At 61.5% G+C, this 56,815-nt stretch carries 52 protein-coding genes and 3 tRNA genes (1 of these 55 only partly in view); 17 read left to right on the top strand and 38 right to left on the bottom strand.

All coding sequences use genetic code 11. From position 1 onward, the window contains the following. The 5 genes from JO965_RS11400 to JO965_RS11380 form a co-directional block, all read right to left on the bottom strand. Window positions 1–106, bottom strand: partial view of a GNAT family N-acetyltransferase gene (locus tag JO965_RS11400; RefSeq protein ID WP_203443726.1) — the 5' end (the start) only. Its footprint begins 338 nt before the window's first position; 106 of the gene's 444 nt are visible here — the first part of the coding sequence; it begins with the start codon at window positions 104–106; its stop codon lies off the left edge, out of view. A 164-nt stretch (window positions 107–270) separates the two neighbouring features. Continuing rightward, a complete protein-coding gene (gene glpX / locus JO965_RS11395) occupies window positions 271–1,269 on the bottom strand; it encodes a class II fructose-bisphosphatase (RefSeq protein ID WP_203443725.1) in 999 nt (332 codons plus the stop codon). A gap of 51 nt (window positions 1,270–1,320) precedes the next feature. After that, the gene (locus JO965_RS11390) at window positions 1,321–2,643 is read right to left on the bottom strand and encodes a homoserine dehydrogenase (RefSeq protein WP_203443724.1); all 1,323 of its coding nucleotides are present in this window, start codon (window positions 2,641–2,643) and stop codon (window positions 1,321–1,323) included. 111 nt (window positions 2,644–2,754) lie between these two features. Then, window positions 2,755–3,975 carry an LL-diaminopimelate aminotransferase gene (locus JO965_RS11385; RefSeq protein ID WP_203443723.1) on the bottom strand — a complete coding sequence of 407 codons (1,221 nt, stop codon included), beginning with the start codon at window positions 3,973–3,975 and terminating at the stop codon, window positions 2,755–2,757. A gap of 43 nt (window positions 3,976–4,018) precedes the next feature. After that, on the bottom strand, window positions 4,019–4,429 hold the full coding sequence (locus JO965_RS11380; RefSeq protein ID WP_203443722.1) for a hypothetical protein: 411 nt from the start codon (window positions 4,427–4,429) through the stop codon (window positions 4,019–4,021). Between the two features lie 111 nt (window positions 4,430–4,540). Here JO965_RS11380 and phaC point away from each other — a divergent pair, with 111 nt between their 5' ends. After that, on the top strand, window positions 4,541–6,346 hold the full coding sequence (phaC, locus tag JO965_RS11375) for a class I poly(R)-hydroxyalkanoic acid synthase (RefSeq protein WP_203443721.1): 1,806 nt from the start codon (window positions 4,541–4,543) through the stop codon (window positions 6,344–6,346). A 75-nt stretch (window positions 6,347–6,421) separates the two neighbouring features. Here phaC and JO965_RS11370 read toward each other — a convergent pair whose 3' ends face one another. Further along, window positions 6,422–7,753, bottom strand: a complete 1,332-nt coding sequence (locus tag JO965_RS11370; protein ID WP_203443720.1) for an OmpP1/FadL family transporter — start codon at window positions 7,751–7,753, stop codon at window positions 6,422–6,424. Between the two features lie 383 nt (window positions 7,754–8,136). On the opposite strand from JO965_RS11370, the gene JO965_RS11365 reads away from it, so the two are divergent. Then, a complete protein-coding gene (locus JO965_RS11365; RefSeq protein WP_203443719.1) occupies window positions 8,137–9,021 on the top strand; it encodes a fumarylacetoacetate hydrolase family protein in 885 nt (294 codons plus the stop codon). Window positions 9,022–9,257: 236 nt separating this feature from the next. Here the strand turns inward: JO965_RS11365 and argC are convergent, their stop codons facing one another. Beyond that, window positions 9,258–10,208, bottom strand: a complete 951-nt coding sequence (argC, locus tag JO965_RS11360) for an N-acetyl-gamma-glutamyl-phosphate reductase (protein WP_203443718.1) — start codon at window positions 10,206–10,208, stop codon at window positions 9,258–9,260. Here argC and JO965_RS11355 point away from each other — a divergent pair. After that, entirely contained in the window at window positions 10,207–10,410 is a 204-nt protein-coding gene (locus JO965_RS11355) for a hypothetical protein (RefSeq protein ID WP_203443717.1), read from the top strand. The genes argC and JO965_RS11355 overlap by 2 nt on opposite strands. 159 nt (window positions 10,411–10,569) lie before the next feature. Here JO965_RS11355 and JO965_RS11350 read toward each other — a convergent pair whose 3' ends face one another. From JO965_RS11350 to rplM, 3 genes are all read right to left on the bottom strand, one after another. Further along, window positions 10,570–13,533: a calcium-binding protein gene (locus JO965_RS11350; RefSeq protein WP_203443716.1), complete on the bottom strand. Its 2,964-nt coding sequence runs from the start codon at window positions 13,531–13,533 to the stop codon at window positions 10,570–10,572. A gap of 1,232 nt (window positions 13,534–14,765) precedes the next feature. Then, complete coding sequence (gene rpsI / locus JO965_RS11345; protein WP_203443715.1) at window positions 14,766–15,242, bottom strand: 30S ribosomal protein S9; 477 nt, start codon at window positions 15,240–15,242, stop codon at window positions 14,766–14,768. Window positions 15,243–15,246: 4 nt separating this feature from the next. Next, a complete protein-coding gene (gene rplM, locus JO965_RS11340; protein WP_203443714.1) occupies window positions 15,247–15,711 on the bottom strand; it encodes a 50S ribosomal protein L13 in 465 nt (154 codons plus the stop codon). A gap of 290 nt (window positions 15,712–16,001) precedes the next feature. On the opposite strand from rplM, the gene JO965_RS11335 reads away from it, so the two are divergent. Continuing rightward, the gene (locus JO965_RS11335; protein WP_203443713.1) at window positions 16,002–16,622 is read left to right on the top strand and encodes a glutathione S-transferase family protein; all 621 of its coding nucleotides are present in this window, start codon (window positions 16,002–16,004) and stop codon (window positions 16,620–16,622) included. Between the two features lie 12 nt (window positions 16,623–16,634). Here the strand turns inward: JO965_RS11335 and JO965_RS11330 are convergent, their stop codons facing one another. After that, the gene (locus JO965_RS11330; RefSeq protein ID WP_203443712.1) at window positions 16,635–17,072 is read right to left on the bottom strand and encodes a PaaI family thioesterase; all 438 of its coding nucleotides are present in this window, start codon (window positions 17,070–17,072) and stop codon (window positions 16,635–16,637) included. A 49-nt stretch (window positions 17,073–17,121) separates the two neighbouring features. Here JO965_RS11330 and JO965_RS11325 point away from each other — a divergent pair, with 49 nt between their 5' ends. Both JO965_RS11325 and JO965_RS11320 read left to right on the top strand, forming a co-directional pair. After that, on the top strand, window positions 17,122–17,646 hold the full coding sequence (locus JO965_RS11325; protein ID WP_246776816.1) for a CoA-binding protein: 525 nt from the start codon (window positions 17,122–17,124) through the stop codon (window positions 17,644–17,646). A 128-nt stretch (window positions 17,647–17,774) separates the two neighbouring features. Further along, complete coding sequence (locus tag JO965_RS11320; RefSeq protein WP_203443711.1) at window positions 17,775–19,058, top strand: O-acetylhomoserine aminocarboxypropyltransferase; 1,284 nt, start codon at window positions 17,775–17,777, stop codon at window positions 19,056–19,058. A 126-nt stretch (window positions 19,059–19,184) separates the two neighbouring features. Here the strand turns inward: JO965_RS11320 and JO965_RS11315 are convergent, their stop codons facing one another. Next, complete coding sequence (locus JO965_RS11315; protein WP_203443710.1) at window positions 19,185–19,859, bottom strand: ParA family protein; 675 nt, start codon at window positions 19,857–19,859, stop codon at window positions 19,185–19,187. Between the two features lie 465 nt (window positions 19,860–20,324). Here JO965_RS11315 and JO965_RS11310 point away from each other — a divergent pair, with 465 nt between their 5' ends. Then, complete coding sequence (locus JO965_RS11310) at window positions 20,325–20,741, top strand: DUF1236 domain-containing protein (RefSeq protein WP_203443709.1); 417 nt, start codon at window positions 20,325–20,327, stop codon at window positions 20,739–20,741. 54 nt (window positions 20,742–20,795) lie between these two features. Here JO965_RS11310 and JO965_RS11305 read toward each other — a convergent pair whose 3' ends face one another. Further along, window positions 20,796–21,872, bottom strand: a complete 1,077-nt coding sequence (locus JO965_RS11305; RefSeq protein WP_371826855.1) for a COX15/CtaA family protein — start codon at window positions 21,870–21,872, stop codon at window positions 20,796–20,798. Between the two features lie 125 nt (window positions 21,873–21,997). Here JO965_RS11305 and JO965_RS11300 point away from each other — a divergent pair, with 125 nt between their 5' ends. Then, window positions 21,998–22,207, top strand: coding sequence for a DUF2842 domain-containing protein (locus JO965_RS11300; RefSeq protein WP_203443707.1), 210 nt, complete (start codon window positions 21,998–22,000; stop codon window positions 22,205–22,207). On the opposite strand, the gene JO965_RS11295 is transcribed toward JO965_RS11300, so the two are convergent. The 5 genes from JO965_RS11295 to JO965_RS11275 all read right to left on the bottom strand — a co-directional run bounded on the left by JO965_RS11295 (window position 22,204) and on the right by JO965_RS11275 (window position 26,708). Then, the gene (locus tag JO965_RS11295) at window positions 22,204–22,398 is read right to left on the bottom strand and encodes a hypothetical protein (protein WP_203443706.1); all 195 of its coding nucleotides are present in this window, start codon (window positions 22,396–22,398) and stop codon (window positions 22,204–22,206) included. The genes JO965_RS11300 and JO965_RS11295 overlap by 4 nt on opposite strands. A gap of 104 nt (window positions 22,399–22,502) precedes the next feature. Beyond that, window positions 22,503–22,865 carry a hypothetical protein gene (locus JO965_RS11290; protein WP_203443705.1) on the bottom strand — a complete coding sequence of 121 codons (363 nt, stop codon included), beginning with the start codon at window positions 22,863–22,865 and terminating at the stop codon, window positions 22,503–22,505. Window positions 22,866–23,049: 184 nt separating this feature from the next. Beyond that, window positions 23,050–24,105 carry a response regulator gene (locus JO965_RS11285; protein WP_203443704.1) on the bottom strand — a complete coding sequence of 352 codons (1,056 nt, stop codon included), beginning with the start codon at window positions 24,103–24,105 and terminating at the stop codon, window positions 23,050–23,052. Then, complete coding sequence (locus JO965_RS11280; protein ID WP_203443703.1) at window positions 24,106–26,250, bottom strand: PAS domain-containing sensor histidine kinase; 2,145 nt, start codon at window positions 26,248–26,250, stop codon at window positions 24,106–24,108. It lies immediately after the preceding gene. After that, window positions 26,247–26,708: an oxidoreductase gene (locus JO965_RS11275; protein WP_203443702.1), complete on the bottom strand. Its 462-nt coding sequence runs from the start codon at window positions 26,706–26,708 to the stop codon at window positions 26,247–26,249. The genes JO965_RS11280 and JO965_RS11275 overlap by 4 nt, the downstream gene beginning before the upstream one ends. Before the next feature lie 463 nt (window positions 26,709–27,171). Here JO965_RS11275 and JO965_RS11270 point away from each other — a divergent pair, with 463 nt between their 5' ends. Further along, window positions 27,172–27,585, top strand: coding sequence for a BA14K family protein (locus JO965_RS11270; protein ID WP_203443701.1), 414 nt, complete (start codon window positions 27,172–27,174; stop codon window positions 27,583–27,585). Between the two features lie 217 nt (window positions 27,586–27,802). Next, entirely contained in the window at window positions 27,803–28,078 is a 276-nt protein-coding gene (locus tag JO965_RS11265) for a hypothetical protein (RefSeq protein WP_203443700.1), read from the top strand. A 23-nt stretch (window positions 28,079–28,101) separates the two neighbouring features. Here JO965_RS11265 and JO965_RS11260 read toward each other — a convergent pair whose 3' ends face one another. Further along, window positions 28,102–29,094, bottom strand: coding sequence for a L,D-transpeptidase (locus tag JO965_RS11260; RefSeq protein ID WP_203443699.1), 993 nt, complete (start codon window positions 29,092–29,094; stop codon window positions 28,102–28,104). A gap of 64 nt (window positions 29,095–29,158) precedes the next feature. After that, window positions 29,159–29,935: an extensin family protein gene (locus JO965_RS11255; RefSeq protein WP_203443698.1), complete on the bottom strand. Its 777-nt coding sequence runs from the start codon at window positions 29,933–29,935 to the stop codon at window positions 29,159–29,161. A gap of 131 nt (window positions 29,936–30,066) precedes the next feature. Here JO965_RS11255 and JO965_RS11250 point away from each other — a divergent pair, with 131 nt between their 5' ends. Together JO965_RS11250 and JO965_RS11245 are read left to right on the top strand one after the other, a co-directional pair. After that, entirely contained in the window at window positions 30,067–30,588 is a 522-nt protein-coding gene (locus JO965_RS11250) for a hypothetical protein (RefSeq protein ID WP_203443697.1), read from the top strand. A gap of 183 nt (window positions 30,589–30,771) precedes the next feature. Continuing rightward, complete coding sequence (locus JO965_RS11245) at window positions 30,772–33,048, top strand: CDC48 family AAA ATPase (protein ID WP_203443696.1); 2,277 nt, start codon at window positions 30,772–30,774, stop codon at window positions 33,046–33,048. A gap of 72 nt (window positions 33,049–33,120) precedes the next feature. Here the strand turns inward: JO965_RS11245 and JO965_RS11240 are convergent, their stop codons facing one another. The 9 genes from JO965_RS11240 to argE all read right to left on the bottom strand — a co-directional run bounded on the left by JO965_RS11240 (window position 33,121) and on the right by argE (window position 42,746). Continuing rightward, window positions 33,121–33,549, bottom strand: a complete 429-nt coding sequence (locus tag JO965_RS11240; RefSeq protein WP_203443695.1) for a hypothetical protein — start codon at window positions 33,547–33,549, stop codon at window positions 33,121–33,123. Between the two features lie 317 nt (window positions 33,550–33,866). Next, the gene (locus JO965_RS11235) at window positions 33,867–34,766 is read right to left on the bottom strand and encodes a DMT family transporter (RefSeq protein ID WP_246776815.1); all 900 of its coding nucleotides are present in this window, start codon (window positions 34,764–34,766) and stop codon (window positions 33,867–33,869) included. Next, window positions 34,763–35,701, bottom strand: coding sequence for a helix-turn-helix domain-containing GNAT family N-acetyltransferase (locus tag JO965_RS11230; protein WP_203443694.1), 939 nt, complete (start codon window positions 35,699–35,701; stop codon window positions 34,763–34,765). The genes JO965_RS11235 and JO965_RS11230 overlap by 4 nt, the downstream gene beginning before the upstream one ends. A 75-nt stretch (window positions 35,702–35,776) precedes the next feature. After that, entirely contained in the window at window positions 35,777–36,781 is a 1,005-nt protein-coding gene (locus tag JO965_RS11225) for an ABC transporter ATP-binding protein (RefSeq protein ID WP_203443693.1), read from the bottom strand. After that, window positions 36,778–37,770: an ABC transporter ATP-binding protein gene (locus tag JO965_RS11220; RefSeq protein WP_203443692.1), complete on the bottom strand. Its 993-nt coding sequence runs from the start codon at window positions 37,768–37,770 to the stop codon at window positions 36,778–36,780. Before JO965_RS11220 ends, JO965_RS11225 begins: the two co-directional genes overlap by 4 nt. 14 nt (window positions 37,771–37,784) lie before the next feature. After that, complete coding sequence (locus JO965_RS11215; protein WP_203443691.1) at window positions 37,785–38,741, bottom strand: ABC transporter permease; 957 nt, start codon at window positions 38,739–38,741, stop codon at window positions 37,785–37,787. A 10-nt stretch (window positions 38,742–38,751) separates the two neighbouring features. Next, window positions 38,752–39,732, bottom strand: a complete 981-nt coding sequence (locus tag JO965_RS11210; RefSeq protein ID WP_203443690.1) for an ABC transporter permease — start codon at window positions 39,730–39,732, stop codon at window positions 38,752–38,754. A 107-nt stretch (window positions 39,733–39,839) separates the two neighbouring features. After that, window positions 39,840–41,393 (bottom strand): ABC transporter substrate-binding protein, encoded by a 1,554-nt coding sequence (locus JO965_RS11205; RefSeq protein ID WP_371826874.1) that lies wholly within the window; start codon window positions 41,391–41,393, stop codon window positions 39,840–39,842. A 198-nt stretch (window positions 41,394–41,591) separates the two neighbouring features. Then, window positions 41,592–42,746, bottom strand: a complete 1,155-nt coding sequence (gene argE, locus JO965_RS11200) for an acetylornithine deacetylase (RefSeq protein WP_203443688.1) — start codon at window positions 42,744–42,746, stop codon at window positions 41,592–41,594. 137 nt (window positions 42,747–42,883) lie between these two features. On the opposite strand from argE, the gene JO965_RS11195 reads away from it, so the two are divergent. Together JO965_RS11195 and JO965_RS11190 are read left to right on the top strand one after the other, a co-directional pair. Beyond that, complete coding sequence (locus tag JO965_RS11195; RefSeq protein WP_203443687.1) at window positions 42,884–43,279, top strand: RidA family protein; 396 nt, start codon at window positions 42,884–42,886, stop codon at window positions 43,277–43,279. Continuing rightward, window positions 43,276–44,247, top strand: a complete 972-nt coding sequence (locus tag JO965_RS11190; RefSeq protein ID WP_203443686.1) for a threonine/serine dehydratase — start codon at window positions 43,276–43,278, stop codon at window positions 44,245–44,247. Before JO965_RS11195 ends, JO965_RS11190 begins: the two co-directional genes overlap by 4 nt. Window positions 44,248–44,360: 113 nt before the next feature. Here JO965_RS11190 and JO965_RS11185 read toward each other — a convergent pair. The 8 genes from JO965_RS11185 to JO965_RS11150 form a co-directional block, all read right to left on the bottom strand. After that, window positions 44,361–44,438, bottom strand: a tRNA-Pro gene (locus JO965_RS11185). 298 nt (window positions 44,439–44,736) lie between these two features. After that, window positions 44,737–44,812 (bottom strand) — tRNA-Val (locus JO965_RS11180). Window positions 44,813–44,894: 82 nt separating this feature from the next. Continuing rightward, window positions 44,895–45,173, bottom strand: coding sequence for an HU family DNA-binding protein (locus JO965_RS11175; protein WP_009490969.1), 279 nt, complete (start codon window positions 45,171–45,173; stop codon window positions 44,895–44,897). 196 nt (window positions 45,174–45,369) lie between these two features. Then, window positions 45,370–47,796: an endopeptidase La gene (gene lon, locus JO965_RS11170; RefSeq protein WP_203443685.1), complete on the bottom strand. Its 2,427-nt coding sequence runs from the start codon at window positions 47,794–47,796 to the stop codon at window positions 45,370–45,372. 225 nt (window positions 47,797–48,021) lie between these two features. Next, window positions 48,022–49,290, bottom strand: a complete 1,269-nt coding sequence (gene clpX / locus JO965_RS11165) for an ATP-dependent Clp protease ATP-binding subunit ClpX (protein ID WP_183450532.1) — start codon at window positions 49,288–49,290, stop codon at window positions 48,022–48,024. A 222-nt stretch (window positions 49,291–49,512) separates the two neighbouring features. Further along, window positions 49,513–50,145, bottom strand: coding sequence for an ATP-dependent Clp protease proteolytic subunit (locus JO965_RS11160; RefSeq protein WP_203443684.1), 633 nt, complete (start codon window positions 50,143–50,145; stop codon window positions 49,513–49,515). 77 nt (window positions 50,146–50,222) lie between these two features. Further along, the gene (gene tig, locus JO965_RS11155; RefSeq protein ID WP_203444146.1) at window positions 50,223–51,590 is read right to left on the bottom strand and encodes a trigger factor; all 1,368 of its coding nucleotides are present in this window, start codon (window positions 51,588–51,590) and stop codon (window positions 50,223–50,225) included. Between the two features lie 112 nt (window positions 51,591–51,702). Then, window positions 51,703–51,787: transfer RNA gene (locus JO965_RS11150), tRNA-Leu, on the bottom strand. Between the two features lie 135 nt (window positions 51,788–51,922). Between JO965_RS11150 and JO965_RS11145 the strand changes: the two genes are divergently transcribed. After that, window positions 51,923–53,302: a multicopper oxidase family protein gene (locus JO965_RS11145; protein WP_246776814.1), complete on the top strand. Its 1,380-nt coding sequence runs from the start codon at window positions 51,923–51,925 to the stop codon at window positions 53,300–53,302. Here the strand turns inward: JO965_RS11145 and JO965_RS11140 are convergent. Continuing rightward, complete coding sequence (locus JO965_RS11140; RefSeq protein ID WP_203443683.1) at window positions 53,295–54,782, bottom strand: NAD(P)H-hydrate dehydratase; 1,488 nt, start codon at window positions 54,780–54,782, stop codon at window positions 53,295–53,297. The genes JO965_RS11145 and JO965_RS11140 overlap by 8 nt on opposite strands. A 179-nt stretch (window positions 54,783–54,961) precedes the next feature. On the opposite strand from JO965_RS11140, the gene JO965_RS11135 reads away from it, so the two are divergent. Both JO965_RS11135 and glnA read left to right on the top strand, forming a co-directional pair. Next, window positions 54,962–55,300, top strand: coding sequence for a P-II family nitrogen regulator (locus tag JO965_RS11135; RefSeq protein ID WP_009490961.1), 339 nt, complete (start codon window positions 54,962–54,964; stop codon window positions 55,298–55,300). Between the two features lie 69 nt (window positions 55,301–55,369). Then, window positions 55,370–56,779, top strand: coding sequence for a type I glutamate--ammonia ligase (gene glnA, locus JO965_RS11130; RefSeq protein ID WP_203443682.1), 1,410 nt, complete (start codon window positions 55,370–55,372; stop codon window positions 56,777–56,779). Window positions 56,780–56,815 lie beyond the last annotated feature (36 nt).

The following is a 56,815-nucleotide window of genomic DNA, read 5'->3' as shown; positions in this document are numbered from 1 at the left end:
CCGTGACTTCGTCCGGCACGGAGGATTTGTAGAACGTCAGATAGCCCTGCCAGAGCGGCCCCCAGGCCTCCCGGTCTTCCGCAGTGAAGGGACGGATTTGAATCATAGGTTTTTCCACTTCTGTCCGATCCTCATCATTCCACGGATTTGCTCCATCGTGCCCGGCCTTGTGTGGGGTATCCACGCCTTTTGCACGCCCCCTGAAACGTGAATGGCCGGGACAAGCCCGGCCATGACGTAATACGGACCATGGTCCGTGCCTGAAGCGAATTAGTCCAGGTGGAACTTCGCCAGTTCGCGGTGCTCGCCATAGATGCGGCGCACGGTGCCGGTGGCGGAACGGTAGACCACGGTTTCCGTCGTGATCACGTCCTTGCTGAAATGCACGCCCTTGATCAGCGCGCCATCGGTCACGCCGGTTGCCGCCACGATCACGTCGCCGCGGGCAAGGTCCGTCATGTCGTATTTCTTGTTGGGGTCGGTCACGCCCATCTGGAGGGCGCGGGACCGCTTCTCCTCCGTGTCGAGGATGAGACGGGTCTGCATCTGGCCGCCGATGCAACGCAGCGCGCCGGCCGCCAGCACGCCTTCGGGCGCTGCGCCGATGCCGAGATAGATGTCGATGCCGGTTTCCGCGGGCTTCGTCGTGAAGATTACGCCGGCCACGTCGCCGTCCGAGATCAGGCGGATGCCGGCGCCCGTCTTGCGGATCGCCGCGATGAGATCCGCATGGCGCGGACGGTCAAGCACGAGGGCGGTGAGCTCGTTCACCTTCACGCCCTTCGCCTTGGCGAGACTGTGCAGGTTCTCCTCCGGCGAAGCATCGAGATCGATGACGCCGGCGGGGTAGCCCGGCCCGACCGCGATCTTGTGCATGTAGACGTCGGGAGCAGCCAGCAGGGTTCCGGCCTCGGCCATGGCCATGACGGCGATGGAGCCCGGCATGTCCTTAGCGCAGAGCGTGGTGCCTTCGAGCGGATCGACCGCGATGTCGACCTTCGGGCCCTGCTTGTTGCCGACCTTCTCGCCGATGAAGAGCATCGGCGCTTCGTCGCGCTCTCCCTCGCCGATCACCACCGTGCCGTCGATGGGAAGCTTGTTCAGCTCACGACGCATGGCGTCCACGGCGGCCTGGTCGGCGGCTTTCTCATTGCCGCGGCCACGCAGCCTGGCGGAGGCCACCGCCGCGCGCTCGGTGACGCGGACGAGTTCCAGGGTCAGGATGCGTTCGATGATTTGGCCCGGTTGGACGGTAATGCCTTGCGACATGGACTTGTCGTCTCCTCTTGTGATTGTCTAGGCCCGAGGGCCGGTGTTGAGTTACTCGCGTTCGATGCGAATGACTTGGGGCGGCTCGGCGATAAGACCATCCCTTGAGATTTTTTCCAGAGCCGAGCGGATCGAGGCCTCGGTGGCCGCATAGGTGATGAGCACCAGGGACACCGGCGCACCTGACCGCCCGTGCGGGTCCTTGGTTGCAGCGATCTCCGAGCGCTTCTGCAGGATGCTCTCCAGCGAGATGTCGGCCTCGGCCATGCGCGTGGCGACGCCGGCGGCAACACCTGGGCGGTCATGGACCGTCAGGCGAACATAATAGCCGCCCTCATGGCGCTGCATGGGGGCACGCTGCGCCTTTTCCAGCCGATCTGCCGGGGAGCCGAAGAGTGGCTGTACGGTGCCGGTGGCGACATCGGCGATGTCGGCCACGACGGCGGAAGCGGTCGCATCGCCCCCTGCCCCGGGCCCGATGAGCGTCAGCTCCCGCACCGCATCGGCATCGATGGTCACGGCGTTGGTCACGCCCATGACTTGGGCGATGGATGAGGTCCGGGGCACCATAGTCGGGTGCACGCGTTGCTCGATCCCGGTCTTGGTGCGCTCGGCAACACCCAGAAGCTTGATGCGGAAGCCGAGTTCCTTCGCCATGGCGAGGTCGAGCGGCGTGATGGAGGAAATGCCCTCCACATAGATCGCGTCCGCATCGATCTCGGTGCCGAAAGCAAGGCTGGTGAGGATCGCGAGCTTATGGGCCGTATCGAAACCCTCGACGTCGAAGGTCGGATCGGCCTCCGCATAACCCAGGCGCTGTGCATCCTTCAGGCATTCGGAGAAGGTCAGCCCCTCCAGTTCCATGCGGGAGAGAATATAATTGCAGGTGCCGTTCAGGATGCCGTAAAGACGCGAGATCCGGTTGGCAGGCAGAGCCTCGCGCAGGGTCTTGATGATCGGGATGCCACCCGCGACGGAGGCCTCGAAAGCCAGGGACACGCCCTTCTCTTCGGCCAGTCTCGCCAGTTCAAGACCATGCTTGGCAAGCAGCGCCTTGTTGGCGGTGACCACATGCTTGCCGAGGGACAAAGCCGTCTGCACCGTTTCAAGCGCCGCTCCATCCGCACCGCCGACCAGCTCGACCACGCAATCCACATCGGCCGAGCGCGCCAATTCCACCGGGCTGTCGAACCACGTGAAGCGGGAGAGATCGAAGCCCCGATCCTTGGTTCTGTCGCGGGCCGAAATCGCCACGACTTCAACCGGCCGTCCGCCGCGCTGGGCGACGGCCTCGTTCTGGCGGTCGAGAATGCGAATGACCGATGCGCCGACGGTGCCGAGGCCGGCAATGCCGACCCGAAGGGGACGTGTCACGAACAACAGCTCCTCAAAAATGTCGGGCTGCTTTTACGACTGCCGGGGTCCCATGTCCATGCAGACACAGTTCCTCGGCCCGGCGGATATCACGATCCCCTCAGGCGAGGATCAGCCCCGACGCACCATGGGCACGACGTTATGGAGGGTCTGGTCGGCACTGTCGAAAAACTTGCGGATGTTGCGCGCGGCCTGCCGGATGCGCTGCTCGTTTTCCACAAGCGCGATGCGGACATAGTTGTCGCCGTGCTCGCCAAAGCCGATGCCGGGCGCGACCGCCACATCGGCCTTCTCCACCAGCAGCTTCGAGAATTCGAGACTGCCCAGCGACCGGAACTTCTCCGGGATCTGCACCCAGGCGAACATCGAGGCGGTCGGCACCGGCACCTGCCAGCCGGCCTTGGCGAAGGACTCGACCATCACGTCGCGCCGCCGCTTGTAGGTCGCTCGCATCTCGCGGATGCACTCGTCCGGGCCGTTGAGGGCGGCGGTGGCGGCGACCTGGACCGGCGTGAAGGCGCCGTAATCGAGATACGACTTCACCCGCGCCAGCGCCGCCAGCAGGCGCTCGTTGCCGACCGCAAAGCCGATGCGCCAGCCGGCCATCGAGAAGGTCTTGGACATCGAGGTGAATTCCACCGCCACGTCGATGGCGCCCGGCACCTGCAGGATCGATGGCGGCGGGTTGGATTCGTCGAAATAGACCTCCGAATAGGCCAGATCCGACAGCAGGATCAGCTCATGCTTCTTCGCGAAGGCGACGAGATCGCGGTAGAAGTCGAGGGAGGCCACATAGGCGGTCGGGTTCGACGGATAGCAGACGACGAGGGCCACCGGCTTGGGGATCGAATGGGCCACGGCGCGCTCGGCCGCGACGAAGAATTCCGGCGTCGGCTCGGCCGGCACCGAGCGGATCACGCCGCCGGCCATCAGGAAGCCGAAGGCATGGATCGGGTAGCTCGGGTTCGGCACCAGAATCACGTCGCCCGGCTCGGTGATCGCCTGGGCCATGTTGGCGAAGCCCTCCTTCGAGCCCAGCGTCGCAACGACCTGGGTGTCGGGATTGAGCTTCACGCCGAAGCGGCGCTCGTAATAGCCGGCCTGGGCACGGCGCAGGCCGCCGATGCCCTTGGAGGCGGAATAGCGGTCGGTGCGCGGCTTGCCGACGGTCTCAATGAGCTTGTCGATGACGTGCTGCGGGGCCTGGAGGTCCGGATTGCCCATGCCGAGGTCGATGATGTCGGCGCCGTTGGCCCGGGCCGCGGCCTTGATCCGGTTGACCTGCTCGAAGACGTAAGGCGGAAGGCGCTTAATCCGGTAAAAGTCAGGCATAGGTCTCGTCCTCGGGCGGAATCACATGATTCCGGTATAGGTTCTAAGGCGTTCTCTTGGAATTCGTCTTCTGCCGCGTCTGCTGCGACGTGTTGGCCGGGAGCTTGATCGGCTCGGGAGGCGGCGTGTTACCAAGTTCGGCAGCTGCGGCGCCTGCGGCCTCGTTCCGGGCACGCAACGCGTCGAGTTCCGCCTCGGCCGCCTTGATCTCGTCGGCCGTGCGCGCCGGTGTCGGACGCTCAGGGGCCGGTGTTCCGATCGGCATGTAGTCCAAATTGGCCGGCCGGGACCGGGCAACAAAGTCCGGAGTCGCAGCCATCTGCGGACCAGCCCCCACAGAGGTCGCCACATCCCGGACGGGATTGAAGCCGCCGTTGCAGCCGGCAAGGCCGGCGGCCAGCATCGTCACGACAAAAGCCGAGGTGCAGCGGATCGGAAAGGGCTTCGTACGCATTGTGATACCTAAGAATTGTAACATGACTCTGGCATATCCGACGGGTCAAAGGATAGGATGTCGGAAATGCGGCTTGCGAGCAATGCTGCTGCGATAGAGGGAGATCGCCTTATGGACAAGCCATACGGTGAAGAGAAGACTCAAGGCCCCATCCCGGACTTCGAGGAACTCTCCCGCAACATGGCCCGCTTCATCGAGGGAGCCGGCAAGGCTGCTGCCGCCTACCTCAAGCCCGTCCAGGACGGTCAAGCGCCACCCGAACTTTCAAGCGATGCCTCGGAAGCCATCAAATCCTTCGGCCGAGTGGCCGAAGTCTGGATGAGCGACCCTCAGAAGAGTTTTGAGGCCCAATCCCGTCTCGGAACTCAGTTTCTGTCCCTCTGGGCCTCGACCCTGAAACGTGCACAGGGTGAATCCACCGAACCAGTGGCGGAGCCGGAGCCCAAGGACAACCGCTTCAAGGACCCGGAATGGTCCGAGAACCCGATCTTCGATTTCCTGAAACAGGCCTATCTCATCTCCTCCCGCTGGGCGGAAGACCTCGTGGAGAATGCGGACGGGCTCGACGAGCGCACGCGGCACAAGGCACAGTTCTACCTCAAGCAACTCTCCAGTGCGCTCTCGCCGTCCAACTTCCTCCTGACCAACCCGGAACTGATCCGCGAAACCCTGCGCGAGAGTGGCGCCAATCTCGTGCGCGGCATGACCATGCTGGCGGAGGATATCGAGGCGGGCGGCGGCGAGCTGAAAATCCGTCAATCGGACACGAGCAATTTCAAGGTCGGCGTGAACATCGCCACGACACCGGGCAAGGTGATCTTCCGCAACGATCTGATCGAGTTGATTCAATACACGCCTGTAACGGAGAAAGTGCTCAAGCGGCCGCTGCTGATCGTGCCGCCCTGGATCAACAAGTTCTACATTCTCGATCTCAATCCGGAGAAAAGCTTCATCCGCTGGGCGGTTTCGCAGGGGCTCACCGTGTTCTGCATCTCCTGGGTCAACCCGGCAGAGCAGCATGCCGAAAAGGGCTTCGAACACTACATGGTCGACGGTATCTTCGCCGCGCTGGATGCAATCGAACAGGCCACCGGCGAAAAGAAAGTGACGGCGATCGGCTATTGCGTCGGCGGAACGCTGCTGGCCACTACTCTCGCCTACATGGCGGCCAAGCGCGACAAGCGGATCGACAGCGCCACCTTCTTCACCGCGCAAGTAGACTTCACCCATGCGGGCGATCTGAAGATCTTTGCCGGCGAGGACGAGGTCCGCAGTATCGAGGCCTCCATGAAAAAGCGCGGATATCTCGAAGGCTCGCGTATGGCCAATGCCTTCAATATGCTGCGGCCCAACGACCTGATCTGGCCCTACGTGGTCAATGTCTACATGAAGGGACAATCGCCCTTCCCGTTCGACCTGCTCTACTGGAATGCCGATTCCACCCGGATGCCAGCGGCGAACCACGCGTTCTACCTGCGCAACTGCTATCTCGAGAACAAGCTCGCCAAGGGCGAGATGGAGCTTGCAGGCGTGACGCTCGATCTGAAGAAGGTGAAGGTGCCGATCTTCAATCTGGCGACGAAGGAAGACCATATTGCTCCCGCCCGCTCCGTGTTCGTCGGCTCAAAAGCCTTCGGCGGAAAGGTCGATTATGTCCTTGCCGGGTCCGGCCATATTGCCGGAGTGGTCAATTCTCCGAGCAAGCCGAAATACCAGTTCTGGACCGGCGGCTCCGTCGAGGGCGAACTGGAGGACTGGATGAAACAGGCCTCGGAGACTGCCGGCTCCTGGTGGCCCTACTGGTTTGAATGGATCAAAGCCCAGGCGCCTCGAATGGTGCCGGCACGGGAGCCTGGAGGCGGCAAGCTGAAGCCGCTCGATGATGCCCCGGGTACTTACGTTCTGGCGAAATCCTAAAGTCCACCTTCGGAAGATCCTCAAAAAGAAAGGCCGGCAAATCTGCCGGCCTTCTTGCTGCCAATTCGGGAGAGCTCAGTTCTTGCGAACGAGCGGAACGGCCGGGATCGCGACCTTCGGGTCGTCCCAGCGATAGCGCACAGCCGCCGAGATGATATCGGTATCCGAGTCCACATCAGCCACGAAGGGAAGCCCCTCGAAGTCCTGATGTCCGGGAAGGATGCGGATATCGGTCTCCCTGGTGAAGATGTGAGTGTAAGCGACGTCGAACGACAGCTTGTCGTTCCACTGGTAGGTGGCACCGATCGACGCCCAGATGCGGTCGTTGTCGGGCAGGCGAGTAGAGCGGATTTGCGTATCGATCGGTGACTGCTCGTAAGCCACACCGGCGCGCACGATCCACTGGTCGTTCACCTTGTAGTCTAAGCCCAGGGAGTAGAAGTAGCCGTCTTCGTAGTTGAGCGGGATATCGGTGACAGCAGCACCGCCGGGGCCGATCACGAGGGGCGTCTTGAGAACGCTCCAGTTCGTCCACTCGAAGCCGGCGTGAACCGTGACGGCCGGCGTGATGACCTGCGAGAGACCGATGGTGACCTGGTCGGGCGTCTTCAGCTTCGCGGTGATCGGGAGCCTGGAGAAAGGACCGATGGAGCCGAGCGGGGCTTCCAGGTTTCCTTCGAGCTCATGCTCGACCTGCGAACGGTAGCCGATACCGATCGTCGTACCGGCAAACGGGGTGATCGTCACACCGGCCGTGAAGCCGAAGCCGATGTCATCACCGTCGAGGATCGCGCTCGGGGCGCCGGGCAACGTCGCCGATGCTGCCGGAGCGCCCGGGAACGGTACCGCCCGCTTCAAGGTGATGTCGAAATACTGCAGGGATGGGCCCACGGCGAAGGAGAACCAGTCGTTCACTTTCACGCCCACGACTGGATTGACGTTCACGGAGAAAATCCGGGATGAGCGCGAATAGAGCTGACCGGACCAGTTCTGACGCGGATCGGTGACGAGGCCATAGGGCGAGGTGGTGGACAGACCGACCCAGAACATGTCGTTGATCTGGTACGAGCTATAACCTGCCGCAAGGAACGCGTCCTGGCCGATGTCGCCGGAACCGCCGAGCGCGAAGGTCGGGACGGAAGGCAGCGGATTGATATCGACCCGCGGAATGATCAGCGAGGCGTGGCCCTCGCTCCACCAGCCCGGCATCATCGTAATGACGGCGGGGTTCCAGAACATCGAGGAAAGATAGCCCGAGCCGGACGCGGCACCGGCGAAGGAATACCCCTGAGCCGTGGCGCTCTGCTCACGGAGGGCGAAGGCGCCGGCCTGCGCACCACCTTGAGCGGCAATGAGAGCGGCCAGGGAAACTGCAGCCAGTGACAAAGAACGAGAGAGAAGACCCATGGAGTTTTCCTGCCCTTATGTTTCTTAATACGGGAGAATCCCGTCGTGGGCGCACTGTGCCAATGCTTAATTTTGGCCGCAATCTTTTCATGAGTTCCAAGCGGCGCATTAACAATTTCTAAAAACCGTCCATAATTATTGAATTCTACTATCGATTACTTTGTTAATTTCGAGCAATCTGAAGGTGCTGACGAATGGTTCATATGTAAACCGATGTATAGTCGGCTCTGATCTTGAATTCTGCTACCTCCAACGTAGGGGTGGAAATTCCACCTTTTGTGCACCCTCGTGGCAAAACAGCAACATATTTGCGTCTAGAACGTGCATTGTAGCAGGGCGCATTCGCGCCAATTATGCCCATGCCCTAACGAGAGGAGCGCTTGATGAAGCTGGTGAGATTTGGGGAAACTGGACGAGAGAAGCCGGGACTTGTCGATTCCAGTGGGCAGATTCGCGATCTGTCGGGCCTTGTTGCCGATATCACCGGAGCGACCCTCTCCTCCGAGATCCTGGATCGCATCCGCAGGACGGATCCCAGCACCCTCCCCGTTGCCCCATCCGGCCAGCGCCTCGGCGCTTGCGTCGGGCAGGTGCGCAACTTCATCGCCATCGGACTGAACTATGCCGATCATGCTGCAGAAACCGGCGCTGCGATCCCGGCGGAGCCGATCGTCTTCAACAAGGCGCCATCCTGCATCGTCGGCCCCAACGACGACGTGATCATTCCGCGCGGGTCCCAGAAGACCGACTGGGAAGTGGAACTCGCGATCGTCATCGGCGAGAGAGCCTCTTACATCGGCGCGAACGAGGCTTTGGATTTCGTGGCCGGCTACTGCGTCTGCAACGACGTGTCGGAGCGTGAATTCCAGCTGGAGCGCGGTGGCACCTGGACCAAGGGCAAGGGCTGCCCGACCTTCGGCCCTCTCGGCCCCTGGCTCGTCACGAAGGACGAGATCCGCGATCCGCAGAACCTTTCCATGTGGCTCGACGTGAACGGCGAGCGCGTGCAGAACGGCTCGACCAAGACGATGATCTTCAACGTGGCGCAGATCGTCGCTTACGTGTCGCACTTCATGATCCTGGAGCCCGGCGACGTGATCACCACCGGCACGCCGCCCGGCGTCGGCATGGGCATGAAGCCACAGCGCTTCCTCAAGGCAGGGGATGTGGTGTCGCTCGGCATCGAGGGCTTGGGCGAACAGCGCCAGCGCTTCGTCGCCTTCGAGGGGCCGCCGATCGACACCAGCAAGAGCTGGAAGGGGCATTGATCAGCCCCCCGAGGTAATCGCTTACGTCATGGCCGGGCTCGTCCCGGCCACTTCGATCCTATAATCCGATCCTATGAAGCGCCGCGCCTTTCGGAGCGGGATCACCGGCACGAGGCCGATAATCACGTGAAGAGTGTCATTCCCGGCCGGAGCGCAGCGGAGAGGAAAGGAATCCATAGCCCCTCGCATCTGAGTGGATCCTCTTCCAGGCCTTCGGTCGCCGGGGATGACAGGTCTTACATAAGCCCGAGCATCAGCTGGATGTTCTGCACGGCCGCACCCGACGCTCCCTTGCCGAGATTATCGAGCCTCGCCACCAGAACAGCATGGTTGTAGCTGTCGTGCTGGAAGACGAGGAGTTCCAGGCGATCCGTATCGTTCAAGGCCTCCGGCTCGAGGCGCTCGATCTTCCTGCCGTCCCGAATGGTGGGCACGACGCTGACAAGCCCGCCGGCCTTGTAGTGTTCCAGGAGAGCCGCCTCGAGATCCGCGGCCTTCGGCTTGCCGGGCAGCAGATCGAGATGAAGCGGCACGCTGACCAGCATGCCTTGCCGGAAATTGCCGACCGACGGAATGAAGATCGGCCGCCGGATCAGACCGGTATATTTCTGCAGCTCGGGCACGTGCTTGTGCTCAAAGCCGAGGCCATAGAGCTCGAAGGCAGGCGCCGTGCCTGCCTCATAGGCCTCGATCATCGAGCGCCCGCCGCCGCTATAGCCGCTGACCGCATTCACGCTGATCGGGTAATCGGCCGGGATGAGGCCCGCATCCACGAGCGGCCGAATGAGCGCGATGGCGCCGGTCGGATAGCAGCCGGGATTGGCGACCCGGTCCGCTCTGGCGACGGCCTCCCGCTGCTTGGAATCGAGTTCGGCGAAGCCATAGACCCAGCCGGGGGCCACCCGATGCGCCGTGCTCGCATCGAGAATGCGGGGCTTCTTGCCGCTCAGACCATCGACGAGACTCACGGTCTCCCGCGCCGCGTCGTCATGCAGGCAGAGCACCACGAGATCGACCTCGGCCAAAATCTCGCGCTTGGCCGCCGGATCCTTGCGCCGCTCCGGATCGATGCTGCGGATCGCGACGCCGGGCACGTCCTTCAGCCGCTCGCGGATGCCGAGGCCGGTGGTCCCGGCCTCGCCATCGATGAAAACCGTGGCCGTCTTCTGGTCTGCGAAAGTCGTCATGGTCGTCGGATCCATCATTGCCGCCTCTGACAAGGCGATGAAGCTGCGGAATGTTTCAGGGAAAATGGGGAGCCAAAATAAAAATGCCGCGCTCGAGGCGCGGCCTGAGAGGCGTCTCAACGACAGCCATCATCACGCACGCGCGGAGCGAGCGGTGATACGGCGTCGGAAGAGCGGGCTCATCATCATGGCCTCTCTATGAAGCTGTGCACTTTCCCTGTCAACAGAATGAGCAAGCGCGATCCGAAACGATTTCGCCAAGCCACACGAGCAAAAGCCGGCGCGTGAGGCGCCGGCTTCCGCTTTCTTATCCACTCCAGGGCAGCGCATCGGTGCCACGAGCCGCGCCGGAGATCAGAGGTCAGATCAGCATGAACGCGCTGGCATTCAGGGCCAGGTTCTTGGCCAGGGTGGCGAACTGCACCTGCGCCACGCCGCCGACGCCGTCGGCATCGTAGGACAGCGCGCCGGTGACGCTGTTGTAGACCAGCCGGTGCGCCGTGCTCGTCGCCGCCGCCCCGGTGGTGAAGGCGCCCGGCGCCACATAGGCCAGGACCGACGGCACTGCGCTGCCGCTGCTGGGGCCGAACGCCGTGAACACGCTGCGCGCCAGCACCAGGGAGTCCTGGCCGACCGCAAAGTCGGTCACGGTGTCGACGTTGCCCGCGCCCAACGCCGCATCGAAGCGGAACCAGTCCGCCCCGCCGCCACCGACGAGCTGATCCGAACCCAACCCACCCGCAAGCTGGTCGCTGCCCTCGCCGCCCTCGAGCGCATCGCCGCCGGCGCCGCCCTGCAGTGTGTCGTGGCCGCCCAGGCCCAGGATCGCGTTGCCGGTCGCATCCGCCGTCAGATGATCGCCGTGCTGCGAGCCCTGCAGGCCGCGGATGTCGAGATAGACGTCGCCGGCCGCCTCGCCGGTGTTGGCCCAGCGGTTGGCCAGGTTGGCGGTCACGCCGGATGTGGCGTTGGCATAGGAGGCCCAATTGAAGCCGGCGCCGCCGTCGAGCGTGTCGGCACCCCAACCGCCCTGCAGGATGTCGTCGCCGCCGATCCCCTTGAGCCAGTTCGATCCGGCGTTGCCGGCGAGCACGTCATGCCCATGGCTGCCCTCGAGGTTCTCGATGTTGTCGTAAGTGTCGCCGGCCGCGTCGGCCCCGCCGCCGCCCAGGCTGCCGTGATAGCCGCGCCCCTCGGCCAGACTGACATTCACACCGCCGGCGGCATCGGCATAGGACACCCAGTCGATTCCAAAGCTGCCGATCAGATGGTCCGCGCCGGCGCCGCCGAGCAGGGTGTCGTCGCCCACCCCGCCGTCGAGCGTGTCGTTGCCGGCCTGTCCGAGCAGCGTGTCATTGCCGCTGAGGCCGCTCAGCCCGTTCGCCCCGGCGTCGCCGGCGAGCATGTCCCAGCCCTGGCTGCCTTCGACATTCTCGATGCCGTCGTAGGTGTCGCCGGCCGCATCGGCCACGCCATAGCCGCCTCCGTTGGCCAGGCTGACGCTGACGCCCTGCATCGTATAGGCATAGGATACCCAGTCGGTGCCGCTGCCGCCAACCAAACGGTCCGCCCCGGCCCCACCTCTGAGGATGTCGTCGCCCTCGCCACCGTCGAGATGATCGCCGCCGTAGCCGCCATCGAGGGTGTCGTTGCCGCCAAGACCCGCCAGGGCATTGCCGCGCGCGGTTGCATCGCCCATCAGATGATCGCCATGCTGCGAGCCCTGCAGGCCGCGGATGTCGAGATAGACATCGCCCGCCGCCTCGCCGGTGTTGGCCCAGCGGTTGGCCAGGTTGGCGGTCACGCCGGATGTGGCGTTGGCATAGGAGGCCCAGTCCGAGCCGGCGCCGCCGACCAGCACGTCGGCGCCGAGGTTGCTCTGCAGGATGTCGTCGCCGTCGCCACCGTCGAGATGGCTGTTGCCGGCCCAGGCCGACAGGATGTCGTTGCCGCCGAGCCCCGACAGCGCGCTGCCGGCCCCACTCCGGTCGCCGGTCAGGCGGTCGGCATGCTGCGAGCCCTGCAGGCCGCGGATGGCGATGTAGATGTCGCCATGCGCCTCGCCGGCATTGGCGGCGCTGGCCGCCAGGTTGGCGACCACGCCGGATGTGGCATTGGCGTACGAGGCCCAGTTGAAGCCGGCGCCGCCCTCGAGCGTGTCGGCGCCACCCCCGCCCTGCAGGATGTCGTCGCCGCCGATCCCCTTGAGCCAGTTCGCCCCGGCATCGCCGGCGAGCACGTCGCAGCCGTGGCTGCCCTCGAGGTTCTCGACATTGTCGTAGGTGTCGCCGACCGCGGCGGCGCCGCCACCGCTCAGGCTGCCGAAGCCGCCGCGGCCGTCGGCCAGGCTGGCATTCACACCCTGGATCGCATCGGCATACGACGCCCAGTCGATGCCGTAGCTGCCGATCAGATGATCCGCCCCGGCGCCGCCGAGCAGGGTGTCATCGCCCACCCCGCCGTCGAGCGTGTCGGCGCCGGCCTGCCCGAGCAGGGTGTCGTGACCGCTGTAGCCGTGCAGCCCGTTCGAGGCCGCGTCGCCGGTCAGATGGTCGGCGAAGGTCGAGCCGATCAGGCCCTCGATTTCCAGGTATCTATCACCTGTGGCCTCGCCGGTGTTCTGCAACCGGTCGGACAGGTTCGCCCGCACGCCGGCGGCCGCGTTCTCGTAGCTGGCATAGTCATACCCGTCGTTCCCCCGAAGCCGGTCGCGCCCGAGACCACCCTCCAGCGTGTCATGACCTGCACCGCCAGCCAAACCATTGTCTGCAGCATCGCCAATCAGCCGGTCGTTGAAACTCGAACCGACAATTCCCTCAATGGAGTTGTATATGTCTCCGATAGCTGCGCCAGTATTTTGCGCGGTATCCGAAAGGTTTGCGACGACGCCCTGCGATGACTGCTTGTAACTCGCATAGTCATTCCCGATCCCACCCTCAAGGGAGTCTCCCCCCAGTCCGCCCTCCAAGATGTCGTTGCCGCTACCGCCGATGAGGAGGTCAATTTCTGCCCCTCCCATCAGAATATCATGTCCGGCTCCAGCGGCGAGAACGCCACTAGCGAGCAATGTATCGCTCTTCCCAGTTCCAACCTGAATCGCAACCGAGAACTTTTCGGTCCCTGAAGTTACTTCTGTGATGCCGTTTTTAATCTCGCCTGCTCTGCTGTCTTCGGCAAGTCCGTTCCAAAAATCGAGTGCGCCTTCTTTTATCCAGCGGCCAAATCGCTCGATCGAACCAGGCTCAGATGTGAGCCTCTTATTGTAATCGACATTAATATAGTAGGTGTTACGGGATATCTCTCTGGATGCGCCGTTTTCGACCACAGATTCTGTCGTAGTTATAGCTGTCCTTAAACCATTAAATAAATCGGTCGTAAGATAGGATTTTCTTTGACTCTGGTAAGTTACTCCATCTCGAACATAAGTAATAAACCATTCATAATGACCAAAGTCGCGCTCCAAACTTACCTCATTGTAAATCAGGGCTCCATCTTCACTATACCGCTGGACCTCTTTAATTCTTCCGTCAGTTGATTCTCTGAAAATGAATTCTATTCCCCAGTCACATTCCACAATCCTAGTTGTGAATCCATCTTTCTCTCTTAAACGAATCGTCTCACCATTCTCATTAACATAGAATGACTCATATGAACCATCACTCGTTCTCAAGCTGCCGCCAATGACGTTCCCTTTAGCATCTTTAACGGAAGTTTGCTCCGTCCCATCTGGGTCTCTTCTTGCAATAACTTGAACTCCATCGCTCCTTCTTGAGGTCATCTCAATAGTGGTGTCCGCTCGATAAAAGGTTTGCGTGGTCGAACCGTCTGGCTGCTTATCGGTGACAACCCTTGTACCGTCAGAATAAGTCACGGTCTCGGTTGTGCCCCCGCCCTGATGATCAGTAGTTACGCTCCCATCAGCATTGATCTCGGTGACTCCTCCCCCCGAAGTCCCGCCATCGACGGTTCCGCCATAGCCAATCTTTATCTTACCGCCATGCTCCTGCATAAAATCGAGATAAGCTTGATCAAGAGAACTCAGCATGGATGGCCCCACTAAATCATCACTCGCACAAGCCATGATCCGTGCAGAATTCCAGGGCCTGGATAACTCTCGGGATAGGTAGGTTTTAGAGATTATTTACCCACTAAGTTATTCAACAATAACGAGAAGCTTCATCTTCCCTAAGGGAATGCAACCTACGATAAGCCCTTTCGTAGTAGCAACTAAAGGCGGACAAGTGCAGAGTATTCCTAATTTAAATCCGGCGAGAAAACACGTTCTGGCGTCGGCCAAACAGCAAGGGCGAAAGCTGATCGGCGCTTAAGCTCCCAAGGCACTGACCTCCAGAGCTACACCCGTCCGCGAAAACGATGCAGGTCGATGTTCACAAGCGCAGCTTCAGGAGATCGAGCTTCGAACATCAAAAATCAGCTCTCGTATCCACAGCATCCCAGCCCGCTCGCGGATGAAAGACTGAGCTGACACCCTACCGTGAATGCAAAAAGGGCGGCCCTCGGGCCGCCCTTTTCCAAACCATATGGCTTGAATAAGCCTTAGCGCTTCGAGAACTGGAAGCTGCGGCGGGCTTTCTTCTTGCCGTACTTCTTACGCTCGACGACGCGCGGATCGCGGGTCAGGAAGCCTTCCTTCTTGAGCGGGCCGCGGAGCTCCGGCTCATAGTAGGTCAGCGCCTTGGCGAGGCCGTGACGGACCGCACCGGCTTGGCCGGAGAGACCGCCGCCATCGACGTTGACGGTGATGTCGTACTGGCCATCGCGCTGGGCGATCTGCAGCGGCTGCGACAGGATCAGGCGCAGCACGGGACGGGCGAAGTAGACCTCGACCGGACGGCCGTTGATCACGATCTTGCCGGAACCGGGCTTGATCCACACGCGGGCGACGGCGTCCTTGCGCTTGCCGGTGGCATAGGCGCGGCCGAGCGAGTCGAGCTTCTGGACGTGCTTCGGAGCTTCCGGAGCGGCGGTCTGGGCGTTCTGGCCCAGATCGGCGAGAGACTGAAGGGTCGCCATGGATTTAAGCCCTCACGTTCTTGCTGTTGAGGGCCGCGACGTCCAGGACCTCCGGCTGCTGAGCGGTATGCGGATGCTCAGCGCCGCCGTAGACGCGCAGGTTGCCCATGATCTGACGGAAAAGCGGGCCGCGGGGGAGCATGCGCTCCACAGCCTTCTCGACCACGCGCTCAGGGAAGCGGCCGTCGAGAATGAACTTCGCGGTGCGCTCCTTGATGCCGCCCGGATAACCGGTGTGGTGATAGTACACCTTCTGCTCGCGCTTGCGGCCGGTGAGCACCACCTTGTCGGCGTTGATGACGATAACGTTGTCGCCGCAGTCGACGTGGGGCGTGTAGTTCGCCTTGTGCTTGCCACGCAGACGCATGGCAACGACGGACGCGAGACGGCCCACAACGAGGCCCTTCGCGTCGATCACAACCCACTTCTTCTCGACCTCGGCGGGCTTCAGCGAAGTCGTAGTCTTCATTGCGCTGTATCCCGTTGGAGCCAAATGGCTCAGGTTCTGAAAAACGACAAACCGCCGCGAGATGCGGCGGCGAGTGATGGCTGTTTAGTGACATCAAGTATGGAAGTCAACAGCATTTTCAGCCATCCTGGCCGCATAAAACCCTTATAAAACAAGCATTAGCGAGCATAAGGTATTTTAATACCACACTAGCGGTATCTAATTACCTCATCGATTTTGGTTCTGCGCAAACAACAGCTATGCTTGCTCGCAACGGCATATATCATCCCGCAAATCTAACGAGGCTCCCAATGACCGACGAACTGATCTTCTTTACAAATCCCATGTCCCGCGGCCGCATCGTTCGCTGGATGCTGGAGGAAGCGGGCTGCGCTTATCGTACGGAAATTCTCGCTTTCGGCTCGGAGATGAAGGCGCCCGGCTATCTGGCTGTCAATCCTATGGGCAAGGTGCCGGCGATCCTTCACAAGGGGAAGATCGTCACCGAGGCCGCGGCGGTCTGCGCCTATCTCGCGGATACCTTTCCCGAGGCCGGCCTCGCGCCGCCGACGGGAGACAGGGCCGCCTATTACCGCTGGATGTTCTTCGCGGCAGGCCCGGTCGAGGCCGCTCTGAGCAACAAGGCGTTCGGCTTCGAGGTCCCCGCCGACCGGCAGCGGGCCATCGGCTACGGCAGCATCGAGACTGTCGTCGATGCTCTGGAATATGCCGTTACCCAATCCGAATACATCGCAGGCGACCGCTTCACGGCGGCGGACGTTTATGTCGGCTCCCAGATCGGCTGGGGCATGATGTTCGGCACTCTGGAGAAACGGCCCGCCTTCGAGGTCTATTGGCAGCGCATCAGCTCGCGTCCTGCCGCCATTCGGGCGCGGGAGATCGACGACGCTCTCGTGCCTCCGAAGGCCTGAGCAGCAACGAGCCTAACGACGATCGGGGATCGAATAGGTCCCGGTCGCATGGCAGACCACGTCAGAACTGCCTTCGGAGTAGATCGAGACATCGCCGACGGCCAGGCGCTTGCCGAGCTTCAGCAGACGGCACTCGGCGATGAGCGCGCGCGGCTCGGGCTTTCTCAGGAAATTGAAGTTGAGACTCGTCGTAACGGCGAGCGCCACCGGGCCGATATGGGCGAGAATCGCCGCATAGAGGGCAAGATCCGCCAGCGCCATCATGGCAGGCCCCGAGATGGTGCCGCCAGGGCGCAGGTGGCGCTCGTGATAGTCCATCCGCATGCGGGCCGAGAGCGGTCCGATCTCATCCACGAAATAGCTGCGGCCGCCCGCATGCATCTGCGGGAATTCCCGGTCGAGGAACGCCGTCAGCTCGTCCTTGGTCATGATCGGGTGATGCGAAGCCATGCGTCAAATGCTCATTGAACTGCCCTGCCCTATCCCATACGTTCCACCCATGAACCACGACAATTATCCGAACGATTACATCCGCGGCATCCTCAACAGCGTGAAGACCATCGCGCTGGTCGGAGCCTCGCAGAACCCCGCCCGTCCAAGCTGGATCGTCACCAAGTACCTGCTGGAGCGGGGCTATGATGTGATCCCGATCAATCCGGGCCTCGCCGGCGGCGAGCTTCTCGGCAAGAAGGTCTATGCCTCTCTGAAGGACGTGCCCGGTCCCATCGACATGGTCGAGATCTTCCGCAATTCGGAAGCCGCAGGCCCGATCACGGACGAGGCTTTGGCGCTCGATCCGCTGCCCAAGGTTTTGTGGATGCAACTCTCCGTGCGCAACGACGAAGCCGCCGCCAAGGCCGAGGCCAAGGGCCTCAAGGTCGTCATGGACCGCTGCCCGAAGATCGAATTCGGCCGTCTTTCCGGTGAGATTTCCTGGCAGGGCGTGAACTCGCGGATGCTGAGCGCCAAGAAGCCGGTTCTGTCAGGGAAGGGCTTCCAGAAGCTCAGCCTCAATCGGCCCTGAATTGCCCTTGTCATCCCGACCTTCGGCCGCCGGGGGTGACGCCGCGAGTTACCTAATACGCTCCTTGACGGAAGAACGATCCGTTCTTTAAATAGAACGCCTTCATTTCCTAGAGGAACGCTCCGACCATGACCGACCGTCTGCCAGGCTTCAACACGCTCGCCATCCATGCCGGGGCGGCTCCCGATGCTGCGACCGGTGCCCGCGCGACGCCGATCTACCAGACCACGTCCTTCGTTTTCGACGATGTGGACCATGCGGCCTCGCTCTTCGGCTTGCAGGCCTTCGGCAACATCTATTCCCGAATCGGCAATCCGACCTGCGCCGTGCTGGAAGAGCGCGTCGCGGCCCTCGAAGGCGGCACTGCCGCCCTTGCGGTGGCCTCCGGCCATGCGGCCGAATTCCTGGTGTTCCATACCCTGCTGCAACCCGGCGACGAGTTCGTCGCGGCCAAGCAGCTCTATGGCGGCTCGATCAACCAGTTCAACCATTCCTATAAGAATTTCGGCTGGAACGTCGCCTGGGCCAATGCCGACGACCCATCGAGCTTCGAAGCCGCCATCACGCCGAAGACCAAGGCGATCTTCGTCGAATCCATCGCCAATCCAGGCGGCGTGATCGTCGACCTTCAGGCGATCGCGGCCATCGCCAAGAAGCATCGCATTCCGTTCATCGTCGACAACACGATGGCGACGCCGTACCTGATCAGGCCCTTCGAGCATGGTGCCGACATCATCGTCCATTCCGCCACCAAGTTCCTCGGCGGCCACGGCAATTCCATCGGCGGTCTGATCGTCGATGGCGGCTCCTTCAACTTCGCGGGCGACGACCGCTACCCGATGCTCTCCAAGCCGCGTCCGGAATACGGCGGCATGGTGCTCGGCGAGACCTTCGGGAATTTCGGTTTCGCCATCGCCTGCCGCGTTCTCGGCCTGCGCGATCTCGGGCCGGCGCTCTCGCCCTTCAACGCCTTCCTGATCCTCAACGGAATCGAGACCCTGCCGCTGCGCATGCAGCGCCATTCGGACAATACGCTCGCGGTCGCTGAGCATCTGTCGACCCACAGCAAGGTGTCCTGGGTCAGCTATCCGGGCCTACGCGATGATCGCTATCACAACCTCGCCAAGCAATACTGCCCCAAAGGCGCCGGCGCGGTGTTCACCTTCGGCCTCAAGGGTGGGTACGAGGCCGGCGTGAAGCTCGTCTCGAACCTCAAGCTGTTCTCGCATCTGGCCAATATCGGCGATACCCGCTCGCTGGTAATCCACCCGGCCTCGACCACTCACCGCCAGCTCACGGATGAGCAGAAGACGCAGGCCGGCGCAGGTCCGGAGGTCGTGCGCCTCTCCATTGGCCTCGAAGACACGCAGGATCTGATCGATGACCTCAATCAGGCGCTGGACGCAGCGTAACCAGATTCTACTATTGGCCTTTGGTCATTCTCACCCATCATGCCCGGCCTTGTGCCGGGCATGATGTTGGGACAACAAAAAGGGCGGCCCGAGAGCCGCCCTTTTTGTTGAGATGAAATCCAACACTTATGCAGCGCGAGAAGCGCCGGCCTTCTTATAGGTGTTGTGGATGGCGTTAAGCGAACGCTCGAGAGCCGTCCAGAGGCGCCCGATCTCATCGGCGCCCTGCGACTTCGCATCGTATTCCCGTGCGCCCTCGCCTGTTGCGAGAGACAGTGTCAGCTCGGGACGATGAGTAATCTGGCCGGCCCAGACCGGAACCTGGAGCGCGTTCAGTGCACCGCGCGCATCGGCAACCACATGAGCCTCGATATCGCCGTGTTTGGCCGGAGCGGCATTGATCACTGCGGCGTAAGGCTTGCGATGTTCGCGCGCGATGGCGACCGTATCCTGTAAGGCCGCGATGTCGAATAGGCTCGCCCGGGTGGGAACGATCACGAGCGTGGCGTGCTTGATCGCGTCGGAGACGATCGAGGACTTGTTCGGGGGCGTATCGACCAGCACCCACTCATAACCCTCGCGCTTCGCTTCCTTGAGCGCATCGTCGATATGACGGGTATTATGCTTGAGGCCCAAGTATTCCTGATTGCGGATCTTGTGCCAGAGAGATAGGGAGCCCTGCGGATCGTTGTCGATCAACAACGTTGGGCGCGAAGGGTTGGCGATATAACTCGCGAGGTGAGCAGCAAGCGTGCTCTTACCCGAGCCGCCTTTCCGCGAAGCAAAGACCAGCACATTCATGCCTGACTCCTCATAAGCCTGTTCCTACAGCCCTGAATCTAGGGGTTAACCTATCTTAATATTGTTCACCTGTAGCAGAGCAAGTACTGATTTCCTAATTCCTGCCGTATTCCCACTACGATTTTTCGCGACCGAAGGATTCGATTGAGTGATTTCAAGCCATTCATCGCAAAGGGCTCGGCTCGTGCAAGGTCCTGGCACGAGCCGCCAAGCTTCTGACATGAGTCGCGGAGTATCCTTTCAAAAGTTTATTTTTAAAGGTTTTGAATGGAGTGGGCCCGCTGAACCTGCCCAGCTCAGTTCTCAGTTAGACTTTCATATTCGATGCACAGTTCAAGCTTTGCAACGAAGTTGGACCCGATAAACGATACCTGGAGCTCCTGCTGTAAAACGCATTTTTCGAGTCGGAACCACCCTTCCGCTTGGCCGTTAAGCTCCAGACTTCACCAGTCTAGGAGCAGATCAATGTCCAAGAAGATCTTGTTTGCCGGCGCTATGCTTGTGGCCCTCGCCCCGGTTGGCGCCTTTGCTCAGGACCCGGCCGCTGGCGGTGCCGCTGCCGGTGCTGCCACGGGGGCCGTTGGCGGCGCGATCGTTGGTGGCCCAATCGGTGCGGCTGTTGGCGGTGTGACCGGAGCGATCGTTGGCGGTCTGGCCGGCGAGGCTCAACCCCGCTTCCGTCAGTATGTCGTCACCCAGGGCGTTCCGTCCTACCGCTACGCCGAAGAGGTTCGCGTTGGCGCGGTCCTCCCTGCTTCCGGCGTGACCTATTACGAGGTTCCGGCCGAGTATGGCGTGACCAACTATCGCTACACGGTCGTCAACGACACCCCGGTTCTGGTCGAGCCCGGCACCCGCCGCGTCGTCCAGGTCATCCGCTAATTTCCAGTGGGAGTTTGGTTTCGGGGCGGCCTCATCGGCCGCCCTTTTCTTTTGTCAGGCGTTGCTCACGCGAGCGTGGACGATGGCCATGGTGAGTACAGCCATAGCGAAGACCTGATGCGCCAATCCAGCCCAGAGCGGCACCACAAGCAGCAGGGTCACGATTCCGAGAATCATCTGCGCCAGCATCAAACCGGCCATTCCCGTTGCGCGGCTGGCGGTCTTCGAATTCGGAGCCTGCCGACGCAGGGTCCACGCATGCAACACGGCGAAAGCGACAATGGCATAGGCCACAAGCCGGTGGTTGAACTGGACCAGGATGACATTATCCACGAAGTTCTCGATCCAGGGCGTGACCGAGAACAGAGCCGATGCCGGCGGAACGAGAGCGCCATCCATCAGAGGCCAAGTGTTGTAGGTCAGTCCTGCTTTCGAGCCGGCCACGAGGCCGCCGAGAGCGATCTGGAACAGAATCAACCCGGCGAGGATGCGCGGTGCATAGCCGGCGCGGATCTCCTGGCTGAACGAGGCCGAACGGTCCTTCAACCCCGACGCCACCCAAACGAGGCAGGCGAGGATAATGCTGGCGACGGTGAGATGCAGGGCTAACTTGATGGGGGCGACCGCCGTCATGCCGGGTTCGAGACCCGACGCTACCATGATCCAGCCGATGGCGCCCTGAAGGCCACCGAGGGCTCCGATGCCGAGAAGCGTCAAGGCGAGCTTGCCCTTGATGGCACCTCTCGCCCAGAACCAGACCAGCGGCACGAAAAAGACGAGGCCGATCAGGCGACCGAGCTGCCGGTGTCCCCACTCCCAGCCATAGATGAACTTGAACTCGGAAAGGGTCATGCCCTTATTGACGAGCTCATATTGCGAGATCTGCCGGTACTTCTCGAACTCCGCCATCCAGGCCTGTTCAGTCAGCGGCGGAATGGCGCCGGTGACGGGCTTCCACTCCGTAATCGAAAGCCCCGAGCCCGTCAGGCGCGTGGCTCCGCCGACGGCGACCATCAGGACGACCAGCGCCGCAAGGCAATAGATCCAGGCGCGAATGGCGGACAGGGATCGGCTTTGGGACACGCGCGCCAGCGGCACGCCCTCGGTGGAGGCTGCGACAGCCATGCTCACTCTCATCGTCGATTAGGGCTTGAACCCAGGATACGGACGTCACATAGAGGCTCTGTCTCCTGGAGGCAATTCATGCCGGTGACGCACCGCAGCGACACGACTTTGATGATTGAGGGGTTTCGGCCATGGGCTCTCGCTCACGCAAGCTGATCGGCACAGTGGTGATGCTGACCTTCATCATTGTCTATGCGCTGTTCGCGATGGCGGTTGCCGAAGGCCGGATCACGCAGGCGCCGAAGCTCCTTCAGACCGTCGCCTATATCGTGCTCGGCCTGATCTGGATCGTTCCGCTCATGCCGCTCATCCGCTGGATGGCGAAGCCGGACAAATCCTAAGCCCCGCCGATCCCCTCGATGATCGTGCCCGTGCCGCCGCAGATCGGGCATGGCGTGACGCCAATGCGGCCGCTGCCCTTGCATTCCGGGCAGACATTCTCGCCCGCGCCCGGAGTTCCCGGCTCGGCCTGATCGCCTGGATTGAGCTTCGTCTGATCGGAAGCGGCAGGATCTTTCGGTGTGCCCGTCATGGCAGAGCTCCATGAGATTTCATGCTTTCAACGCGGCAGCCGAATCCCCGTTTCGAGGACGTCAAAAGAAAAGGCCCGCCAGAAGCGGGCCCTCTCTCAAATCCTTAGCGGCAGACGCGGCGGCTGCGATGCTCCCAGCCCCAGCCGGGAACCCATTCCCGGTAACGCTCCGTGAAGCAGCGCTCCACATAGACCTCGCGGACCGGGCGCTCGTAATAAACCGGCCGACGCTCTTCCACATAGACGGGCGGCGGGGGCGGCGGAGGCGCGCGATAGACGACCGGAGGCTGAGGTTGAGCGACGGCCGCCCCAACGGCGGCACCGACCGCAAGACCTCCCAGAGCTCCGAGAGCCACCGCGGCACCGGGAGACAGGCGATCACGCGCTGCAGCCGGTTGAGCGGCAGCCAGGCCGGTGACCAGCGCCAGAGCCGCAGCAGTACCGGAAACAAGACGGAAGATCTTCATGATCATCACCTACGACAGGAGGGAGGCTGCATGCCTTCCCCTTCATGTCATGAGATATACTGTTCAAAACCTCTCTGAAAGCTGAACAGAATGTGGCAAAGCTTGGGCATAAGCCGATCTTGCCGGAATGGTGATCAAGCTCTTAAAGCCCTCGCTCGCCCCTTAACGATTTCAGCCAACCTGATCAGGCGCCGGCGCTGCGCAGCGGCACCGACAGCAGCACGCGAACCAGATCCGCTTGACGGTTGGTATCGGTCTTCCTGAACAGATTCTTCAGATGGAAGACGACCGTGGTCTGGGCGACCTCGAGCACTTCGGCGATCTGATCGAGACGCTTGCCGTCGATCAGCATGAGGGCCACCCGAGTTTCAGAGGGCGTCAGGTTGTAGAGCCGGACCAGCGTGTCGCCCGAGACCTTGGCTCGCTGCTCCGTGTCGATCACGAGCAGGACGACGGCTTCCGGCCTCTCCTCCACGGAGAAGCGTTGTCCGGGGATCAGGACAAGGTAAGGTCGCCCACCGGAGATCCTCGGGAACGAGACGATCTCATCCAGCGACTCCTCCTCGAAGGCCTTTTCGATGGCGGAATAGAGCTTGCTGTTCTGCTTGGCCACGGAACCCTTCAGGATGCCCTGCGAGGCGCTCAAGCCGTCATCCTCGGCCAGAATGCGTTGCGCTTCCTTGTTCATCACGCGGACGCTGCCGCTCTCGTCGACAATCACGACGCCGACGAGAAAGCGGTCGAAGGCGAAGGTTGCCTTGTACAGGGCGTCGACCGTACGTCCCTTCGACGATTTCAGGATCTCCTGCCAGGATTCCTCCGCCCTGTGGACGGCGCTCGTTTGAACGCGAGCGACCTGGTCGAGACGGGCAGAGATGGTCGCCAGCAGAATCTCGTAATCGATCGGCTTGACGAGATAATCGTCCGCTCCCGCCTGCTTGCCGCTGAGAACGTCGTTCCGCTCGGCGAGTGCCGTCAAAAAGATGAAGGGAACGTCGGACATTGTGCCCTGCTCGCGCAAGGCCTTGAGCACGTCGTAGCCGCCAAGGCCGGGCATGGTGATATCGCACAAGACAAGGTCGGGACGGTGCTTTTCCAGGAGGTTGAGCGCCTCGCTGCCGTTCGCGGCCTGGAGCACGCGATAATTGGCCGCCTCCAGCTCCTCGGCGATATCTCCCCTCAGATCGTCTTCGTCTTCAACGCAAAGAATTGTTTTTTTGCATTCATTGGTTTCAGTCACTTATGCAGCCTGTTGCGTTTGATCGGCATTGGCTATGGGCAGGTCGAACGTAAACAAGGATCCTGCTGCCTCATAGCTCTCGACCTGAATTTCACCCCCATGCAAGTGCATGATCCTCTGAGCGAAATTCAATCCAATACCCGTTCCGGCAATACCCGATGCGGTACGCGCGCGGTAGAACCGATCGAAGATCTTCGGCAATTCATCCGCAGGAATTCCGATGCCCCAGTCACGGACAGAGCAGAAGGCGCGGGATCCATCCATCCAGATCTTGATCTCGACGACTGGCGTATCGCCTGAATACTTGATGGCATTTGACAGGAGATTGACGACCACCTGCTCGATCAGCATGCCGTCGCAATAGACCCTGACAGGAACATCCGGGACATCGAAGCGGATATCGGCCTGCGAGCTGACCTCGCGCTGCCGCTCGCAGATGTCCATGACGAGATCGACCAGATTGTAGGAGGCCGGATTGACCTCGATCGTACCGGCATCGAGTTTGGCTGCGTTCAGCACGCTTTCCACGAGGCGCGTCAGCCTCGTACCGGCATTCCGAATTTTCTGGATGCGGGTGACAAGCTCATCATTGGTGAGCTCCGATCCACGGCGTAGAATGCGCTGGGCACTGGAGTCCAGAATGGCCAAAGGCGTCCGGAACTGGTGAGATACCATGGACACGAAGTTCCGATAGGCATTCGTGGTCTCACGCTCGCGATCAAGGGCCGATTCAAGAGCCCTTGCAACCTGCTTGTAACCGGTGATGTCGGTCAGGCGCACGAAGATCGTCGCCCCATCGGCTTTCGTTAGGGAAAGGCGCGCCCAGGTATCCTTCTTCACCAGAAGATCGAATTCGACCTCTTCGAACGGAGGCTGCGCATTCACGAGCCGCATGTCGGCGCCTTCGCACATGGCGAAACATCGCAGAAAGTTGGACAGGCTCATCTCCTCGTGGCACCACAGGGACACGGGCGCAGCCGCCCAGATCTGCTCGTTGGCGAAAAGAAGTTTCCCTGTCCAATCGAAGGCCGCAAATCCTTCCGATGCCGAATTGATCGCCGCGATCAGGCGACGTTCGGCCTGACGCAGGGCCGCTGTCCGCTGAAGAACCTTGATTTCAAGATCGAAATTCTGACGTTCAGCCTGTTTGCGGGCAAGCCATTGCTCGGTCACGTCACGCATGAAGGCGATGCCGAGCTTGCGTTCGGCCATATAGACGGGGAAGCAGTTGACCTCCAGGCACCGTTCCTGCCCGTCCGATGACGTTGCCTCATTCTCGAAGATCGAGCTCGTCCCCTCCGTTGCCCGAACGAGAGAACCAATCACATCCTCCTGGGCGAAAATGGGATCAAGGTCCTGTATCTGTTGCCCGATCGCCTGATCGGACTTGAGGCTCAGCAGGTCTTCCATGCCCGGATTCCAGAGCAAGCATCGAAGCTGGCCATCGAACATGACGATGCCCTGATTGCTGATGTTGTTGATGACCAGGTCGGAAAGTTCCTGTTCCTGCTTGAGAAGCTGCTTGGCCTGGCTTGCTTCCTGCATGCCCTTGAACAGGCGCACAACAAGGAAAGCGGCGCTCATCGCAATTCCGATAATGAAGGCAAAACTTTCGAAAACGTAGCGCAAATACATGGAACGCTTTGCTGCCGTTTCATCACGGTTCAGCAGCATGACCTTGTTGGCTATCCCTCTCAGCTGATAAGCAAGATCGCGGACCTGCACCCTCAGCAGCTGGGCATTCTGGGGATCGATGCCATTCTCGAGAAGCGGTTCTGCATAAGTTAACTGAAGATAAGTCTGCTTGAGACCCGAAAGTGCGCCAATCCTGTCGATGACATGACCTTGCGGCCCTTCCAAAAGGACGGATAGACGGCTGATTAAGATCGCGAGCCGAAAGCTTGGCGCCTGTTCCGGATCAAGAAAGGTTTCTCCCATCGCTGCGCGGGCCAAACTTTCCGCGAGAACCGCTGCTTCGAACTGGGTCTGGGAAATTTGCCACAGGTTCGTATGCGTATCTTCTCGCCGAAGGTCTTGCTCCACATTGAGCAACCGCCACACGGTGAACGCGAGCGAAAGTGCAAGCACTGCAATTGCAACGAGGGTGACCAAAGCAGCCTTGTAATTTTTCAGCTTGAGCTTCATGGCCGTACGATGCGCAGCCGGTTGAGTTGCCAGACCCAGCGAGAGTCGTGAATATCATCGCGCAATGCGCTATGATCGTCGCGCGGATAGACGATCCACAAAGGCCCTTTGTCCCGAAGCTTCAACACCTCGCCATCGGCCGACATCGCAATGAGAGGATCGTACTTAAGATCGTCCCAGGGGATATCGATCTCATAGTCGTTCAAGGCGGAAGCCCGAATAACGGTGCCCTTGCTCCCTATCCTCTCCAGGACAGCACGCAGAGATACTCCTTCGAAAAGATGTGTTTTCCCGCTCATGACGAAAGTTGTCTTGAATGACTTCCGTCCTAACGCCTCCAGCATGTCTCGATCGAACTCCGCTCGCCCGGGAGCGTTCGTTTGCTCGATATTACCGGAAATCGTCAACAAGACGGTCCCTTTGGCAGGAGACAAAGGCTCGGCCGCATGAGCAGGCATCCAGCCCCCCACGAAGGCGATCACAGACACGAGGAACGTGAGGCGGAGCATAAGTTCCCAAGCCAAGAGAGATTATAATAGAACACATACATCATCGGCGATTTATTGCAAAAAATCCAGTGCCGCCCTTGAGAAACAACCTCCTCATCCCCTTGAGGCACTCCCTGGATAGATAAGCAATTTCATATGAATATATATCTACGCCACACCAGCAATCATTTTCACACAATAATTCCGTTACACTGCAATATATGGCCGCTCAAAACTTCAAATAACAAAGCAACTTTCAAACTAAACCTATCTATTTCTTCTCAAAATCGAACACGAATTACAAATACCGCTAAAAATATTAGCTCCATAACTCGCTCAAGATCGGGATTGTGCAAGCTTGGCCGGTAGCGCTATATTTCGCCCGATTATAAACGGGCCCTTTGTCGGAGCTTTTGCAAACGAGGAGTTTGATATGCGTAAATTCATAACGGCCCTGGTGGGAGCGGCAATGCTCGTGTCGGCATTGCCGGCCGGCGCCACCCCTCTCCAGAGCCGTCCGTTGCCTCAGGTCGACCAGCCGTACCCGAACGAGAGCTACGCCCAGTACTATCGCCGCGGCTATCGCCCTTACTACCGTGATCGGTACTACTATCGCCGCGACAATGGCGCCGCCGTTGCCGCCGGCGTTGCAGGCCTCGCAGCGGGTGCCCTGATTGCAGGCGCCATCGCAAACCAGGCCCAGGCACAGCCTGCCGCTCCGCCGCCGCCCGGCGTCGTCGATCCGCAGGTCGCGGCCTATTGCGCGCGCAAGTACCGCTCCTACGATCCGGGAACAGGAACCTTCCTGGCGACGAACGGGATGCGTTACGTCTGCACCTATCCGTAAGCTCTGCAGCTCGCAGCATCCTGGCCCTGCCGCAGAACCTGTGGCAGGGCTTTTGCTTGCCGAGGCGCTGTGACGTGGCAGCTAAACCTTTACCCTGTCGGCCCGCGCCATAGAACAAATAGAACAAAGCGATACAGGTTCGAACGAACTACAGTCTGGCATGGCCGCAATGAAAACGCCGCGTCGCAACTTCGCATGTAGGGTTTAGGAACAACTAATGACACGAGACTCTGACAGCATCGGTAACGTCATCCCTCCCAACGAGGCCGCCATCCTGACCTCCGGCAACATGACAGAACTCGAGCTGATTCTTCCGGATCTGGGGGACGAGGATCTGCCCGAGATCGCAGTCTTTCTTGTCGCCTGCGCCATGCGCTTCCATAGTGATCCCGACTTCCTGCAGGAGCAGCTGGAATGGCTCGTCAGGGCGCATGACGCCGAAGTGGACGAGGGTCTTAGGCCAGATCAGCTGAACTCCGCCAACGACGACTGAGCCAAGCATAAGGAGCGCCGGCACTAATCGATGAACTCCGCCGGCGTTCCCTTCTCGACCATCTTCGACAACTCCTCCACGTCCCAGTTCGTCAGCCGCACACAGCCCCGCGAATAGGCCTTGCCGACCTTTTCGGGCTCGGGCGTTCCATGGATACCGAAGGACTCGACGGAAAGGTCGATCCAGGTACTCCCGACCGGGTTGTTCGGGCCGGGCTTGATCTCGAACTTCTCCTTGGCCTTCACGCCCTTGAAAGCGTAATCCGGGTTGTAGGTGTAGTTCGGGCTCGGAGCCACCGCGCGCACCTTGTGCGTTCCGCTGGGCGCAGGTTTCTCCTCGCTACCGATGGACGCCGGATAGACCGCAACCAAGGCTCCATCTTTGTCGAGGACGCGTAAGACGTGCTCTCTTTTGACGATCTCAATCTTCGCGGCCTTTCCCAAATTCTCTAGTGCCGGCTTTGCCTCGACGTTGGCAACGACGACGGATGTCCCCGCCTTGTCGAGGCTCTTACCGGGATTCAGGGCTTTGAGCAGATCGACGTCCATATGAAACCTTTCGGCCAGAAGCTCCTCCGGACTGGAATAGCCGAGCCGATCCAGACCCGCCTGCTCCTCCAGCTTGTCAGGGATATCGACGAAGGGACCTTTCACATCCTCTTCCCGGATCGTGTATTCGATCAGAGCCGGGTCCGAGGAGGTCTCATTGAGCTTTGCCCATAGCTCCTCATCGAGGGATCCGTCCGGTTTCAGGCCGCGCTCCTTTTCGAATGCCTTGATGGCATTTCGCAGATTCTCGCCGTTGTGCCCATCGATGACGCCCGGCGAGAAACGAGCCCGGTCGAGCAGCACCTGTGTCCTGACGAGAGCCGGATCGATCTCGTTCTCCTTGTCCCTGCCGCTTTTGGCTGGCCACTCAGCCTTATTGACGGATCCCAGGTCCAACTTCTGAGGCGCAGCCAGGACAAAGCTTGAGAGTCCAACGATCCCAACAAGGGCATACGCAACGATTTTCATGAAACGCTCCATGGGCCAGGTCACGGACAAACAAAGCCCTGGCCGCATCTGCTGTTCCGTAAGCTTATTGGCAAATGCGGTAGTCGCCTTTGCGCTGACGCAGATCGAGATGAAGATGGTCGCCGTGGGAAGCGTCCGAACCGGGGCCGAGCACCGTGTTGAAGATCGGACAGGCGGCCTTCCGGATCGTTGACTGAAATGTCGCCTCGGGAGAGTTCTCTGCATGGCTGCCTATCGTCAACGCGGCCCGCTTGGCGAATTCGAAACCCATGATATCGAGCCCATTGCCAAAGGCATGCTCGCTGAGCTTTGCGCCATTGCGCTGGTCGCGGCACTGATAGGAGGTGCCGATGAGAAGCTTCGTTGGGGTGGTCTGGAACTGCCGCTCGGCTTCCGGCGCGACCACGTCGCTCATCCAGCGAGCGATGCTCTCCGCTGCAGGACAGCCCATCAGCGATGCCGGTACGACTGTGACACCATTGGGAAGCGCGGAGACGAGAACCGGGTTCTCGATCCCGCAACCGTTCTCTTTCACCGGCGGGCGGCTCTCGAAGCGCAGGCCACGCTGAGTGAGGCGTTGCAGGCAATCCTTGTCTTCGCTGTCCAACTCGGCCTGCTGCGTGAGGGGCGTCTCGTTCCGCGGCACTTCTTCCGCGCGCTGCTCGGTCTCCGGCTCAACCTTGAAAACAGGCCTCGGCGGAGGCAGTGGCTCAGCCGGGCGATCCGGCCTTGGCGGAGGCAGCGGTGGTATCGGATCCTGCGCCATAGCGGCCGAGGCAAGCACCAGCGTCGCCGCCAGGATGCCACCCACCTGCCCTGCCATCCGGCGTCGAAGACCCATTCCGTCTCCTGTTCTCAAGCCCATCCTGTCTATAACCCTCATGCGCCAAGGTTCAGTTCCATCTCCATCTTCTGGGAGCCTTGCCCTTGCGGCCGGACGCTCCAAAATCGATAGAGGATGGGAGGACCGTCATGAGGGCATTTCCAGTGACGGATATCGATTCGGACAAAAGCTTGTCCTTGGTCTCGACGCTGACCCAGGAACATGAGAGCCCCTGCACGAAGCGCGTTGTGGAATTGGAAGCGCGCGTGGCCAAGCTGCGGGCTGAGCTCCAGGAAGCCGAAGCAGCATTGGAGTTCGAGCGGGCCCGCATGCCGATCCCTGGCGACTTCGTCCGTTGCCCTCTGACGCGCTTCTTCGGGCGGGTCACCAAGGTCACGCCTCGCCCCACTGGCAGGCCGTGGATCGAGATCGTGCCCTATCTCGGCCCGAACCTTCCCGGCCACTCGTCCATGGATCTGTTCGACAGCTGGGAGTTGATCGATCCGCCTTCAGAGGTTGCCGAAGCAGGCGCCGATGGATCCGTGAAGTTTCCCATGATCGCACCCTTCATGCCCGCAACCGGCGCCCTGCTCGCGCCACCATCCAGTGAGGATGAGGTAGAAGCGTCCCTCAGAAAACTCTGGGCGCCATCGAATCGGATCTCGTCTTAGCGTACAGCTTGCAGGGTCATCGCCTGCAACAATTCCAGGCATGTGGCGTTGGCCCTGCGGTTTCGCCGCCTGCAACAGCCTGCGAAATCCCGAACGCGTGGCACTCGGGAAGCCTGAACCTCAGAGTCTCTTTCCCTCACCTGCCATCGCATCAAAAACCGCTCGAACGATGGGGAGACAGCAATGGCAGAGGATGGGCAGAGTGTACGCCTCCAAGTCGCGAATGCCCGGCCGGACGATTCAGGCCGTGGCATTGCGCGCATAAGCCGCCAGTCCCTTGCCGAAATCGGCATTCAGGAAGGCCAAGCGGTCGAGATCGTGGGCAAGCGCCACACCACGGCCATCGCCGTTACACCCTACCCGGAGGATGAGGGCCTGAACATCATCCGCCTCGATGGTCTGCAGCGCGTCAATGCCGGCGTGGGCAGCGGCGATCATGTAGAAGTGAAGCGGGTCGAGGTCCGCCCCGCGACCCGCGTCGTGCTCGCTCCAGCCCAGAAAGGCCTGCGCCTACAGGGCTCGGGCGACGCCCTGAAACGCACCTTCTATCAGCGCCCGCTCACGGCAGGCGATGTGATTTCGACCTCGGTCTATTCGCAACGCTCCGCGGATCAAAGGCTGCCGGAGGAGCTGCGTGGCCTCCTCAACATCCCGGCTTACGGCCTCCAGGAAATCCGTCTTGTCGTGGTCTCGACCCAGCCGCGCGGCATCGTGCATGTGACGGCCGAGACCGAGATCGAGCTGCGTCCACAATTCGAGGAACCACGGGAGGCGCGGCGGGCTGACGTGACCTATGACGATATCGGCGGTCTCGGCAGCACGGTCGATCAGGTCCGCGAAATGGTGGAACTACCGCTTCGCCATCCGGAACTGTTCCAGCGCCTCGGCATCGATCCGCCGAAGGGAGTGCTGCTCTACGGCCCGCCCGGCACCGGCAAGACCCGCCTGGCGCGGGCCGTCGCCAACGAGACGGAAGCGCAGTTCTTTCACATCGCCGGCCCCGAGATTATGGGCCAGCATTACGGCGAATCCGAACAGCGGCTGCGGCAAGTCTTTCAGGAAGCGGAGCAGAACGCACCCGCCATCGTCTTCATCGACGAGATCGATAGCATCGCGCCCAAGCGCGAGGAGGTCACGGGTGAGGTCGAGCGACGCATCGTGGCGCAGCTCCTCACCCTGATGGACGGGTTGGAACCACGTCAGAACATTGTGGTCATTGGCGCGACGAATCGGCGTGAGGCGATAGACGAGGCCCTGCGGCGCCCAGGCCGCTTCGATCGCGAGATTGTCATCGGCGTTCCGGACGAGTCCGGACGCCGGGAAATCCTGGGCATTCACACCCGCGGCATGCCCTTGGCCGAGGACGTAAATCTCGACGATATCGCCCGCACAACTTATGGCTTCGTCGGAGCCGATCTGGCCGCCCTCTCCCGCGAGGCCGCCATGGATTCTCTCCGCCGCATTCTGCCAGGCATCAATCTGAGGGACGGCATTCCCTCCGATGTGCTCGAGAGCTTGCAGGTCACGCGGCAGGATTTCAGCAATGCCATGAAGCGTGTCCAGCCTTCAGCCCTGCGTGAGATCATGATCCAGGTGCCGAACGTGACCTGGGACGATATCGGTGGCCTCGAAGAGGCACGCACGCGGCTGCGCGAAGGTGTCGAGCTTCCCTTGAAAAGTCCGGAATCCTTCCGCCGACTCGGCATCCGCCCAGCGAAGGGCTTCCTGCTCTTCGGTCCACCCGGCACCGGCAAGACGCTCCTGGCAAAGGCCGTCGCCCGCGAAGCCCAGGCCAATTTCGTGGCGACGAAATCCTCCGATCTTCTCTCGAAATGGTATGGAGAATCCGAGCAACAGGTGTCCCGGCTCTTCGCCCGCGCCCGGCAGGTCGCTCCGACGGTGATCTTCATCGATGAGATAGACTCCCTCGCGCCAGTGCGCGGCGGCGGGCTCGGCGAACCTGCGGTGACGGAGCGTGTGGTGAACACGATCCTCGCCGAAATGGATGGCCTTGAAGAACTGCAGGGCGTCGTGGTCATGGCGGCCACCAACCGACCGAATCTGATCGATCCTGCCCTCCTCCGGCCCGGTCGTTTCGACGAGCTGATCTATGTACCTGTTCCTGATGCGCAGGGACGCCGCCATATTCTTGGCATCCACACCAAGGACATGCCGCTCGATCCGGATGTGGATCTGGACACGATCGCCGAACGAACGAGCCGTTTTACCGGCGCGGATCTCGAAGACCTCACGCGCCGAGCCGGTCTCCTCGCCCTGAGGGAATCCTTGCAGGCCGAGCACGTGACCATGGCCCATTTCGAGCACGCCCTGCGGGAGACACGTCCTTCCGTCACGCCCGAAATGGAACGGGAATACGAGGACATGGTCCGGACCCTGAAACAGGAAGGCCCGCAGCGCCAGTCCATCGGCTTCCTGCCTTTGAGACAAGCCGCCGAATAGGAGGCCTGAGTTGATTGGGAAAAGAAGACGCGGGCCAAATGGCCCGCGTCTTGTGGTCGATGAGATCTTTCCTTAACGCCCGCAGGCAACCGGAATGCGACCACCGGACTGCGGATCGTAAACGGTGCGGCAGGGCACGCCGTTGATGACGCGGATCTCATGCGGCGCCGCATAAGGATCGGGCGAAGCCATCGGGACGGGAGCACCCATCATCGGGCCTACTGGAGCGGGGGCTATGCTACCAGTCGTCACGACGTCACCAGCCACAGGCGCCACGACACCGCTGACCTGGCCGGCACACGCGATCGGAATGCGCTGCTTGGAGCTGTGGTCATAAATGGTCCGGCAAGGTACACCATTGATGTACCGGATTTCGTGCGGAGCCGCGTCCGGGAAGAGAGAGCCCGGCGTTCCGGAAATAGGAGATGGCTGCGCGATGGCGGCACCCATGCCGCCGAGAACCATGAATCCAGCACCGGCAAAGATTGCGAATTTTTTCATATAGGCCTCCTGTGCTTTACCTAGACATGGCTGATCGCCACGTAGGACAGAGGCTAAACGCCGTCATTGAGGATCGTTTCCCAAACACAATTTCATCACACAAGGTTGTGATGACTATCCGCGTGAAAGCAAAGCTTATTAATTGCCCAGCTTCAATCGCAAGAAATACAAAGAAAATTGAACCATCCACTCGAAAACAGATCGCTCGATACACCATATAATCTATAATTATTCTAAAGAAATGCCTGAAATTTCATCATCAATATCTTTGCATCAGATATGAGCCTAGCCTCGCTCGCCTTACAGAGCCGTCTGCTTCAGACATCGTTATCGCTCGAGGCAACCGGCGTTCTGGTAGCAAGCCAAAGTCCGGCAACGACGCCCCCGAGCCCTAATAACACGCCGGGCGTGAATGGTTCGCCAAGGAGTGCAACACCGAGCAAGGCCGCCGTAATCGGACTCAACGAGAGAAAAACTGTCACCCGTGTCGGCGTTGTATGCTTGAGCGCCCAGAGCCAGAGCACATAGCCGATCCCGCTCGACAGGCCGATGAGCAGGACGATCAGCCATCCCGATGGATCGAGGCGCGAGGTCTCCGTGAAAAGCCCCTCCATGCCTGCGGGTGCAGCAAGGGCGACGACCGACGCCAACATGGCCCACGTGCCGACGGGCAGAGTCGGATAGCGGGCGAGATAAGGCCGGTACAGCACCGAGCATAGGGCGCCGCACAGGGCTGCGGCGAGCACCAGAATCGCTCCCAGCCATTCGCCGGTTCCACTCTCAGTGACCAACCGCTCGCCCAGGGCCGCTCCCACGCCGACGACGGTCAGAGCCACTCCCGCGACTTTCGCCCCGGTCAGATGCTCGCGTCCGAGACAAGCCGCGATGATCATGGTCATCAGCGGGAACGTTGCGAACAGGAGTGCCGCGCGAGTTGACAAGATGAATTGAAGGCTGAGATTCAGGAGCGCGATCAGAACGCCGAACTGCACGATGCCGAGAGCCATGACGACGAGAAGGTCGCGTGTCGCAAACCGCACGCGCGCGCTCATCAGCAAGGGCGGAACCAGGCACAGAACGGCGATGGCATAGCGCAGGAAAGCCAGCGATGCCGGACCGATGTCGTGGACCACGAAGCGCGTGGCGACCATGGCGGCGCCAACCTGAATGCCGGTCGCCGCCGCGGCCACCAGGGCAAGCCCTTCCTGGTGTCTCACAGGTCGAGATCCCAGGTCTGCCCGACGAGATCCTTTCCGAAGGAGCGATGCGCCTCCTCCTTCACCAACCGGAAGCCGGTCGCCTGATAGATGCTGCGGGCCGCCACAAGGATATCATTGGTCCATAGGGTCAGCGTCTTGTAACCCTTGGCTCTGGCGAAACCGATACATTCATCGACGAGCCGACGCCCGAGACCGAGCCCCCTGGCGGACGGTTCCACATAGAGCAGCCGGAGCTTCGCGACCTCGTCGGAATGGCGCACAACGAACACACTGCCGACCACCTCCCCGTCCCGCTCCGCGATCCAGCAGCGCTCCCATTGCGGATCGAAATTCTTGACGAAGGCGGCGGCGATCTCCGCCACCAGAGCCTCGAAGCTTTCGTCCCAGCCGTATTCCCGAGCGTAAAGCAATCCCTGCCGATGCGCGATCCAGCCGATATCTCCGACTTGATGCGGACGCAGAATGTACGGAGGATCGGGCTCCTGGCCGTCGCCGATGAGGCGCTCGACCGTGCCCATGGCTCGGACCAGCCTCTCGCGCTCGCTCTCTGAGAGCGCGAGCAGCATGGCCGCGACCTGCGTCGCGGAGGCTTGGTTCAGCGGCTCGAAGGCCGCGTGCCCCTGATCGGTGAGCGAGAGCAGAAACTGGCGCCTGTCATCTTGCGACGGGGAGCGCTCGATCAGTCCCTGAGCGTCGAACCTCTTCAAAAGGCGGCTGAGATAGCCGGCATCGAGACCGAGTTCCCGCCCCAGATCCGCCGCGGTCACCGGACCGCGATGAGCCAGTTCATAGAGAACCCGCGCCTCGGTCAGTGAGAACGCGCTTTCGAGCAACCCCTCGTTCAGAAGGCCGATATGGCGCGTGTAGAAGCGATTGAAGCTCCGGACCTTCTCGATCTGCCCGTCCGTCGGCAATTCCGGCATATGAGACATGGCCGCCTCCTTGCCGCGCAGAGTTTCGCATATTGTTGACTGAGTCAACTATTTGCGTGAGAGCGGCCCGGCCGCCTATGCCGCAGCGTCGATAGCCAATCGCCCCTCATGGATCGCGTGACAGGCCACGCCTGCCAGCAGCGGCGGAATTTCCGTCCGGCAGCGGTCGTTGGCGAAGGGGCAGCGCGGGTTGAAGGTGCAACCGGAGGGCGGATTGATCGGGTTCGGAATCTCGCCCTGCACGGGAATGCGCTGGCGCCCGGTCATGCCCACGTCCGGCACCGCATCGAGAAGCATCCGGGTATAGGGATGCTTCGGATGGGCGAAGAGCTCGCGGCCGTTGGAGATCTCGACGATGCGGCCGAGATACATGACGCCGATGCGGCTCGCCATGTGGCGCACCACGGCAAGGTTGTGGCTGATGAACAGATAGGTCAGCCCCAGACGATCCTGCAGATCGCGCATGAGGTTCAGGATCTGCGCCTGCACGGACACGTCCAGCGCCGAGGTCGGCTCGTCGCAGACGATGAACTCAGCATCGGAGGCGAGCGCGCGGGCGATGGCGATGCGCTGTCGCTGACCGCCTGAGAATTCGTGTGGGTATTTCTTGCCGTCCGCCGGGTGCAGACCGACCAGCGACAGCAACTCCCCGACTCTGTCGGCGATGTCCTTCTCGCTTTCGATCAGGCGAAACGCCCGGATCGGCTCCGCCACAATGCGATCCACCTGCCAGCGCGGATTGAGGCTGGCATAGGGATCCTGGAAGATCATCTGGATGCGGCGACGCAGGCGCTGGCGTTCGACGGAAGCGGCGCGGCTCGACATGGAGATGCCGTCGATCAACACCTCGCCGCCCGAGGGCGGCAGAAGACCCACCACCATCCGTGCCACCGTCGATTTGCCGGAGCCGGATTCACCAACGAGCGCAAACGTCTCGCCCTTGGCGATGGTGAAGGAGACGCCGTCGACGGCCTTCAGGTACTGTTTCTCGCCTCCCTCCAGCACCCGGTTGAGCCAGGGCTTGGAGACGTCGAACACGCGGCGGAGGTCTTTGACTTCGACGTAAGTTTTCTCGGTCACGCGACGGCCTCCGACCGGACGGAAGATTGATCGTAGAGATGGCAGGCGACGCGATGCTCGCTGTGCTGGATGGGCTCGGGCCGCTCGACCCGGCAGCGGTCGAACACATAAGGGCAGCGCGGATTGAAGGCACATCCGGGCGGAATAGCCGAGAGGCGTGGCATAGAGCCTGGGATCTGCACGAGGCGATCCGTATCGTTCTCAAGCGACGGAATGGCCCCCATCAGGCCCTTGGCATAGGGATGCAGAGGATTCTGCACCACCTCACGCACCGGCCCGATCTCCGCAATGCGGCCGGCATACATGACGGCCACGCGATCCGCGGTTTCCGCGATCACGCCCATATCGTGCGTGACCAGCATGATGGCCGTGCCATGTTCGCGTCCGAGCCGCTTCAGAAGTGCGATGATCTGCGCCTGAACCGACACATCGAGAGCGGTCGTCGGCTCGTCGGCAATGATGAGTTCGGGCTCCGCGCAAAGGGCGAGCGCGATCACGACGCGCTGACGCATGCCGCCCGAGAACTCGTGCGGATAACTGTCGATCCGCTTGTCCGGCGCCGGGATGCCGACCTCAGCCAGAAGATCGATGGCGCGTTTCCTCGCCGCCGCGGCATTAAGGTTCGTGTGCGTGCGGATGGTCTCGATCAGCTGCTCGCTGACCCGGTAGAGCGGGTTGAGGCTGGTGAGCGGATCCTGGAAGATCATGCCGATGCGCTTGCCGCGCACCTTGCGCATCTCTTCCGGCGGCAGGTTATCGATGCGCATGCCGGAAAGCCGAATCTCGCCGCCGGCGATGCGCCCCGGCGGATCGATGAGCCCGATGACGGCGGAACCCGTCACCGACTTGCCGGCGCCGGATTCACCGACGACGCCGAGCACCTCGCCCTTGCCGATGTCGAAGGAGATGCCGTCAATGGCTTTCAGGATACCGCGCCGGGTGACGAACTCGACGCGCAGATCGCGGACGGAGAGGACCGGTTGAACCATGGATGCTCCCTCTCTCATCGCAGCTTCGGATTGAGTGCATCTCGCAGCCAATCGCCCAGGAGGTTGATGGCAAGCACGAGAAGCGCCAGAGCGATGCCGGGGAAGGCCACAATCCACCATTCGCCGGAGAACAGGTAGTTGTTGCCGATGCGGATGAGGGTACCGAGCGACGGCATGGTTTCCGGCATGCCGGTGCCGAGGAAGGACAGGGTCGCCTCGGTGATGATCGCGAGCGCAAGGTTGATGGTGGCGATGACCAGCACCGGACCCAGCACATTGGGCAGGACGTGCCGGAACATGATGACAGGCGCCGGCAGGCCGATGAGCCGCGCGGCGGCGATGTAGTCCTTGTTCTTCTCCACCATCACCGAACCACGCACGGTGCGGGCATATTGCACCCAGAAGCTCAGGCCGATGGAGAAGACCAGCACCGAGAGCGTCGTCACGCCGTCGAGCTGGCCGCCGAGCACCGACTTCACCACGCCGTCGACGAGAAGGGCGATTAGGATGGCCGGGAAGGTCAGCTGCACATCGGCGATGCGCATGATGACCGCATCCGTGGTACCGCCCACATAGCCGGCGATCAGGCCGAGCGCGATACCGAGCGTCGCCGAGAAAGCAACGCCAAGGAAGCCGACGGCGAGCGAGATCCGCAGACCGTAGAGAATGGCCGAGAAGATGTCGCGGCCCTGTTCGTCCGTGCCGAGCATGAAGGGCATCTGTCCTTCCGCGCTCCAGATCGGCGGGAGCCGGCTGTTCATCAGCTCGAGCTGTGCGGGATCGAAGGGATCCTGGGGCGACAGAAGGCCGGCGAGGACGGCCGACGCCATGAACAGGACCGTCACGAAGGCGGCCGCCATCGTCAGCTTGGAACGCTTGAAGCTCGCCCAGATATCGCTGTCGAAAAAACGGCCGATCCAGGTCGTCTGTTGGGACTGAGGCGCGGGCGCCGCTTGAATTGCTTCCGCCATGGTCGCCTCCTCAGGCCGGTTGCCGGATCGTGGTCCTCAGGCGAGGATCGACGATGGTGTAGAGGATGTCGACGGCGAGGTTGATCGCCACGAAGATCAGCGCCACCAGCATGAGGTAGGCGGCCATGATCGGGATATCGACGTTCTGTACGGCCTGGACGAACAGCAGGCCCATGCCCGGCCACTGGAACACGGTCTCCGTGATGATCGCGAACGCGATCACCGAGCCGAATTGCAGGCCAACGATGGTGATGACCGGCACCAGCGTGTTCTTGAGCGCGTGTCCGAAATGAATGGCGCGGGTGGTAAGCCCCCTCGCCCGTGCGAACTTGATGTAGTCGGTGCGAAGCACCTCCAGCATCTCGGCCCGAACGATGCGCATGATCAGCGTCATCTGGAACAGGCCCAGCGTGATAGAGGGCATGATCAGCGCCTTCAGGCCCGACAGCGTGAGAAGACCGGTCGTCCACCAGCCGAGTCGGACAGTGTCGCCGCGCCCGAACGACGGCAGCCATCCGAGGGTCACGGAGAAGAGATAGATCAGCAGAATGCCGATCAGGAAGGTCGGGAGCGAGATGCCGATCAGCGAAATGGTCTGGAACACCTTCGCCAGGAAGCTGTCTCGTTTCAGTCCCGAATAGACGCCCATCAGCACGCCGAAACCGGTGGCGAACAACGTGGCGCACAGGGCCAGCTCCAGAGTTGCCGGCATGCGCTCGGCCAGGAGATCCGAGACCGGCTGCCGGAACTGATAGGACACGCCAAAATTGCCCTGGGCCGCGCTGGTGAGATAGCGCAGGAACTGCACCGGCACCGGATCGTCGAGCCCGAGAGAGCGGCGGACCTGCTCCCGTTCCGCGGCGGGGGTATCGAGGGAGACGATCTGGTTCACCGGATCGCCGGCAAAGCGAAACATCGCGAACGAAATAATTCCGACGGCCAGAAGAACGCCGATGGCCTGGAGGGCACGCCGGATGATGAAAGCGAACATATACAATCTCTTGATCGCTGCGTCCCGGACAAAACTTCTACCCGGAACCTTCGAAAGAATCGTCCCGGACAGCTCATCGCTGTCCGGGACGAGCGATCAGACGCGGACTATTCCTTCTTCTGCGCCCAGTAGAACAGCACCTGATTGTCGGCGCGCTGGACCATCGTCACCTTGTTCGACACACCCCAGGCGAGAGCCTGCTGATGCAGCGGGATATAGCCGTATTCGTCGAAGGTGATCTGGAAGGCCTGCTTGATCATCTGGTCGCGCTTCTCCTTGTTGCTTTCGACCAGGATCTTGTCGGTCAACTCGTCATGCTGCTTGTTGCAGAAGTTGCCGAGGTTGGACTCGCCCCGCGAGGAATTCGGATCGTTGCGGCAGCCTTCGATGTCGAACAGCACGTTGTGGCTGTCGAAGGTGCCCGGCGTCCAGCCCAGCAGGTAGAACGAGGTGTTGTAATTGCCCGACTTCAGCACCTTGCCGAAATACTGCGCCTTCGGCTGGGCCATCAGGTTCACCTTGACGCCGGCGCGGGCCAGCATGCCGACGACGGCTTGGCAGATCGCCTCGTCATTGACGTAGCGGTCGTTCGGGCAATCCATGCCGATTTCAAAACCGTTCGGGTAACCGGCATCGGCCAGGAGCTTCTTGGCGCCCTCGACGTCGTATTTCGGACGCACGAAATCCTTCGAGTGGGTGAAGAGTTGTGGTGCGATCATGAGCGCGGACGGCGTCGACATGCCGCGCATGACGCGGGACTTGATCGTCTCGATATCGATGGCCTTGTAGAAGGCCTCGCGCACGCGCTTGTCCTTGAACGGGTTCTTGCCCTTCACGTTCGAGAACAGAAGCTCGTCGCGGGTCTGGTCGAAGCCGAGGAAGATGGTGCGGAGTTCTGGGCCTGCCTGCACCTTCGCGTTCGCCGTACCGTTAACGCGCTGCACGTCCTGCAGCGGAACCGGCTCGATCACGTCCACCTCGCCCGAGAGCAGCGCAGCGACGCGGGTGGCATCGGATGCGATCGGCGTGAACACGATCTCGTCGAGATTGTGCTCGACCTTGCCCCACCAATCCTTGTTCGGCTTGAAGACGGTCTTCACGCCGGGCTGGTGGCTTTCGATCTTGAACGGGCCGGTGCCGTTGGCGTTCAGAGACGCAAAGCTCGGCGTCGTTGCCGCGGCCGGCGTCGGCGCAACGCTGTTGTTCGCCTCCGACCACTCCTTGTCCATGATGTACCAAGTATCCCACTGGGCATTCATGATCGGGTTCGGCGACTTCAGCTTCACGTCGACCGTGTAATCGTCCACCTTCACCCATTCCGAGCCGCTGGGAACGCGGGTCTGGAAGTTCGAGCCCTGCGCGCGGACGCGGCTCGCCGAGAAGATCACGTCGTCGGCATTGAAGGGATTGCCGTTGTGGAACTTCACGTTCTTGCGCAGGAACAGACGCCACGTCATGCCGTCTTCGCTGATCTCCCAGCGCTCAGCCAGGCCCGGCTCGATCGCCAGATCCTTGCCGCGCTTCGTCAGGCCCTCGTAGACATGCCCGTGATGCGCAATGGTGGTGGTCTCGTTGAGGGTATAGGGATCGAGCGACTTCAGGTCGCCCTGGTTGGCATACCGCAAGGTCACGGCCATCGCCGGGACGGCTACGCCGGCCATGAGGGCCGCAATGGTGCCCACGAGAAACTTCGAACGGATCGTCATCTTGTGTCTTTCTCCTCTGGAGGTCCCGCGTCTTTGCGCGATGTTCTTCTTGTCGGAAGACCGGAATGAACCGTTGTTTCTTCCGCCGGGCATGAAGTTAGGCAGGAAAGTGGCCGATGGTCTAGCCCCGACTTGGACCATCTTGCTCAGCAATTAGGCACAGAGATCCCCTATCAGACGGCGCAGCACCGCCTCGCCGGCCTCGAACTCGCTGATCTCGATGTACTCGTCCGGCTGGTGGGCCTGGGCGATGTCGCCGGGACCGCAGACCACAGTCGACCAGCCGACCCGCTGGAACAGGCCCGCTTCCGTCCCGTAGGACACCACATGGGTGCCATTGTCGCCGGTGATGCGGCGCATCAGGCGTTCCGCCGCCCCATCCGTCTCCGGCCTGAGGCCCGGCACCTCGGCGATGAGTTCGACGGCAACGCCCGTCTCAGGCGCGATAGCCTTCATTCGGGGTTCGACGACCTCGCGGATATAGGCCTCGTAGCGGGCGAGATAGTCCATGGGGCTCTCCGTCGGGATCGCCCGGATGTCGGTGAAGAACCATGCGGAGGACGCGACCACGTTGGCGGCGTTGCCGCCTGCCATCATGCCGCAATGCAGCGTCGTGTAGGGCGGCTCGAACGGGTTCTGCGGATCGACCCGCTTCCGGTTTTCCTCCATGACGTCCTCCTGCCAGGCGATCAGCCGCGCCGCGTTCATGACGGCGCTCACGCCCTGGTCGATCCGGCTGGAATGGACGGCATATCCCGTCACGTGGGTGCGCAGCTGCACGGACGCCTTGTGCCCCGTCACCACCGCATGACGGGTGGGCTCGCCGACGATCACCGCAGAAGGCGCCGGAATGGACTTTGCCATCGCCTCCACCAGGAACGGCGCGCCGCGGCAGGCGATCTCCTCGTCATAGGAAAGGGCGATATGAATCGGCCGCTTGAGCGGTGCACGCACCATCTCGGGTACCAGCGCCAGAACGAGAGCGTCGAAACCTTTCATGTCGGTCGTGCCGCGACCGTAGAGGCGGCCGTCTTTCTCCGTGAGCGTCCAGGGATCCATGGACCAGTTTTGTCCGTCCACCGGCACCACATCCGTGTGGCCAGACAGAACAGTCCCGCCTTCGACGCGCGGGCCGATGGTGGCATAGAGGTTGGCCTTGTCTCCTTCCGGGCTCATGACGAGATGGCTTTCGACGCCATGGCTGTTCAGCCAGTCGCGGCAGAAACCAATGATATCGAGATTGCTGTTGGTCGAAACGCTCGGGAAGGCAATCAGGCGCGTGAGCATCTCGCGAGTGGACATCGACATCGTACACAGCTCCTCAATACAAGCGCCAAGCATCCGATCCTGTTGAGCCTGCGGTCAAGCTGGATTTATCGGCGCTTATTTCGTCCCACGCCCGTTGACTCGGTAACGGCAGCGCTCGCATGATCGGGCCGCCCGCCATGACCCGTTCAGCAATTCAAACCTCAGACGCCGCCCCGCCAGCAGGCCCATACTCCCAGGCCATCCGCGCCGGAGACCTGCTGTTTGTCTCGGGCCAATTGCCTCTCGATCCGAGGGGCAGCCTCGTGGGGCACGGCGATATCAAAGCTCAGACCAAGCAGGTCTTCGACAACATCGCCGCCATTCTTCGCGAAGCCGGATCGTCCCTGGAGCAAGTGGTCAAGACCACGGTTTTCCTGACCAGCCTCGACGACTTCTCCAGCATGAACGAGGTTTACGCCTCCGTTTTCAAATCACCCTACCCTGCGCGCTCGACCGTCGAGATCGGCCGGCTTCCCGGCGGGATGCTCCTCGAAGTCGAATGTATCGCCCTTGTTGAACGGACACCTTCATGACCGCCTTTGACGTAACGCTCGCTGACATCGAAGCTGCCCGCAGCCGCATCGCCGGGCGTGTCAGACGTACTCCTGCCTATGAGAGCGCCGACGTGTCGGCGCGGCTTGGACGGCGTACCGCGTTGAAGATGGAGGCGCTGCAGCTGGCAGGCTCCTTCAAGGTCAGGGGCGTCTTCAACAAGGTTCTGACCCTGAGCGAGGACGAGCGCAGGCGCGGTCTCGTCACGGTCTCGGGCGGGAACCACGCCATTGCCGTCGCGAGGGTTGCGGGAACGCTCGGCCTCGATGCCCTCGTTCTGATGCCCAAGACAGCAGCCCGGTTCAACATCGACCTGACCGAGAAATTCGGCGCCCGCGTCGAGCTTTGCGACGATGCAGCGGAAGCCTTCGCCAAGGCCGAGGATTATCAGCGTCAGGGCCGGCTCTTCGTGCATCCCTATGACGATCCCGCCATCATCGCAGGCCACGGCACGCTCGGCCTCGAATTCATCGAAGACATACCCGACCTCACTCACGTGTTCGTCTCGATCGGCGGCGGCGGTTTCATGTCCGGCGTGGCAGCAGCCCTCAAGGCAAATCGGCCATCGCTCACCGTCTATGGCGTGGAGCCCGCAGGCGCACAGACCATGACGGAGGCACTCAAGGCGGAGGAGCCGGTGACGATCCGTCCGATCTCCATCGCACGAACCCTTGCGGCGCCCTTCGCCACCCACAGAACCCTTGCGGCCGCGAAGCTCTTTCTCAAAGAGATCCTGCTCGTAGAAGACGAGCCGGTCATCGCCGATGTAAGCTGGCTCCTCCAGACGGAAAAGCTGCTCTGCGAGCCTGCCGCCGCCTGTGTCCTGACCGCAGCCAAGGCGATCATTCCGACGCTGCCGGACGACAGCGTGATCGGCCTCGTGCTCTGTGGCTCCAACCTGTCTTTGGACGATCTCGACGCTTGGCGCCGGCAAGCGAGCGCATCGTAGCCTGCGGACCCACAGTTCCGGGATAGCGGGCCAGTGTCAGCCCCACGATCCCGGACAACAAAAAGCCGGCCTCTCGGCCGGCTGCGGGAGCCTTGGCGGCTCAAGACATTCAATGGTCGGAGCGAGAGGATTTGAACCTCCGACCCCTAGTCCCCCAGACTAGTGCGCTAACCGGGCTGCGCTACGCTCCGACGCCTTGAACGGCTTGTGTCAATTAGCTCCGGCGTTCCCGGTTCGCAACCCCTGAAATGCACTTTCGCAGGGAAACCGCTCGTAACGCCGCCCCGGAAGACGCAATTTGACGTCCAGATAAAATACCCGCCCCAGTCGAGACTGGGGCGAGTTAGGTCTCAGGAGCAATCCTTGGAGGGATCATTCCCCAACCCAATCCAGGCCGGAATGTTTCATCGCGCGAGGTGCGACGTTCCAACTCATGGTTGGAACGGGCGGCAGGGCCTTCGGTGCCGGCACAGGACGATGAAAGGGGGATGGTGGGCGGTGAGGGACTCGAACCCCCGACCTGCGGTGTGTAAAACCGAAGCTCTACCAACTGAGCTAACCGCCCGATGGGCCTGACATAAAAAGAGAAGGCCAACAACGCAAGCGTCGTCGGCCTTCTTTACGAACGAACATCGCTCAAAAAGCGATTACTTCGCGTTGACGGCGTCCTTCAGGCCCGCGCCGGCGCGGAACTTCGGGGTCTTCGAGGCCGGAACCTTGACCTTCTCACCAGTGCGCGGGTTGCGCGCCTCGCCAGCAGCGCGGTTGGTCACAACGAACGTGCCGAAACCGACGATCTTCACCTCGTCGCCCTTCTTCAGAGCGCCGGTGATCGCCTCGATGGCGGCGTCGATCGCGTCACCAGCCTGGCCACGCGAAAGGCCCACCTTATCGGCGACGGCCGCAACGAGCTCGCCTTTATTCATAGTCATATCCTCCAGTGATCACGGCGGTCGCAAAGGAAATGGTCCACCGTTTCAGGGACAACCCGTTTGGCGCAAAGCTTGTCCTTACGCAAGCCCCGAAGTGGCTGAAATCAGCCGTTTTTTTGCACTTTTCATCAAAAAAGAGGCCCATGGACAGGAGTCCAGGGGCCTCTCTCGTAACGTAAGAAGCTCGGCTTTAGTGAGCGATCACCCCGGCCGAGTCGTCTTCGACACCCGGCTTGTGACTCTTGAGCTCCGACGCCTCATCCCACTCGATCCGCTCCGGCATGCGCACGAGGGCATGCTGGAGAACCTGATCCATCATGGAGACCGGCACGATTTCCAGGCCGTTCTTCACGCTGGCCGGGATGTCGGCCAGATCCTTGGCGTTCTCTTCCGGAATCAGCACTTTCTTGATGCCACCACGCAGGGCCGCCAAGAGCTTCTCCTTCAGACCACCAATGGGAAGCACCCTGCCCCGCAGCGTCACCTCGCCCGTCATGGCGATATCGCGGCGAACCGGGATACCCGTGATGACGGAGACGATGGCGGTCGCCATGGCGATACCGGCCGACGGACCGTCCTTGGGCGTCGCACCTTCCGGCACGTGCACGTGGATGTCGCGGCGGTCGAACATGGGCGGCTCGACGCCGAAATCGAGAGCGCGGGAGCGGACATAGGACGCCGCAGCCGAGATCGATTCCTTCATGACGTCACGCAGGTTACCCGTGACGGTCATCTTGCCCTTGCCCGGCATCATGATGCCTTCGATGGTGAGCAGCTCGCCACCGACCTCGGTCCAGGCCAGACCCGTGACGGCGCCGACCATATCCTCCGTCTCGGCCTCGCCGTAGCGATAGCGCGGCGGTCCGAGGAACTCGGGCAGGTTGTCGGTCGTGACCTCAACCGTCTTGACCTTGGAGATCAGGATCTCCTTCACGGCCTTGCGGATGAGGTTGGCGATCTCTCGCTCCAGGTTACGCACGCCCGCCTCGCGGGTGTAGCGGCGGATCAGCATGAGCAGAGCCTCGTCGCCGATCTTCCACTCCTTCTCCTGAAGGCCGTGCTTCTGCATGGACGACGGGATCAGGTGGGTACGGGCGATCTCCGCCTTCTCTTCCTCGGTGTAACCCGCAATGCGGATCACTTCCATACGGTCGAGGAGCGGACCCGGGATGTTCAGCGTGTTCGCCGTCGTCACGAACATCACGTTGGAGAGGTCGTAATCGACTTCCAGGTAATGGTCGTTGAACGTGTTGTTCTGCTCAGGGTCGAGAACCTCGAGCAAAGCCGCCGACGGGTCGCCGCGGAAGTCCATACCCATCTTGTCGATCTCGTCGAGCAGGATGAGCGGATTGGACCTCTTGGCCTTGCGCATCGACTGGATGATCTTGCCGGGCATCGAACCGATATAGGTCCGGCGGTGACCGCGGATCTCGGACTCGTCGCGAACGCCGCCGAGCGACATGCGCACGAACTCGCGCCCTGTGGCCTTGGCGATCGACTTGCCGAGCGAGGTCTTACCCACGCCGGGAGGGCCGACAAGGCACAGGATCGGACCCGTGAGCTTGTTGGCGCGCTGCTGCACGGCCAGGTACTCGACGATGCGTTCCTTGACCTTGTCGAGGCCGTAGTGATCCGCATCGAGCAGATCCTGGGCGGCCTTGAGGTCCTTCTTCATCTTCGAGCGGCGGTTCCACGGAATGCCGAGCAGCCAGTCGAGATAGTTGCGCACGACGGTCGCTTCCGCCGACATCGGCGACATCTGGCGCAGCTTCTTCAGCTCGCCGAGCGCCTTTTCGCGGGCTTCCTTCGTGAACTTGGTCTTCTCGATCTTCTCTTCGAGCTCGGCCAGCTCGTCGCGACCTTCATCGTCGCCGAGCTCCTTCTGGATCGCCTTCATCTGCTCGTTGAGGTAGTACTCACGCTGCGTCTTTTCCATCTGACGTTTCACGCGGGTACGGATCCGCTTCTCCACCTGGAGAACGGAAATCTCGCTTTCCATCATGCCGAGCACCTTCTCAAGGCGCTGGGCGACGGTGGGCGTTTCGAGAATCGCCTGCTTGTCGGCGATCTTGATGGCCAGATGCGAAGCGATGGTGTCGGCGAGCTTCGCGGGCTCGTCGATCTGGGTCACGGCGGTCACGACCTCCGGCGACACCTTCTTGTTCAGCTTCACGTAGTTCTCGAACTCGGACACGACGGAGCGGGCGAGCGCCTCGGCCTCCACCTGATCGCCGAGCGAATCCGGAAGCGCCTCGGCTTCGGCTTCGTAATATTCATCCGTGCGGGTATAGGCCTTCACCTGCGCCCGGCTCGCGCCTTCGACCAGCACCTTCACGGTGCCGTCGGGCAGCTTCAGCAGTTGCAGGACGTTGGCCAGGGTGCCGACCTTGTAGATCGCATCCGTCGACGGATCGTCATCCGTCGCATCGATCTGGGTGGCCAGAAGAATGTGACGGTCCCCCTTGACCACTTCCTCAAGCGCGCGGATCGACTTTTCACGGCCGACGAAGAGCGGCACGATCATATGTGGAAAGACAACAATGTCGCGCAGAGGCAGAACCGCATAGGTTCCGGTCGAGCCTGGAACGACAGGCTGACGTGGCTTCGATTGTGTCATGAGACGGTATCCTTTTCACTGCGTCCGACGACCCCCTCGAATGAGCTGGATGCCAGACGAATAACCGGAATGCTCAGGCTTTTGTTATGGGCTGCATCCGGTACGCCGGGCCTTTCCCTCGATTGAGCGGACAGCCCCGGCGCAAGAGATAATGTGGCGTTGCGGGCTTAGCGTTTCAAGAAGATTGCCCGCAACGCTTCGTGTCATGGCTAAGCCCCGGTAGCCTCAGGCGCTGGCGCTGGCGGCCTGATCGTTGCGCTCGCCGTGGATGAAGAGCGGCTTGGCCTTGCCCTCCACCACCTCGGGCCCGATCACCACCTGCTCGACGGAATCGAGACCCGGCAGGTCGTACATGGTCTCCAGCAGGATGCCTTCCATGATGGAGCGCAGACCGCGGGCACCCGTCTTCCGCTCGATCGCCTTTTTGGCGATAAGGGTCAGAGCCTCGTCCTGGAACGTCAGCTGCACGTTCTCCATCTCGAAGAGGCGCTGGTACTGCTTCACCAGGGCATTCTTCGGCTCCTGCAGAATGGTCTTCAGGGCATCGACATCGAGGTCTTCCAGCGTCGCTAGAACCGGAAGACGGCCGACGAACTCGGGGATGAGGCCGAACTTCAACAGATCCTCAGGCTCGACCTCGCGGAAGATCTCGCCCGTCCGGCGATCGTCGGGCGAACTCACGCTGGCGCCGAAGCCGATGGAGGTACCCTTGCCGCGGCCGGCGATGATCCGCTCCAGACCAGCGAAGGCGCCGCCGCAGATGAATAGGATGTTCGTGGTGTCGACCTGCAGGAACTCCTGCTGCGGATGCTTGCGGCCGCCCTGTGGAGGCACGGAGGCGACGGTGCCTTCCATGATCTTCAGGAGGGCCTGCTGCACGCCCTCGCCCGACACGTCGCGGGTGATGGACGGGTTGTCGGACTTGCGGGAGATCTTGTCGATCTCGTCGATATAGACGATGCCGCGCTGGGCCCTCTCCACGTTGTAGTCGGAGGCCTGGAGCAACTTGAGGATGATGTTTTCCACGTCCTCGCCGACATAGCCTGCCTCGGTCAGGGTCGTCGCGTCCGCCATGGTGAAGGGCACGTCCAGGATCCGGGCCAGGGTCTGCGCGAGCAGGGTCTTGCCCGAGCCGGTGGGACCGATCAGCAGAATGTTCGACTTGGCCAGTTCGACGTCGTTGTGCTTCGTCGCGTGGGCGAGACGCTTGTAATGGTTGTGGACCGCCACCGAGAGCACCTTCTTGGCGTGCTCCTGTCCGATCACGTAGTCATCCAGAACGCGGCTGATTTCCTTCGGGGTCGGCACCCCGTCGCGGGACTTCACGAGAGACGATTTCGACTCCTCGCGGATGATGTCCATGCACAGCTCGACGCATTCATCGCAGATGAAAACCGTCGGGCCAGCGATCAGCTTGCGAACCTCGTGCTGGCTCTTGCCGCAGAAGGAGCAGTACAGCGTACTCTTGGAGTCGTTGCCGCCAGCCTTGGTCATTATCACATCTCCAATCCGTGCCGGGACAGCCCCTGCCGACCCAACACACCTAAGTTATAGGCGACGGACCTAATAAAATGTTCCGTCGCTAAGAATTGAACGCCCAAATCGCCGTGCCTCCCGAATCCCCATGCAATCACGCGGAAGCCGCCTGATCAATAGAAACGGGATTACTCGGCAAAAAGACGCACCTGGGGGAATTTTGTCCCCAGGTTTTAAGAGTTAAGCCGGGGTGGCGGCCGGCTCAGGACGCTTCTCGATCACCTGGTCGATCAGGCCGAATTCCAGGGCCGCCTGAGCGGTCATGAAGTTGTCGCGCTCCAGTGCCCGCTCGATCTCTTCGTAGCTGCGGCCGGTATGGCCGACATAGATCTCGTTCAGGCGGCGCTTGAGGGCCTCGCTCTCGCGGGCGTGGATCATGATGTCCGTGACCTGGCCCTGATAGCCGCCGGACGGCTGGTGGACCATGATGCGGGCGTTCGGGAGAGCGAAGCGCATGCCCTTCTCGCCAGCGGTCAGCAGGAGGGAGCCCATGGAGGCTGCTTGGCCGACGCAGAGGGTCGAGACGGGGCAGCGGATGAACTGCATGGTGTCGTAGATCGACAGGCCCGAGGTCACGACGCCGCCGGGCGAATTGATATAGAAGGAGATTTCCTTCTTGGGGTTCTCGGCCTCGAGGAACAGCAACTGTGCCACGATCAGCGAGGCCGAGTAATCTTCAACGGGGCCCGTGAGGAAGATAATCCGTTCGCGCAGCAGGCGCGAATAGATGTCGAATGCGCGCTCACCGCGGTTCGACTGCTCAACCACCATCGGGACGAGCGTGTTGTTAAAGAGCGCTACCGGATCTCTCATTGTCTCACTGCTCCAATTCGGCCGCGCAGATTCGCGGCCGTGCATTTCATGCAAGCAACGAGACGCTTAAAGGAGCGTTACTCGCCCTTGCCGGCTTTCTCTTCGCCGTCGTCCTCATCGCTGAACAGCGCATCCTTGGAGACGGTTTCCTCGTCCACCTTCACCTGGGACAGGATCTGGTCGACGACCTTTTCCTCGAACAGAGGAGCCCGGATTTCAGCGAGGGCCTGCGGGTTCTTCTGGTAGAACTCCCAAACCTGCCGCTCCTGGCCGGGATACTGGCGGACCCGCTCGATGAGGGCCTGAGTCACCTCGTCGTCGGAAATCTTGATATCGGACTTCTCACCGATCTGTGCAAGGACCAAACCGAGACGCACGCGACGCTCGGCGATCTTGCGGTACTCGGCCTTAGCCTCGTCTTCCGTGGTGCTCTCGTCCTCGAAGGTGCGGTTGTTCGACTTCATGTCGCCGACGACCTGCGACCACACGGCTGTGAACTCCTGCTCGACCAGGGTCGGCGGCAGCTCGAAGCTGTACTTGGCGTCGAGGGAATCAAGCAGATCCTTCTTCACCTTGCGGCGGGACTGAGCGTCGAAGTCGCGCTTGATGGCATCGCGGATCGCGTCCTTGAGCTTGTCCAGGGATTCCATGCCGAAACCCTTGGCCATCTCGTCGTCGATCTTCAGCTCGCCCGGAGCCTCGACTTCCTTCACGGTCACGTCGAACTCGGCGTCCTTGCCGGCCAGGTGTTCCGCCATGTAATTCGCCGGGAAAGTGACCTTCACGAGCTTGGTGTCGCCGGCCTTGAGGCCGACGAGTTGGTCCTCGAAGCCGGGGATGAAGGTGTTCGAGCCGAGCTCGACCCGGATGTCCTCACCCTTGCCGCCCTCGAACTCCTTGCCGTCGATGCGGCCGACGAAGTTCACGACGACCCGATCACCGTCGACCGCAGCGCCTTCCTTCGTGTCGAAGGAGCGATTCTGCTTGGCCATGCGCTCGAGCGATTCGTTGATCTCAGCATCGTTGACCTCGGCCACCGGCTTCTTGACCGTCACGTCGGACAGGTCGGCAAGCTCAAACACCGGCAGAACCTCGAGAGCGACGGTGTAGGCCAGGTCGCCCTTGGCCTCCATGGCCTTCTCGACCTCTTCCTGGCTCTCGGGGAACTGGATCCTCGGCTCGTTGGCGAGCTTCAGGTTGTTGTCCTCGACGATCTTGCGGTTGGCCTCGTTGACGGCATTCTGCAGCACGTCCGCCATGACCGAGCGACCATAGACCTTACGCAGATGACCCACCGGCACCTTGCCGGGACGGAATCCCTTGATCTGCACGCGATCCTTGAGGGTCGACAATTCGCTGTTCAGGCGCTCTTCCAACTCGGTGGCCGGGAGCACGACCTTGAACTCTCGCTTCAAGCCTTGGGACAGTGTTTCCGTCACCTGCATGGTTCTATTCGCCTTCATTCACTCGAAAAATTTCTGTCAGGCTCCGGCCGATGCGGCGTCACGCCGTCAACCAGGCCACTCGGAGCCTCCGGATAACCAACCCTGACGGGATTGGTGCGGGCGGAGGGACTCGAACCCCCACAACTTTCGTCGCTGGAACCTAAATCCAGTGCGTCTACCAATTCCGCCACGCCCGCGCGGGAGCGGCGCGCGAGACGCACCCCTCTTCCGGGACGCGGCTCTATAGCACGGTTAAAAGACAGTGCATCAAAAAAGTTCATGTGCGTCCAAAAGGCAACCAAACTTGGCCGTTCACGTTCAAAGCTGTACCCATGCCGACTATTCGCAAGCCTCGAGACGAGCCTGCCTTCATGATCACCCGCCGCGCCGTCACCGCCGGTCTCGCCACGACCCTGATCGCCCTCTCCCGGCACGCGCATGGCCAGAACGCGGACGGCGCCGAACAGGTCCTGACGGCAAAGTCTAGCCCGGTGAAGTTCCGTCCCGATGCCGCCGCCGAGGCCGATATCTGGGCCTTCAACGGAGTCTTAAGCCCTGCTCTGCGCATCAAGCATGGGAAGGAACTCAGCCTGAAGCTGCTGAACGAGACCGCCCTGCCCCTCTCACTTCACTTCCACGGCGTCCGGGGGCCAAACGCCATGGATGGCGTCGGCGGCCTGACTCAGGAGCCTGTAGCCTCCGGGAAGAGCCACGAATATCGCTTCACCCCGCCCGATGCCGGCACCTTCCTGGTCCGCCCCTGTATTCTCGATGGCAGCGCCGAGCCCACGGAACGCGGTCTTTCGGGCCTCCTGATCGTGGAGGAGCCCAACCCGCCCCAGGCAGATCGGGACATCGCGCTGCTCGTCGATGACTGGCGCCTGGACGACGACGGCTCGATGGCCCCTTTCGACAAGCCGACGGAATCTGCCCCTGCCGGACGGCTCGGAAGCTGGCTCACTGTCAACGGCAAGGCGACGCCTGAGCGGATTGAGGCGCCTCCCGGCGGCCGCCTACGCCTGCGGCTTGCCAATACCTGCAACGCCCGGACCATGCGCCTGCGTTTCGATGGCGTGAGAGCCTATGTCATCGCCATCGACAGCCAGCCGGCCAGCATCTTCGAGCCCCTCAAAGCCTCCCTGCCCTTCGGGCCTGGCACCCGCTACGATCTGCTGGTCGATCTCGCGCCGGAAGCGGGCGTAACCGGCACCGTCATGGCCCTGATCGGCGACGGAATGCCTCTCGTCGAGATCGTGACCACTGGGGACAAGCGACCCGACCTGCCGGTCGTCGTCCCGCTCCCGCCCAACCCGAAGCTGCCGGAGGCCATCAAGCTCCAGAACGCCAGCCGCAAGGATGTGGTGATCAAGGGTGATCCGAAGGCTCCCAACGCGCCCTGGACCATCAACGGAGCGGCGGGACGCTCTCCAGGTGCCCCCCTGATCAAGGTCAGGCGTGGGAACCCGGTGGTGCTGGCGCTCACGAACCAGACCGCCTTCGTCCAGCCCATACACCTGCACGGCCACTCGTTCCGGCTGCTGCATGCGCTCGACGACGGATGGGAGCCCTATTGGCTGGACACTGTGCAAGTGCCTGAGAACAAGACGGTCCGGATCGCCTTCGTGGCCGACAACCCCGGCAAATGGCTTCTCGCCTCCACCGTCATGGAGCGGTTCGATGCGGGCCTGTGGACTTGGATCGAGGTTACTTGAGGAGCGTGCGCAGGACACTCGGAACAAGATCCGCCAGATCCTCCGAGATCAGCCCCGGCCCGAAGCTCGCACCAGCCTCGGCATGGATCCAAGCCCCCGCGCAGGCTGCTTCGAATGCCGGCACATTCTGGGCCATCAGCCCTGCGATGAGGCCGCAAAGCGTATCGCCCGAACCGGCCGTCGCGAGATAGGGCGTGCCGTTCTCGTTGATAGCCGCTCGGCCATCGGGAGCGGCAATCACCGTATCGCTCCCCTTCAGCAGCACGACCGCCCCAGTGTAAGCAGCAGCGCGCCGGGCGCGCTCGATTTTCGATTCCGGATCAAGGATATCCGGGTGGCCTTTGAACAAACGGCTGAACTCGCCGCCATGGGGTGTGAGCACCGTCGGAGCATGGCGAAATACTCCATGCAGCTCCGACACCAGCCCCTCGAAGGACGTCAGTGCATCGGCATCCAGGACGAGACTTCGTCTTGTCTGGACGGCAACAGCGACCATGGCACGGGTGCCGGCATGGACACCTAAGGCCGGCCCAAGGACGAGAGCATTGAGACGCGGATCCTGCAGAATATTATGCAGTCCCTCGGGTCCGTCGCAGCCTTTCAGCATGATGGCGGTGAGATGGGCGGCATTGACCCCGATCGCCTCCGGCGGAGAGGCCACCGTGACAAGGCCGGAGCCAATCCTGAGCGCCGCCCGAGCCGCCAGCCGCGCCGCGCCTGTGCGGGTGGCGCCTCCCGAGACGACGAGCGTGTGCCCCCGCTCATATTTGTGAGAAGAAAGCCCGGGCTTCGGCAAAGCGTGCAGCCACAGAGCCGGATTGTTGGCGAAGAGTTCCCCGCCCTTGGCCTCGAGAATCTCTCGTCCAATTCCGATATCGGCCACCGCGACAGGCCCGCTGAGGGCCCGCCCCGGCATCAGGAGATGGCAGGGCTTTCGGGCCGCAAAGGTCACCGTGCGAGCGGCCTTGACCGCAATGCCGCGTACCCCACCGGTATCGCCGTCGATGCCAGAGGGAAGATCGACCGCCAGGATTGGCTTGCCCGAACCGTTCATCCGATCGACCACATGACCTGCCGCACCATCGAGATCGCGGGACAGGCCGGTGCCGAAGAGAGCATCGACGATGAGATCCGCCTCATGGAAGGGTGCAGTCTCGGCTGCACCGACCTCTCCCTTCCAACCCCGCGCTGCGTCCGCCGCATCGCCCGTCAGCCGGTTGAGATCTCCCAGGAGGCTAAGGCTCACCCGATAGCCTCGCTCGACCAGAAGAGCAGCCGCAATGAAGCCGTCGCCTCCATTCTGGCCAGGACCTGCCACGATGACGATTCTGCCGCCTTTGGAGACTAATTTTTCGGCAGAATCGGCGACAGCGCGCCCCGCCCGCCTCATGAGTTCGATGCCCGGAATGCCCTTTGCGATGGCATCCAGGTCGGCCTGCTTCATTTCGGAGGGTGTCAGGACGAGTTCAGGGGCTGGCATGGGAGCAAAATGGACCCGTTTTTGGGGATTTGGCGAGCTTTTCCGCAACTGCACAAACTTTGATCATAATATGCTTATCAACTCGGCAAAATGGCCCGCTTTGAATCGATGATCGCATGGAAGGCACCTCTTGCTGGTGCTAAAAGCGGCAAAACCTCGAACGAAAACGGTAGACCGGGATGAAGAAGATCGAAGCCATCATCAAGCCCTTCAAGCTCGATGAAGTCAAAGAAGCTCTCCAGGAAGTAGGCCTTCAAGGCATTACCGTCATCGAGGCCAAGGGTTTCGGCCGCCAGAAAGGCCATACCGAGCTTTATCGCGGCGCGGAATACGTCGTCGACTTCCTGCCGAAGGTGAAGCTCGAAATCGTCCTGAACGACGACATGGCCGAGAGCGCCATCGAGGCCATCCGCAAGGCCGCGCAGACCGGCCGCATCGGCGACGGCAAGATTTTCGTTTCAACGGTCGAAGAGGCCGTTCGTATCCGCACGGGCGAGACCGGATCCGACGCGATCTAAGCTCGCTTTCCAAAGCCAAGGCCGTCGGCCGAGGATAATCTTAAAAGGGCAGAAGAGGACCAGACGATCATGCAGACCGCCAAGGATGTGCTCAAGGCGATCAAAGATAACGACGTCCAATACGTCGACTTCCGTTTCACCGACCCACGCGGCAAGTGGCAGCATGTGACCTTCGACGTCTCGATGGTCGACGAAGACATGTTCGCCGACGGTGTCATGTTCGACGGCTCGTCCATCGCCGGCTGGAAGGCGATCAACGAATCCGACATGACCCTCATGCCCGATCCGACGACCGCGCAGATGGACCCGTTCTTCTCGGCGTCCACCTTGACGATCAACTGCGACATTCTCGAGCCGGCGACCGGCGAGCCCTACAACCGCGATCCGCGCGGCATCGCCAAGAAGGCGGAGGCCTATCTGCAGTCCACCGGCATTGCCGACACGGTCTATGTCGGCCCCGAGGCCGAGTTCTTCGTGTTCGACGACGTGAAGTTCATGGCCGATCCCTACAACACCGGCTTCAAGCTCGATTCCTCCGAGCTGCCGATCAACGGCGACACGCCTTACGAGGGCGGCAACCTCGGTCACCGCATCCCGACCAAGGGCGGCTACTTCCCGGTTCCGCCGCTGGATTCCGCTCAGGACATGCGCGGCGAGATGCTGGCTGCCATGAAGGCCATGGGCGTGACGGTCGAGAAGCACCACCACGAAGTGGCCTCCGCCCAGCACGAGCTCGGCACGAAGTTCAACACGCTGGTTCGCACCGCCGACGAGATGCAGATCTACAAGTACTGCATCCACAACGTCGCCCAGTCCTACGGCAAGACGGCCACCTTCATGCCGAAGCCGGTCTATGGCGACAACGGCTCGGGCATGCACGTGCACCAGTCCCTGTGGAAGGGTGGCAAGCCGCTCTTCGCCGGCAACAAGTATGCCGACCTGTCGCAGGAATGCCTGTGGTACATCGGCGGCATCATCAAGCACGCCAAGGCGCTCAACGCCTTCACCAATCCATCGACGAACTCCTACAAGCGTCTCGTCCCCGGCTACGAGGCTCCGGTGCTGCTGGCCTACTCGGCCCGTAACCGCTCGGCCTCTTGCCGTATTCCGTGGACGACCTCGCCGAAGGCCAAGCGCGTCGAGGTTCGCTTCCCCGATCCGACCGCCAATCCGTATCTCGCCTTCGCGGCGCTGCTGATGGCCGGTCTCGACGGCATCATCAACAAGATCGATCCCGGCCAGGCGATGGACAAGGATCTCTACGATCTGCCTCCGCGCGAGCTGAAGAAGATCCCGACCGTCTGCGGTAGCTTACGCGAAGCTCTCGCCAGCCTCGACAAGGACCGCGCGTTCCTGAAGGCCGGCGGCGTCTTCAACGACGACTTCATCGACAGCTACATCGAGCTGAAGATGGCCGAGGTCGCTCGCTTCGAGATGACCCCGCACCCGGTCGAGTTCCAGATGTACTATTCCGTCTAATCGGACAGAGAATCCTCCCGGCTGCTTAGATCGCAG

This window comes from Microvirga sp. VF16, assembly GCF_016864375.1.
Classification (GTDB): domain Bacteria; phylum Pseudomonadota; class Alphaproteobacteria; order Rhizobiales; family Beijerinckiaceae; genus Microvirga.
Note: the sequence above shows the minus strand (reverse complement) of the source record. Positions and strands in the feature narration are given on the sequence as shown.

Bases quoted from the DNA above. Each gene is read 5' to 3' on its own strand.
- glpX (WP_203443725.1), bottom strand. From the start codon at position 1,269: ATGTCGCAAGGCATTACCGTCCAACCGGGCCAAATCATCGAACGCATC.
- JO965_RS11385 (WP_203443723.1), bottom strand. From the start codon at position 3,975: ATGCCTGACTTTTACCGGATTAAGCGCCTTCCGCCTTACGTCTTCGAG.
- JO965_RS11380 (WP_203443722.1), bottom strand. From the start codon at position 4,429: ATGCGTACGAAGCCCTTTCCGATCCGCTGCACCTCGGCTTTTGTCGTG.
- phaC (WP_203443721.1), top strand. From the start codon at position 4,541: ATGGACAAGCCATACGGTGAAGAGAAGACTCAAGGCCCCATCCCGGAC.
- JO965_RS11370 (WP_203443720.1), bottom strand. From the start codon at position 7,753: ATGGGTCTTCTCTCTCGTTCTTTGTCACTGGCTGCAGTTTCCCTGGCC.
- JO965_RS11365 (WP_203443719.1), top strand. From the start codon at position 8,137: ATGAAGCTGGTGAGATTTGGGGAAACTGGACGAGAGAAGCCGGGACTT.
- JO965_RS11355 (WP_203443717.1), top strand. From the start codon at position 10,207: ATGGTCGTCGGATCCATCATTGCCGCCTCTGACAAGGCGATGAAGCTG.
- argC (WP_203443718.1), bottom strand. From the start codon at position 10,208: ATGACGACTTTCGCAGACCAGAAGACGGCCACGGTTTTCATCGATGGC.
- rpsI (WP_203443715.1), bottom strand. From the start codon at position 15,242: ATGGCGACCCTTCAGTCTCTCGCCGATCTGGGCCAGAACGCCCAGACC.
- rplM (WP_203443714.1), bottom strand. From the start codon at position 15,711: ATGAAGACTACGACTTCGCTGAAGCCCGCCGAGGTCGAGAAGAAGTGG.
- JO965_RS11335 (WP_203443713.1), top strand. From the start codon at position 16,002: ATGACCGACGAACTGATCTTCTTTACAAATCCCATGTCCCGCGGCCGC.
- JO965_RS11330 (WP_203443712.1), bottom strand. From the start codon at position 17,072: ATGGCTTCGCATCACCCGATCATGACCAAGGACGAGCTGACGGCGTTC.
- JO965_RS11325 (WP_246776816.1), top strand. From the start codon at position 17,122: ATGAACCACGACAATTATCCGAACGATTACATCCGCGGCATCCTCAAC.
- JO965_RS11320 (WP_203443711.1), top strand. From the start codon at position 17,775: ATGACCGACCGTCTGCCAGGCTTCAACACGCTCGCCATCCATGCCGGG.
- JO965_RS11315 (WP_203443710.1), bottom strand. From the start codon at position 19,859: ATGAATGTGCTGGTCTTTGCTTCGCGGAAAGGCGGCTCGGGTAAGAGC.
- JO965_RS11310 (WP_203443709.1), top strand. From the start codon at position 20,325: ATGTCCAAGAAGATCTTGTTTGCCGGCGCTATGCTTGTGGCCCTCGCC.
- JO965_RS11300 (WP_203443707.1), top strand. From the start codon at position 21,998: ATGGGCTCTCGCTCACGCAAGCTGATCGGCACAGTGGTGATGCTGACC.
- JO965_RS11295 (WP_203443706.1), bottom strand. From the start codon at position 22,398: ATGACGGGCACACCGAAAGATCCTGCCGCTTCCGATCAGACGAAGCTC.
- JO965_RS11290 (WP_203443705.1), bottom strand. From the start codon at position 22,865: ATGAAGATCTTCCGTCTTGTTTCCGGTACTGCTGCGGCTCTGGCGCTG.
- JO965_RS11280 (WP_203443703.1), bottom strand. From the start codon at position 26,250: ATGAAGCTCAAGCTGAAAAATTACAAGGCTGCTTTGGTCACCCTCGTT.
- JO965_RS11275 (WP_203443702.1), bottom strand. From the start codon at position 26,708: ATGCCTGCTCATGCGGCCGAGCCTTTGTCTCCTGCCAAAGGGACCGTC.
- JO965_RS11270 (WP_203443701.1), top strand. From the start codon at position 27,172: ATGCGTAAATTCATAACGGCCCTGGTGGGAGCGGCAATGCTCGTGTCG.
- JO965_RS11265 (WP_203443700.1), top strand. From the start codon at position 27,803: ATGACACGAGACTCTGACAGCATCGGTAACGTCATCCCTCCCAACGAG.
- JO965_RS11260 (WP_203443699.1), bottom strand. From the start codon at position 29,094: ATGAAAATCGTTGCGTATGCCCTTGTTGGGATCGTTGGACTCTCAAGC.
- JO965_RS11255 (WP_203443698.1), bottom strand. From the start codon at position 29,935: ATGGGTCTTCGACGCCGGATGGCAGGGCAGGTGGGTGGCATCCTGGCG.
- JO965_RS11250 (WP_203443697.1), top strand. From the start codon at position 30,067: ATGAGGGCATTTCCAGTGACGGATATCGATTCGGACAAAAGCTTGTCC.
- JO965_RS11245 (WP_203443696.1), top strand. From the start codon at position 30,772: ATGGCAGAGGATGGGCAGAGTGTACGCCTCCAAGTCGCGAATGCCCGG.
- JO965_RS11240 (WP_203443695.1), bottom strand. From the start codon at position 33,549: ATGAAAAAATTCGCAATCTTTGCCGGTGCTGGATTCATGGTTCTCGGC.
- JO965_RS11230 (WP_203443694.1), bottom strand. From the start codon at position 35,701: ATGTCTCATATGCCGGAATTGCCGACGGACGGGCAGATCGAGAAGGTC.
- JO965_RS11220 (WP_203443692.1), bottom strand. From the start codon at position 37,770: ATGGTTCAACCGGTCCTCTCCGTCCGCGATCTGCGCGTCGAGTTCGTC.
- JO965_RS11215 (WP_203443691.1), bottom strand. From the start codon at position 38,741: ATGGCGGAAGCAATTCAAGCGGCGCCCGCGCCTCAGTCCCAACAGACG.
- JO965_RS11210 (WP_203443690.1), bottom strand. From the start codon at position 39,732: ATGTTCGCTTTCATCATCCGGCGTGCCCTCCAGGCCATCGGCGTTCTT.
- JO965_RS11205 (WP_371826874.1), bottom strand. From the start codon at position 41,393: ATGGCCGGCGTAGCCGTCCCGGCGATGGCCGTGACCTTGCGGTATGCC.
- argE (WP_203443688.1), bottom strand. From the start codon at position 42,746: ATGTCGATGTCCACTCGCGAGATGCTCACGCGCCTGATTGCCTTCCCG.
- JO965_RS11195 (WP_203443687.1), top strand. From the start codon at position 42,884: ATGACCCGTTCAGCAATTCAAACCTCAGACGCCGCCCCGCCAGCAGGC.
- JO965_RS11190 (WP_203443686.1), top strand. From the start codon at position 43,276: ATGACCGCCTTTGACGTAACGCTCGCTGACATCGAAGCTGCCCGCAGC.
- JO965_RS11175 (WP_009490969.1), bottom strand. From the start codon at position 45,173: ATGAATAAAGGCGAGCTCGTTGCGGCCGTCGCCGATAAGGTGGGCCTT.
- lon (WP_203443685.1), bottom strand. From the start codon at position 47,796: ATGACACAATCGAAGCCACGTCAGCCTGTCGTTCCAGGCTCGACCGGA.
- clpX (WP_183450532.1), bottom strand. From the start codon at position 49,290: ATGACCAAGGCTGGCGGCAACGACTCCAAGAGTACGCTGTACTGCTCC.
- JO965_RS11160 (WP_203443684.1), bottom strand. From the start codon at position 50,145: ATGAGAGATCCGGTAGCGCTCTTTAACAACACGCTCGTCCCGATGGTG.
- tig (WP_203444146.1), bottom strand. From the start codon at position 51,590: ATGCAGGTGACGGAAACACTGTCCCAAGGCTTGAAGCGAGAGTTCAAG.
- JO965_RS11145 (WP_246776814.1), top strand. From the start codon at position 51,923: ATGCCGACTATTCGCAAGCCTCGAGACGAGCCTGCCTTCATGATCACC.
- JO965_RS11140 (WP_203443683.1), bottom strand. From the start codon at position 54,782: ATGCCAGCCCCTGAACTCGTCCTGACACCCTCCGAAATGAAGCAGGCC.
- JO965_RS11135 (WP_009490961.1), top strand. From the start codon at position 54,962: ATGAAGAAGATCGAAGCCATCATCAAGCCCTTCAAGCTCGATGAAGTC.
- glnA (WP_203443682.1), top strand. From the start codon at position 55,370: ATGCAGACCGCCAAGGATGTGCTCAAGGCGATCAAAGATAACGACGTC.